Raw genomic sequence first — 54,747 nt, 5'->3', positions numbered from 1 at the left:
GCGCAGCGCGGTGGTGCTGGGCACATCCGCTGCAATGCACAGGCTGGTGACCGAGGTTTCGCGGCGCCAGTAATGCGCTACCGCCAGATCGAGCAGGATATCCCACGCCGGTTCGCCCAGGGACAGATCGGACAGATGGCGGGCGCGCAGCCGGCGAATGCGGAACTGGCCTTCAAGGAAGGCGATGCAATCTCCTTCGGCAACATCCGTGCTGCTGGCTTGCGGCTGGCCCACCAGCTTGTCGGCCAGCGCGGCGAGGCCCTGGGCCATGTCGGCAACCTGACGGGCGATGGCGGCCGCTGGCTCGCCGCTGCCGGCCAGCGCCTGCAGCGCCGCCAGATCCAGATTGGCAAGATCGGCCGCCGGGCGCCCGCCGCCCTGAGGTGCCTGGCCGGCAGGGGCAGGCGATGGTGGGGCAGCAGCCTGGGGGAAGCCGGGCCCCAGCCGATCCGTTTGCCGCCGTTCCGGCAGGCGCGGTTCGGGCAGGTCTCGTTCATCCTGGATTGGCACGGCATGGGCCCCTTTGGCCGCATTGGCCTGCTCCATCCCGGTGTCGAGACCCGTATCAAACCCTGTCTCATACCCCGGCGTGGCAGCACGCGTCGACAGGCTCCCCGCCGCAGAGCGACCCGAGCCAATCACGCCTGACTCGCCGAAATCGCGGGAAAATCCCGTGTCGTATCCGACGTCTATCATCGAACTCACGCCCCCGTTGCTTGCGAGCAGACTATGGCTCGCAAGCAATGGCCTCTAACATTTGCTCCACTCTGGTGATGCACAGGGGCTGGTCCATTATGGACAGTCCTGCCCGGGAAATAAGTTCATTAAGGTTTAATTCTGGCGACCATGCCACGATTGGCCCGCGTTCGCCGGCGCCGGCGGGCAACATGGCCAGGCACAGCTGCACTGGCGGACACACGGACTGACCGGACGGGAAGCTTTCCACCTGCCAGCCCAGGATTTCGGCCAGCATCGTCACCGGTTCGGCCAGCCCGGGCGGCAATCCGAACAGCGCCAGCCGATGCATCGCCGGCGGCACGCCGAACCCGGCCTGCGGTACGTCCAACCCGGCCTGCAACGCCGGGCCCGACCTGGCCGGCATGGTGGCAAGGCTTTCCGGTGCAGCCCACGGCCAACCGCCGCCCTGTGCCCAATCCTGACTGAATTCCCGCTGCGCAACACTCACTGGCCACCACTCCATCCGCCCGACGCTGCCGCGCCACACCGCCGATAACGGCGGCTGGGCGATCGGCTTGCAGCGGCCAATGGGCGGAAAAATGGTTAGCGGCGCCAGCCCCGGCGACGGCGCTGCGGGCAAGGCCGGCCGCACTCATCCGGCCAGCGTGAACAGATCTTCCAGCGCCAGCAGTGCGACGGGCAGCACCAGCCGATCAAGACCCAACCGCGCCAGTTGCGCCGCCAGCTCGGCATCTGCAGCTTCGACACAGATCATGTTGCCAGCCTGCCGCAACAACAGCCGAGGTGCGGCCGCACCTTGGACCGAACCTCGGGCCAAACGCCGTTCGGCCTGCCTTTCGCATCCCGGATCATGCGGTGCCCAATGGTCGTGCAGGCCAGGGCCATCGCCCCAACCGCGACTGCCCAAGCCGTCCTGCATCGTCATAATGCCATCCCAATCGACCACGGGCCAAGGCACCGCCGGATCAACGGCGGCAAAACTCTCTGGCAACCGGCCATCCCGGCGGCGACCTTCGCCATGGCCACCGGGCGGATCGACATCCCACCCCAGAATGTCTGCCAATAACCCGATGATTTCAGCCTCTTCAGATCGCAATCCGGTCAAACGGATACGACGATTGGTGCATACGTCGGCCCTCTCCGACGACGCCGGCAACAATATCTCCACAGCAATTCCCCAACTCAGACCCTCGCACCGCCGTGGTTAACCGATTGGTAACAGCCGGCAAGGTGCAACTTGATCCATTTTGGTTGCGATCGGCGACTTACCGTGGCGAAAGGGCTGCACACTCGACACGGGGTCGGCAATTTGCTTCCATACCGGTCCACACAAACATCAATCTGGGGAGAACGCGCATGTTCAGCCATATCATGCTGGGCGCCAACGACATCGCAGCGTCCAAGGCCTTTTACGATGCCACCTTCGCCGCCATGGGCATCGCGCCGGGCAATACCGACCCCAAGGGCCGGGTGTGGTGGATGACCCCCACCGGCCGGTTTGCTATTTCCCCGCCGATTGACGGACAGCCCGCCACGTGTGGCAACGGCAGCACCATCGGCTTCGCCGTGGCCAGTCCGGAAATGGCCGATGCCTGGCATGCCGCTGGCGTCGCCAATGGTGGCACCACCTGCGAAGATCCACCCGGCTTGCGCCAGGGCGCGATGGGGGCACTTTATCTGGCCTATCTGCGTGATCCGTCGGGCAACAAATTGTGCGTCATGCACCGGATGGCCGCGTGATGCGCGCCCTCACCCTGCTGGGAGCAGTGCTGTTGCTGGCCGCGCCGGCGACAGCGCAACTGGTCAAGGACAAGCCGTCACTCACGCTGGCTGGCGCCCGCATCATCACCGATGCCGCCCAGGCCGAGGCCGACAAGCGCGGCCTGAAGGTGACCATCGTGGTGGTCGATCCCGCCGGCGTGCCGATCGCGCTGCGCCGCATGGACGATGCGTCGCTGGCCGGCCCCGACATCGCCACCGGCAAGGCGCAGACCGCGGCGAAGTTCGGCAACCCCACAGCCGTCTTTGAACAGCGGCTGCAGAAGGAAGGCCAGCTGCGCTATCTCACTTTTCCGGTGGCGATGGTCGCTTCCGAAGGCGGGGTTCCCATCAAGCGCGATGGCAAGACCGTGGGCGCGGTGGGCGTTTCGGGCGCCACCAGCCAGGAAGACGGCCTGATCGCCGCTGCCGGGGTGGCGGCGCTGGAAGCGGCACTGGCGGCAAGGAAGTAGCCCGCCTTGTTGGCTGAATCCGGCCGGCCCACCTGCGCCCTCTTGCCGCTGGTGGGCCGGCCGCGCTATTGAGGCGCACAACACAACACAGGAGAGACTGCCATACCACCGCCCCCACGCCGCATGATGAACACGCCCGCGCCGATGACCGGCCCGCGTTATGATGAATTCATCAATGTTCCCAAGGTCCGTGTCATCGATCAGGACGGGGAAAATCTGGGTGTGCTCTACACCCGCGAAGCCATCGCCATCGCAGCAGAGGCCGGGCTCAATCTGGTGGAAGTCTCCCCTGGCGCCGATCCGCCGGTGTGCAAGATCCTCGATGTCGGCAAGTTCAAGTACGAGGCCCAGAAAAAGGCCGCTGCCGCCCGCAAGAACCAGAAGACGCAGGAGATCAAGGAGATCAAGATGCGTCCCAACATCGACGAGCATGATTATCAGACCAAGATGAAGGCCATCCATCGCTTCCTGGAAGAAGGCGACAAGGTGAAGCTCACCCTGCGCTTCCGTGGTCGCGAACTTTCGCATGGCGAGCTGGGCCTGAAGCTGCTGGAGCGCGTGCGCGACGAGACCGCCGAACTCGCCAAGGTGGAGCAATTGCCCCGCCTGGAAGGCCGCCAGATGCTGATGGTGATCGCACCGAAGTAAAGCAGCGCGGAGACTTCATGCCGATCGAAGCGCTGAACCACGTCCAACTGGCCATGCCACCCGGCCAGGAGGGCGCGGCTCGGCGCTTTTATGCTGGGCTGCTGGGCATACCGGAAGTGCCGAAGCCTCCAGCGCTGGCCGCGCGCGGCGGCTGCTGGTTCGAGCGCGGCGAGCTGAAAGTCCATCTCGGCGTCGAAGCCGATTTCCGGCCGGCCAGGAAGGCTCATCCGGCCTTCACGGTCAGCAATCTCGCGGGCCTTGTGCAGCAACTGGTGGCCGCAGGCATTGCGGTGGACCGGGATGAGCCGCTGGCCGGTTTCGATCGCTGCTATGTGTCAGACCCGTTTGGCAATCGTATTGAACTGATGGAGCCGCTTTGACACGGCGCGCGCTGCCCAATTGCCTTTACCGCTTCACCCCGCTAACTCGCCGCCCATGTCATTCTTTGCCCCCGCCCTCGAAGGCACCAAGCCCGAACAATATGCGCAGTTCGCCGAGCAGCTCCGCCTGCTGATCGGTGATGAGCGCGACTTCACTGCCAACATGGCCAATATGGCGGCGTTGCTGTTCCACCAGCTCCCCGATCTCAACTGGGCCGGTTTTTACCTGATGAAGGAGGGCGAGCTGGTGCTCGGCCCGTTCCAGGGCAAGCCGGCCTGCATCCGCATCCCGCTGGGTCGCGGCGTGTGCGGCACGGCGGCGGCGACCCGCGAAACCCAGCTCGTGCCCGATGTCCACGCCTTTCCCGGCCATATCGCCTGTGATGCCGACAGCCGCTCCGAAATCGTGGTGCCGCTGATCAAGGATGGTGTGATCATCGGCGTGCTCGATCTCGACAGCCCGAAACCCGGCCGCTTCGATGAAGACGACCGGGCCGGGCTGGAATCCGCAGCGGGGCTCTTGCTGGGGGCCAGCCTGATGGTCTGATCCGGCGCCGCCCGGCCTGAGAGGGGCTGGACCGGGCCGCAGCGGGCTCAGATCATTTCTCCATCTTCACGATCACTTCGGTGCGTTGATTGGCCATCGCTGCATCGATGCCCTTCAACGCGGCGGCGCGCTGTTCGGCCGAAAGATCGCGGGACTTCTCGATGGCGGCGCGGGCCGAGGCCATGGCCGCCTGCAGCTTCTTCTGCATTTCCATGCCGCAGGTGGCGAGCTGATCGAAATCAGCGTCGGCGGGCAGCTTCACGCCCTCGCCTTCGCAGCGGGCGCGCATGCGGGCCTTCACTTCGGCGATGCGGGTTTCGGCCATCTTGCCCGCCATCGCGGCGTGCTTGCCGGCCATCTCAGCCATTTCCTGGTGACGGATCATCACCATCTTCTTGCCTTCGGCGGTCTCCATCACTTTCACCATGTCGCCGGGACCACCGCCATGCATCATCATCACGTGCGGCCCGTCGCCCTTGCTGTCGTCGGTGATGACCTTGCCATCCTTCATGATGATGGTGCGCACGATCTTCTGGCCAGGCTTGGCGTCCTTGCCATCGGCATGGTGCTTGAACACCATCACCCTGGGCGCGTCGGGCGCACTGGGCGGCGCTGGTGCCGCCGGCGGCGAAACCGGAGCCGGCGGTGACACCGGCGCGGGCGGCGAGACGGGCGACGGCGGGGCGGGCGGGGCCGGCGGCGCGGGCTGTGCACCCGAAGCAGTGGCGATCAGGCCGCCGGCAGCAAGACCCGTAACGGCCAACAGGCCAAAGGCACGGCCAAAGCGGCCCGGCTTGCGATCCTTCATCATGGCAAAACGTTCCTTCAACTGGCTCTTGTGGTTCATGGCGCAGGCGGCGACCGGGGTGGCGACGCAGGCGGATTTCAACACGGCCCGGCCATAGGTGGCGCGGGTTTCACCATCGCTGCCGGCCAGCACGCTGGCATCGCAGGCAAGTTCCTGATCGGCGCGAAAGGCGCGCCAGGCGGCATGGGCAATCGGGTTCCACCAATGCGCCGCCAGCACCACCAGGCCAGCCAGATTGGCCGCGAGGTCAAGCCGATCATGGTGGGCCCCTTCGTGCAGCAGCGCCATGCGGCGCTCGGCCGGCGAATAGCGGCTGAGGAAATCGGCCGGCAGCAGGATGCGGCGGTGGATGATGCCGGCCGCCATCGGCCCGGGCACATGGCTGGAAACGATCACGTCCACCCCGCCCTGGCGGGTGAGCAATTCACCGTCGCGCACCGCCTGCCCGACAAAACGCATATGCCGCGTCCACTGGATGGCGAGGAACAGGACTGCGCCCAGCGCCCACGCTCCGAGCAGCAGCACCGGCCAATCCGGCACCAGGCTCACCTCTGGCCCGATCTGCACCGTCGCCGCCGGCAACGGCTGCGCCTGGAGCGCGGCGGAAGCCGGGTCCATCAGGGCCAGCGTCATGTCGCCATCGGTCCTGGCCTGCGCCACGGGCACATAAAGCGGCCGCCAGCCCGGAATGGCGGGCAACATCATGCGCAAGGCCGGCAGCGCCCACAGCGCATAGGCCATGTGGGCACCCCACAGCCGGGCGACGGGCTTGCGCACCGCCAGTACCAGCAGCATCAGCAGCGTGGCGCCGATCAGCGCCTCCACCAGCCAGGCAGATGTCAGCATCTCGCTCATTGCTTCAGCTCCCGGATCAGGGCTTCGAGTTCGGCAATATCGGCAGACGAAAGCTCGCCGCGTTCCGCGAGGTGGGCGACCAGCGGCGCCGGGCGGCCACCGAACAGGCGATCGACCAGGCGGCGGGATTCACCCGCGGCAATGGCGGCGCGATCAACGGCGGGGGCATAGAGATAGCGGCGGCCATCCTCGGTGGTGGCCAATGCGCCCTTGGCGGCGAGACGGGAGAGCAGGGTCTTGACCGTGGTCAGGCTCCAGCCCGTCGCCTCCAGCCGCGCGGCAACATCCTGCGCGGTGAGCGGGCTGTCACGCCACAGCACCTCCATCACCTGGAATTCGGCTTCGCTGATCCGTTCGGCCATTGCCTCGTCCCGATTCGATTACATCTGTCGTCAATGTATCGATTACGCCTGTAGTCGTCAAGCAGTGTTGTGCGGGGGTGGGACACTCCTGCGCGCGCGCAGCTTGCTGGCCGATGAATGGCCTGATTGCTTGACTTGCCCGCCACGGCGATGGCAAGCGGACGCCGGCGCCGGCGGGTATGATGTAATGGTAGCCTGTCAGCTTCCCAAGCTGAACGCGCGGGTTCGATTCCCGCTACCCGCTCCATCGCAGCCGGGCGAGCGCGCGTGCCGCGCGCCGACTCCGGCAAGATCGGCCGGCGACCAAAAAAGGCGACCCTCAGGTCGCCTTTTTCGTGAGTCGTCCGACGGCGTGGCTCCGCCACGCTCTTCCTTACTTTCTTCCTTCGTCACCCCAGGCAGACTCGGCGGCTTTGCCGCCGGCTGCCGCCACGCGCATAATCCCCCTCACCCCGGGCCGCCCTGCGGGCGTCTCTCGCCCTCTCCCACAAGGGGAGAGGGGTTACTCCGCCGCTTCCCCCAGCGGCGGCAGATTGTGGCCCAGCAGGCGCAGCAACTCGGCCGCCGCTTCCACGATATTCGTCCCCGGCCCGAAGATCGCCACCGTGCCGGCCTTTTGCAGGAAATCATAATCCTGCGCCGGGATCACCCCGCCAGCGATCACCTTGATATCCGGGCGCCCGGCCTGCTTCAGTTCGTTGATCAGCGCCGGCACCAACGTCTTGTGGCCCGCCGCCAGTGATGAAGAGGCGACCAGATCCACGTCGAGCTTCAGGGCCAACTCGCGCGCTTCCTCCGGCGTCTGGAACAAGGGCCCGACCGTCGCATCAAAGCCCAGATCGGCCAGCGCCGTGCCCACCACCTTGGCGCCGCGATCATGCCCGTCCTGGCCCATCTTCACGATCAGCACGCGCGGCTTGCGCCCCGTCCGGCGCTCGAAGGCTTCCACCCCTTCGGCGACGCGCACATAGGCCGGATCGGCCTTGTAGGCATCGGCATAGACGCCTTTCACCATCTTCACGACCGCGGCGTGGCGGCCGAACACGTCTTCCATGGCGGCCGAAATCTCGCCCAGGGTGCAGCGGGCGCGTGCCGCTTCGATGGCCAGTGCCAGCAAATTCTCGCTGCCGCGCGCGCCCTGGTGCAGTGCTTCCAGTGCCGCCTGCACCCGGGCCGGATCACGCGACGCCTTCATGGCCTCGATGCGGGTGATCTGGCTGGCGCGCACCGCCACATTGTCCACATCGAGCACCGGCACTTCGTCCACATTGGCCGGCTTGTACTTGTTGACGCCCACAATGACGGTTTCGCCCATGTCGATGCCGGCCTGCTTGGCGGCGGCGGCGGCTTCGATCTCCAGCTTGGGCATGCCGGTTTCAACCGCCTTGGTCATGCCGCCCTGGGCTTCGATCTTGTCGATGATGGCCTGCGCGCCATCCACCAGCTGCCTGGTCAGCGCCTCGACATAATAGCTGCCGCCCAGCGGATCGACGACCTTGGTGATGCCGGTTTCTTCCTGCAGCACGATCTGCGTGTTGCGGGCGATGCGGGCGGAAAAATCGGTGGGCAGCGCGATGGCTTCATCCAGCGCGTTGGTGTGCAGCGACTGGGTGCCGCCCAGCGCGGCGGCCAGCGCCTCGATCGTGGTGCGGATGACGTTGTTGTACGGGTCCTGCTCCTGCAGGGACACGCCGGACGTCTGGCAATGGGTGCGCAGCATCAGGCTGCGCGGATCCTTGGCGCCGAAATTGGCCATGATGCGCGCCCACAGCGTGCGGGCGGCACGCAGCTTGGCGACTTCCATGAAGAAGTTCATGCCGATACCGAAGAAGAAGCTCAGCCGACCGGCAAATTCATCGACATCCAGCCCCTGTTTCTGGGCGGCGCGGACATATTCCATGCCATCGGCCAGCGTGAAGGCCAGTTCCTGCAGCGCTGTCGCCCCGGCTTCGTGCATATGGTAGCCGGAGATCGAAATGCTGTTGAATTTCGGCATGTTGCGGGCGGTGTGGGCGATGATGTCGGCCACGATCCGCATCGACGGTTCGGGGGGGTAGATATAGGTGTTGCGGACCATGAACTCCTTCAGGATGTCGTTCTGGATGGTGCCATCCAGTTTCGCCTGAGGGACGCCCGATTCTTCCGCCGCCACGATGTAGAAGGCCAGGCACGGGATCACCGCGCCGTTCATTGTCATCGAGACGGACATCTGGTCGAGCGGAATGCCGTCGAACAGGATCTTCATGTCCTCCACGGAATCGATGGCGACACCGGCCTTGCCGACATCGCCCGACACGCGCGGGTGATCGGAATCATAACCGCGGTGCGTTGCCAGATCGAAGGCGACCGAAAGCCCCTTCTGCCCGGCTGCGAGGTTGCGGCGATAGAAGGCGTTCGATTCCTCCGCCGTGGAGAAACCGGCATATTGGCGCACCGTCCACGGCCGCCCGGCATACATGGAGGCGCGCACCCCGCGCGTGAACGGCGCGAAACCGGGCAGGCCCGGGTCCCAGCCCGCCGTGTCTGCTTCGGTATAGAGCGGCTTGACGGTGAAGCCTTCCGGGGTGTGCCAGTCCAGCGACTGCCCCTTCACTTCCTTGGCGGCCATCGCGGCCCACTGCTCTACCCCAGGACTATTTGGCGCCTTGGTCATGCTCATCCCTCCGTCGCGGCTTCCAAGCCACTTGGGACGGCCCGCGTCAACCAGCGCGACAAATAGGCCGCTATTCGGCCGCCTCCGCCCCGACCTCCACCAAAGTCTCCACCTTGGGGCTGGCCGTCGCGGCAATCGCCAGCAGGCGCTTCTCGATCGCCTTCAGCCGCACCGGGTTGTCGATCTTGGCACCGGTCAGATCGGTCACGTAAAATGTATCGGTGGCCTTCTCGCCATAGGTGGCGATGTGGGCACTGTGGATGGTGAGCTTCTGCTGGAACAGGCCATTGGTGAGCGCATAGAGCAGGGCCGGCCGGTCGGACGCATTCACTTCGATCACCGTGTAGCGGTTGCTGGCCTTGTTATCGATCAGCACGCGCGGTTCGACGCGGAACAGTTCGGCCTTGCGGCGGGCGAGCGGCCGGGCGGCGAGCTTGTCAGCCAGGCGCACGCGGCCTTCCAGCACGTCGGCAATGCTGCGTTTCAGCCGGGCCAATTGCGCCGGTTCGGCAAAGGGCCGGCCCAAGGGATCAAGGACGACGAAATTGTCGACCGCCATGCCATCGCGGGTGGTGTGGATGCGGGCATCGAAGATATTGCCGCCAGCCAGGCTGATGGCGCCGGCGATGCGATAGAACAGGCCGGGGTGATCGGTGGCGTAGATGGTGACCAGCGTGGTGCCGCGATTGGGGTCGGGCGTGCAGCCAACGGCCAGGGGGGCGTCACCCGCGCCATCGACCAGCGCGGCGTTGGCGCTGAGTACATCCGGGGCTTCGGCCACCCAGTAACTGTCGGCAAAGCGCCGGGCGTAGGCGGCAAAGCGCTGCTCGGGCCAACCCAGCGCAGTGCGCAGCCCAGCCTGCTTGGCGGCGATGCGCTCGGCGCGGCCGGTCTGCTTGTGGCCCAGGCGCAGCACTTCCTCGGCCGTTTCATACAGCTCGCGCAGCAACTGCGCCTTCCAGCCATTCCACACGCCGGGGCCAACGGCGCGGATATCGACCACGGTCAGGATCAGCAGCAGGCGCAGCCGTTCCGGGCTGGCGACGGCTTCGGCAAAATCGAGGATGGTCTTGAAATCGGACAGGTCGCGCTTGAAGGCGGTGCGGCTCATCAGCAGGTGATGTTCCACCAGCCAGGCGACGGTTTCGGTCTCTTCCTTGTTCAGCCCCAGCCGCGGGCACAGGCGGCGGGCGATGTCGGCGCCCAGCAGGCTGTGATCGCCGCCGCGCCCCTTGGCGATATCGTGCAACAGCACCGCGACATGCAGCACGCGCCGGTTGATGAGCTGGTGGATGATCGCGCACGACAGGCTGTGTTCGGCTTTCAGATCGCCATTCTCGATGCGGGCGACCAGGCCGATGGCGCGGATCGTATGCTCGTCCACCGTGTAGTGATGGTACATGTCATACTGCATCTGCGCCACGACGCGGCCGAAATCCGGCACGAAGCGGCCGAATATCCCGGCCTCGTTCATCCACCGGAGCACGGTTTCAGGATCGCGCGGGGAGGTGAGCACGTCCAGGAACAGGGCATTGGCGGTCTTGTCGCGGCGCACGCGCTCGTCGATCAACTGGGCATCGCGGGCGGCGACGCGCATGGCGAGCGGGTGGATGGCGAGGCCCTGGCTGTCGGCCAGCGCGAAGATTTCCAGCAGCCGCACCGGATCGGCCTGGAAGAAATCATCGGACGGCACGCCGATCTGGCCGCGGCGCAGGGTAAAGCCCTTCAGCCGGTTCGGCCGGCGGGTGAGCGTGGGCAGCCAGGCCAGGCGCGCCGTCGATTCATCCAGGTGCGCAAGGAACAGCCCGGTGAGATCGCCCACCGATTTCGCCATCAGGAAATAATGGCGCATGAAACGTTCCACCGCGCTCATGCTGTCGCGGTTGGCATAGCGCAGCCGGGCGGCCAGCTCGCGCTGCACATCGAAGGTCAGCCGCTCCTCGGCGCGGCCGGTGACATGGTGCAGCATGATGCGCACCGACCACAGGAAGCTTTCGGCGCGGCGGAACTGGCGCAGCTCGTCCGCCGTCAGCAGGCCCTTGTCGACCAGTTCGGCAACACTGTTCACCTGGTGCAGATATTTGCCGATCCAGAACAGCGCGTGCAGATCGCGGAGGCCGCCCTTGCCTTCCTTCAGATTGGGTTCGACGACGTAACGGCTGTCGCCCATGCGCTGGTGGCGGGCCTCGCGCTCGGCCAGTTTTTCGGCCACGAACGCCCGCGCCGTGCCTGCCACCACTTCCTTGCGGAAGCGCGCATTGGCTTCGTCATAAAGTTTCTGATCGCCCCACACGAAGCGCGATTCAAGGAAGGCGGTGCGCACCGTCATGTCGGAACGGCCGATCCGCACCACGTCATCAAGGCTGCGCGTGGCATTGCCCACCTTCAGGCCCAGATCCCACAGCAGATAGAGCAGGGTTTCGATGACCTGCTCGCCCCACGGCGTCTGTTTCCATGGCGTCACGAAAACGATGTCCACATCGCTGTGCGGCGCCATCTGGCCGCGGCCGTAACCGCCCACCGCCACCAGCGCCAGCCGTTCGGACTGGGTGGGATTGGCCAGCGGATACAGGTGGCTCACCACCGTGTCGCAGGCCAGGCGGAGCAGCTGATCCGTCAGGAAACTCTGCGCGGTGGCAAGTTCGAGGCCGCGGCCGGGGTGGGCCTCCAGCCGCAGGGCGATTTCGGTGCGGCCGGCAATCAGCGCGCCGCACAGCGTATCGGCGAGCAGGCGACGACGTTCGGCAAAACTCTCGCAGCGCGCCAGCCCGCTGGCCAAGCCATCGGCCAGAGCCCGGCGATCGATGATCGCGCGGCGATTGTGGATGGCATCAAGCCTCAACATTGCAGTGCAGCATAGAACGTGCCGCGGCGATTGGCCATGGCCTCATCCCCACAGCGCGGCTTCCGGCGGATAGACGTCGCTGCCCTCGAAGCGCAGGCCGTGCGGCCGATCCTCGATCAGCAACGGGCCATCCAGATCGGCAAAACTGCCCTGCATGGCGACCAGGAACGCCGGCGCGATGGCCAGGCTGGTGCACAACATGCAGCCGGTCATCACGCCCAGCCCGCGCGTGGCGGCAGCATGGCGCAGGGCCAGCGCCTCGGTCAGGCCGCCGGCCTTGTCCAGCTTGATGTTGATGAAGCGATAGCGGCCCACAATGGCCTCAAGGCTGGCGCGGTCGTGACAGCTCTCATCGGCGGCCAGCGGCACGGCGCATCTGAGCCCATCCAGTTCGGCATCGCGGCCGGCAGGCACCGGTTGTTCGACCAGTTCGACGCCCAGTGGTGCCAGCCGGGCCAGCGTGCGCTCGATATCGGTGCCGGCCCAGCCTTCATTGGCATCGACGATCAGGCGGGCATCAGGCGCGGCGCGATGCACGGCCACCATGCGCTCGACATCGGCATCAGGTCCGCCGTCGCCGCCCAGTTTCACCTTCAGCAGTTCGCGGCCGCGCACCAGCGCCGCCGCAGCGGCCATGGCGGCGGGGTCGCCCAGGCTGATGGTATAGGCCGTCAGCATCGGCTGCGGCAGCGGCAGGCCCAGCCTCTGCCAGACGCGGGTGCCCGATTGCCTGGCCTCCAGATCCCACAGCGCGCAATCGAGCGCATTGCGGGCGGCACCCGCCGGCAGCAGGCCGAGCAGATCCGCGCGGGTGGCGCCAGCCGCCACGGCATCGGCCACATTGTGTAAAGCTGCCAGCGCCTGTTCGGCGCTGTCCCCCTTGTAATAGATGGCGGTGCCTTCGCCGCGCCCGCCGTGCGTGCCATCGCCAACTTCGGCCACCACCACATCCACATGGGTCTTGGCACCGCGCGAAATGGTGAAGGCCCCGCGCACGGGAAAGCGTTCGATGCGGGCAGCCAGGGTGCGAGCCATGGCGCTGCCCTGCCCCAAGCCGCGCCAGGCTGCAACTGTTGGCCGCAACAGGCTTTGCGCTCCCGGCTTTTCAAGGCACACTGACGCGATGCGTGATGAGGAATCAGTCGAGCTGGACCCGGTCGCCACCGTCTCGCGCATCACCGCGCTCGAAATGCTGGTGCGCCAGATCATGATCGTGCAGCTGCGCATCCTCGACAAGATGGGCGAGATCAAGCTCGATCCCGAGTATGTGCAGACCATCCACAAGGCCTATGCCGAAAAGGTGGATGAAAGCCCGATCATCGAAAGCGCCAGCCCGGACGTGAATTACGAATTCAAGATGATGGTGCTGCACAATCTGGAACGCTTCTTCGACGACCTCGAACGCCACGTGAAGGACAATCCGACCGCCTGAATCCGGCTGCGGCATGTGACAGGGCGCAGGCCAAAGCCATTGACCGCTGCGGCCGTGATGGCATCTTGCCGGTACAAGGCCAAAAATGGTCAACAGGGGAGGAATTGATGCGGCGCACGTTGATGGTGGCAGCCCTGTTGCTGGGCAGTGCCGGCCTGCTCGCCGGCTGCGACGCGCTGAAGCCGAAACAGACCGCCAAGAGCACGGCAGCGGTGAAGGAAAGCGAGTTCCCGGAACGGCCGCTGTGGGGTGACACCCATCTCCATACCGCCAACTCGGTCGATGCCTTCGGCTTTGGCGTGCGGCTGGGGCCGGAAGAGGCGCTGCGCTTTGCCCGCGGCGAGGAAGTGACCGCCACCACCGGGATGAAGGCGAAACTGTCGCGCCCGCTGAATTTCCTGGTGGTGACCGATCACGCTGAAGGCCTGGGCGCCACCAAGGCGCTCGCCGATGCACCGCGCCTGCTGATCACCGATGCCACCATGCGACGCTGGCACGACATGATGAACGACGGCCCGGCCGGATCGCAGCGAGCCATGGCCGAAATCCTCGACGCGCGCGGCCGCAATGCCTTGCCCGAAGCCATGCTGAACCAGGACGGCACGGCCGATCGCACCAAGAAAGTGTGGAACGCCAACGTCGACGCGGTTGAACGCTACAATGAGCCCGGCAAATTCACCGCCTTCCACGGCTTTGAATATACGTTGATGCAGGGCGGCAACAATCTGCACCGCAACATCATCTTCCGCGATGATGAAGACAAGGTGCGCACCGTGGTACCGATCGATCCCACCTACAAGGCGACGCCGGACGAGATCTGGAATTACATGGACGCCTATGAGAAGGCGACCGGGGGCCGGGTGCTGTCGATCCCGCACAACAGCAATCTTTCCAACGGCCTGATGTTCGAGCTGACCCAGCCCGGCGGCGGCCCGATGACGGCGGACTATGCCCGGCGGCGCGCCCGGCTGGAGCCGGTGGTGGAGATCACCCAGATCAAGGGCGACAGCGAAGCCCACCCCTTCCTGTCACCCAACGATGAATTTTCCGGCTATGGCGTCGCCGGCTGGGAGATGAACAATCTCCTCTCCAACCAGCCCAAGGTGCCGGCGATGTATGCCGGCGAATATGTGCGCGAGGCGTTGAAGCGCGGCCTGGCGCTGGAAGCGCAGACGGGGGTGAACCCCTACAAGTTCGGCCTGATCGGTTCGACCGACAGCCACACCGCGCTGGCCACCGCCGATGAAGACCAGTTCTTCGGCAAGCACAGCGGCACCGAACCGAGCCCGACCCGGGCCACGGCGCCGCAGAACCTCGGCACTCGCAAGGGCCGTTTCGGCTGGCATTATCTGGCCAGTGGCTATGCCGCCGTGTGGGCCAAGGCCAACACCCGCGCTGCCATCTTCGATGCGATGACCCGGCGCGAAGTCTATGCCAGCACCGGTCCGCGCATGACGGTCAGGGTGTTCGCCGGCTGGGATTTCACGCCCGATGATCTGAAGGGCGACTGGGTGCGCGCCGGCTATGCGCGCGGTGTTCCGATGGGGGGCGAACTGAAGGCCGGCAAAGGCGCGCCGCGCCTGCTGATTTCAGCCCTGAAAGATCCGGAAGGCGCCAATCTCGATCGCGTGCAGGTTGTGAAGGGCTGGATCGACAAGACCGGCAAGACGCACGAGCAGGTGTTCGACGTGGCGTGGAGCGGTGACCGCAAGCCCGTCGCCGGCAAGCTGCCAGCGGTGGGCGACACGGTTGATGTCGCCACGGCCACCTACAAGAACAATATCGGGGCGGCGTCACTAGCGACGGTCTGGACCGATCCCGCCTTCGATCCCGCCATCAGCAGCTTCTACTATCTGCGCGTGCTGGAAATCCCGACTCCCAGCTGGCCGGCCCATGATGCCGTGCGCTACAAGCTGAAACTGCCGCCGGAAGTGAGGGTGAAGAGCCAGGAACGGGCTTATACTTCGCCTATCTGGTACACGCCGGCAAAAGGCTGACGCATGAGGCAACTGGCAGCCGCCGCGCTGCGCGAGCCGCTGGTGCATTTCCTGGTGGCGGGCGCCGCGCTGTTCATCGCCCTGTCCGGCCGCGCGCCCGACGTTGGTGAACGGCGCATCGTGGTTGATGAGCCGGTGGTGGCCGCCCTCGTCAATCACCATGTCCGCGCCTTTCGTCGGCCGCCCACGGCGCAGGAGCTCGACGATCTGATCCGCGATCATGTGCGCAGCGAAGTCTATTATCGCGAGGCGCTGCGGCTTGGCCTCGATGCCGATGACGAGGTGATCAAGAAGCGGCTGCGCAACAAGATGCTGGCCATCGCCGGTGCCGAGGCCGAAGCCGCGCGGCCCAGCGATGCCGAACTGCAGGCGCTGCTCGACAAGGATCCGGCCCGCTATGCTGCGCCGCCGCGATACAGCCTGGAACAACTCTATCTGGGCGATGACACACCGGCCGTGCGGGCAGCAGCAGCGGCCAGCCTGCAAGGGCTGAAGCCCGGCGCACGGCCCGGCATCGCGGTGGCCGCACTGCCGCTGGCGGCACGGTTTGACCAGGCCAGTCAGACCGACCTTGCGGCGCAGTTGGGCGATGATTTCGCCGCAGCGCTGGCCGCGCTGCCCGTCGGCAGCTGGAGCGGCCCCGTCGTCTCCGGCTTCGGTCTCCACCTCGTGCGGATCGAACAGCGCCTGCCGTCACCGCCGCCGCGCCTCGCCGATGTGCGCCAGCGGCTGGAGAATGACTGGCGCAGCGCCGCTGTGCGCAAGGCGCAGGACGCGCATCTCCAAGCGCTGCTCGACGGCTATGACGTGACGATCAAGCGGCCATCATGATCGCCCTGCTGCGCCTGCTGCTGCTGATGCTGCTGGCCGTTTCGGCCAAGGCCGACGAACTGCGCCCCGGCTATCTCGAACTGACGCAGCAAAGCGCGCAGCAGTGGGCCATCATCTGGAAAGCCCCGGTGCTCGGCGGGCTGGCCGCCAGCGCCACGCCGCTGCTGCCGCCCTATTGCCAGGTGACGATGGAGCGGCCCAATCTGTCGCTGGGCGCGCTGGTGGCGGCCGGGCGCGCGCGGTGCACCAGATCGCTCGACGGCGCGACTGTCGGCCTTTCGGGGTTGGAACCCGGCGACACCGATACGCTGCTGCGCATCGCGCCGTTGAGCCGGCCGGTGCAGACGGCGCGGCTGCTGCCCGGCCAGGCCACGACCATGGTCGCCGCCGAACCCGATGGCTGGCAGGTGGCGCGCACCTATTTCGGCATTGGCGTCGAACATATCATCGGCGGCTTCGATCACCTGCTGTTCGTCGTCGCGCTGGTGCTGCTGCTGCAACGCGGCTGGCCGGTGGTGGCGGCGGCGACGGCCTTCACCATCGCCCATTCGCTTACGCTCGCCGGCACCACACTGGGCTTGATCGGTCTGCCGCAGGCGCCGGTCGAGGCGGTAATCGCACTCTCCATCCTCTTCCTCGCGGTCGAGATCGTGAAGGCACAGCCGGGGCACGACAGATCCTTGGCCCGCCTTTCAGAACGGCTGCCCTGGCTGGTCGCCTTCCTGTTCGGCCTGCTGCACGGCTTCGGCTTTGCCGGTGCGCTGCGCGAGATCGGCCTGCCTGCAACCGATGTGCCGGTGGCGCTGCTCACCTTCAATCTGGGCGTGGAAGCCGGCCAGCTGGCCATCATCGCGGTTGTCGCGGCCGTGCTGGCGGGCCTGCGCCGCCTGTCACCGGTCGCACTGCGCCCGGCAGTGCTGGCCAGCGCCTATGGCATCGGCAGCATCGCCAGCTTCTGGTTCATCGAACGTGTCTGGACCTGACGTATGAGCATCACCGCCCGCATCAGCCCCTTCGGCACCAACGCCCGCGGCGAAACCGTCGATTGCATCACGCTGGCCAATGGCCACATGCAGGTGGACATCCTCACCCGTGGCAGTGCGCTTGCCGCCATCCGCGTACCCGACCGCACCGGCACGCTGGCCAATGTCGTGCTCACCCGCGGCGATTTTGCCGGCTGGGATCGCGGCGGTTCGTTCAACGCGCTGGTGGGCCGCTATGCCGGGCGCATTTCAGGTGGCGGTTTCAGCATCGACGGCCAGTTTCATCCGCTCACCGCCGATCCCGAAACCGGCATCACCATTCACGGCGGTCGCGGCGGCGGCTGGGGCACCAAGCTGTGGAGGGCCGAACCCTTTGAAACGACCGACCATGCCGGCGTGACCCTCGCCCTCAACAGCCCGGATGGCGACAATGGCTTCCCCGGCGCCATCGACATGGCCGCCACCTGGACGCTGGACAGCGCCAATTGCCTGCGCCTCGATTGGCAGGCGCGCAGCAGCCGGGCGACGCACATCAATGTCTGCAGCCACCCCTATTTCAACCTGGCCGGCGCCGGCGCAGGCACCATCGACGCGCATCTGCTGCAGCTGTTCGCCAGCCGCTATACCCCGCTTGATGATCGCATGATCCCCACCGGCGCCATCGCCGATGTGGCCGGCACACCGCTGGATTTCCGCCTGGCCCGCCCCATTGGCCCGGCGCTGCGCAGCGATCATCCGCAGATTCGGCTGGCGCGCGGGCTGGATCACAATCTGGTGATCGATGGCACGGCCGGCGAACTTCGGCCCGCCGCCATCTTGCGCGATCCGGCGTCGGGCCGACGCCTGACGATCAGCACCACCGAACCCGGCATCCAGGTGTACAGCAGCAATTTCCTCGATGGCGGCGTTGCCGGCGGCGACGGCAGCTTGCTGCGGCAAGGCGACGGCCTGGCGCTGGAAACCCAGCATTTTCCCGACAGCCCGAACCAGCCGGGCTTCCCGTCCACGCTGCTGCGTCCGGGCGAGACGCGGCGATCGAGCAGCGTTTACGCGTTCGATGGGGTGGATTGAGCCCGCAGCAACGGCTGTTCTGGAAAATCACTGGAGGCCCGACCGGGAATCGAACCGCGCCTGATCGGCTTGGCGATCTGGCCACCAAAATGACCCGGGTTCGGATAGCACGTATGAAATCACTGGAGGCCCGACCGGGAATCGAACCGCGCCTGATCGGCTTGGCGATCTGGCCACCAAAATGACCCGGGTTCGATTGGCACGTATGAAATCACTGGAGGCCCGACCGGGAATCGAACCCGGGTTCACGGATTTGCAGTCCGGTACGTCACCACTCCGCCATCGGGCCTCGACGGTGGAGCGCTGCCCTAGCAAGGCAAGCGCGCGCCGGCAATGACTAACTTGGGCCCGGCCATGCCCGCCCGTTTCCCATGATGCGCTGCAATAAGCTGATTGCGCCCGCGCCCGACGCAGGGCAAAAGCCCATCCCATGATGACGACCACTTCCGAAACCCAGCGCCAGACCATGGTCGACAGCCAGCTGAAGACCGTTGGCGTCACCGATGCCGCCGTGCTGGCCGCCTTTGCCGCCACCCCGCGCGAGCCGTTTCTGCCGGCCAGCCTGGCCGGGCTGGCCCACGCCGATGCTGCCCACCAGATCGCGCCTGGACGCTATCTGCTCGCCCCGCTCACCCTGGCGCTGCTGCTGCAGCACGCCGCCGTGCAGCCGGGCCAGCACGTGCTGGTCGTGGGCAGTGCCTCGGGCTATTCGGCGGCGATCCTCTCCCGCATGGGCGCCGTGGTCACCGCTCTGGACAGCGATGACACGCTGATCGCCATGGCCCGGGCCGCCGGCATCACCAGCGTCGCCGGCCCGCTCGCTGCGGGCTGGCCGGCGGGTGCGCCCTATGATCTTATCCTGTTCGAAGGCGCCATTGCCACCATACCGCCGGCCATGGCGAGGCAGCTGGCGCCAACCGGACAGATCGCGGCCGTGCTGCGCCAGGCCGGCGTGGGCCGCGCCTATGTTGGCCCACTCACCACGCCACAATCTGGAGACGCCCGCCCGGCCGGTCTGCCCTTCATGGAATTGGCCGCGCCCGATCTGCCGGGCTTTGCGCCGGTACATGCCTTCGCCTTCTGATGCGCGATTTCGGCGGCAAATCCCCACAGGGGGAGTGGCGCTTTTCTTCATCATGTCGTAACTGTTTGGCATGAGCGAAGCGCCGCCTGCCCTAGACGTCATTCTGGCCTCCATCCGCGCCCGCGTGATGGAGCCAGCGGCTGAAGGTGAAGACGAATCACCGCCGCCGCCCCCGGCCATGACGGCCGCGCCGTCGCCCGTTTCCCTCGCCCATGTCACCTTGCCGCCGTCGAGCACGGGCATGACTCTCGATGAGCTGATGCGATCGATGCTGGCGCCGCAAATCCAGGCCTGGCTGAATGCCAACATGCCGGAAATCGTCGAGAAACTGGCGCGCGAGGAAATCAAGCGGCTGACCGGCAAGCTGTAGGGCTTTCCCCGTTGCCGGCCAGCGGCTATGCGCCGTGGCATGATCGACAAGATTTTCGACCCGGCCAGTTTCGAGCAGACGATTTACGCGCGTTGGGAGCGTGAAGGCGCCTTCCGCCCGGCGCGCCCCGATGCGCAGCCCTTCACCATCGTCATTCCGCCGCCGAACGTGACGGGCAGCCTGCACATCGGCCACGCGCTCGATAACACGCTGCAGGATCTGCTGATCCGCTGGCACCGGCTGAATGGCCGCGACGCGCGCTGGGTGGTGGGCACCGATCATGCCGGCATCGCCACGCAGATGGTGGTGGAACGCCAGCTGGCCGAGACGCAGCAGCCCGGCCGCACCGCCATGGGCCGCGAAGCGTTCGAGGCCAAGGTGTGGGAATGGAAGGCCGAAAGCGGCGGCACCATCACCCGCCAGCTGCGCCGCCTGGGCGCCAGCTGCGACTGGTCGAACGAACGCTTCACCATGGACGACGGCTTCAACAAGGCCGTTCTGAAGGTGTTCGTGGAGCTTTACCGCCAGGGCCTGCTGTACCGCGACAAGCGGCTGGTGAACTGGGACCCGAAGCTGAAGACCGCGATTTCCGATCTGGAAGTGGAAACCCGCGAGGTCGCCGGCAGCTTCACCCATATCCGCTATCCGCTGGCCGATGGCGCGCGGCTGGACAGTGGCGCCGATCACATCATCGTTGCCACCACCCGCCCCGAAACCATGCTGGGCGATACCGCTGTGGCGGTGGGTGCCGATGATCCGCGCTATGCGTCCGTTATCGGCAAGCATGTGCTGCTGCCGATCACCGGCCGCCGCATTCCGATCATTGCCGATGAACATGCCGATCCGGAACTGGGTTCGGGCGCGGTGAAGATCACGCCGGCGCATGATTTCAACGACTGGCAGGTGTATGAGCGCAACAAGGACATCGGCTGGATCAACATCCTCGACGCCGAAGCCCGCATCTGCGCCGCCGACGGCGTGCCCGCCGAGTATGTGGGCCTTGCCCGCGAAGAGGCGCGCAAGAAGGTCGTCGCCGATCTCGAAGCCCTCGACCTGATCGAGCGCATCGAGCAGAAGACCATCCAGATGCCCTATGGCGATCGCTCCGGCGTGGTGATCGAACCGTGGCTGACCGACCAATGGTATGTGAACGCCGCCGAACTGGCGAAGGATGCGCTTTGCGCCGTGCACGACGGCCGCACCCAGTTCGTGCCGAAGACGTGGGAAAAGACCTATTTCAACTGGATGGAGAATATCCAGCCCTGGTGCGTGAGCCGCCAATTGTGGTGGGGGCACCGGATTCCGGCCTGGTATGGCCCGAATGGCGAATGTTTCGTGGCGGAGACCGAAGCCGAGGCACAGGCCCAGGCCGGCGACCTGCCCCTGACCCGCGATTCCGATGTGCTCGACACCTGGTTCTCCTCCGCCCTTTGGCCGTTCGGCACGCTGGGCTGGCCGGAGCAGACGCCGGACCTTGCCCGCCACTATCCCGGCGACGTGCTGGTCACCGGTTTCGACATCATCTTCTTCTGGGTGGCCCGCATGATGATGCAGGGGCTGCACTTCATGGACGATGTGCCGTTCCGCACCGTCTATTGCCATGGCCTGGTGCGCGACGCCAAGGGGCAGAAGATGAGCAAATCCAAGGGGAACACCGTCGATCCCCTCGGCCTCATCGACAAATATGGCGCCGACGCGCTGCGTTTCACGCTGACCGCGATGGAAACGCAGGGGCGCGACATCAAGCTCAGCGAAAGCCGCATCGAAGGCTATCGCAACTTCGCCACCAAGCTGTGGAACGCGGCGCGCTTTGCCCAATCCAATGGCATCGGCGGCAGTGCCTCGCCGCTGCCGCCCGCCGCCAGCCAGCCGGTCAACCGCTGGATCATCGGCGAAGTGCGGGCGACCGCGAAGGCGCTGGAACAGGCCATCGCCGATTATCGTTTCGATGCCTATGCCGATGCCATCTACAAGCTGGTGTGGAGCCGCTTCTGCGACTGGTATCTGGAACTGATCAAGCCGCTGCTGGCCGAAGGGGCGGACGCCGAAGTGGCCGCCGAAACCCGCAGCGTGGCCGGCTGGGCGCTCGATCAGATCTTGGTGATGCTCCACCCGGTGATGCCGTTCCTCACCGAGGAATTGTGGCACCAGCTCAGCCTTCGCGATGACCTGATCCTCGCCCAATGGGTGAAGACGGATGCCCTGCCCGAAGACGCCGCCGCCAGCGCCGATATCGACTGGCTGATCGGCCTGATCTCCGAAGTCCGCTCGGCCCGCACCGAAGTGAACGTGCCGCCGTCGGCCAAGCTGGCCTATGCCGTGGAGGGCGCCACGCCCGCCACGCAGGCGCGCCTTGCCGCCAACGCCGCCGCCATCGAGCGCCTGGCCCGCATCATCCCCGGCGACGCCGCCGAGGGTGGCCGACTGGCCGTGGTGCATGGCGAGGCGACCTTCCTGATCCCGCTGGGCGACGTGATCGACCTGGCCGCTGAAAAGGCCCGGCTCGACAAGGCGCTGGCCGCCGCCGCCAAGGAACGCGATGTGCTGGCCGGGCGGCTGGGCAATCCCGGCTTCACGGAGAAGGCCAAGCCGGAAGCGGTGGAAAAGGCGCGCGAAGACCACGCTGCCCGCGCGGCGGAGGCGGAGCGGTTGCAGGCGGCGCTGGCGCGGTTGGGGTAAGACCAACCGCGCTCGCACCCTCCCCCGGCCCCTCCCTTGCAGGGAGGGGAGCAGAACAGTCTCCCCTCCCTGCCAGGGAGGGGCCGGGGGAGGGTCGTCGCCGCCAGCGCCACCCTTGGCAACAATCCCCAACCTGCTAGCCTTCCCCCCAACACAAAGGGGGAATCCATCATGCTTGCCCGCACCATCGCACTCGCCCTGGCTCTCGCCACACCGGCACTGGCCCAGCCCGCACCGCCCACCGCCGCCATCGCCGAGAACCCCGATGTGCAGGCGGCGGAGCGCCTGTTCAGCGCCTGGCTGGAAGGCCAGATCGCCTATCGCGGCTTGCCCGGCGTGGCGGTGGGCGTCGTGCAGGATCAGCAGCTCGTGTGGTCCAAGGGCTTCGGCTTTGCCGACATTGCGGCCAGGAAGCCGATGACGGCGGACACGCGTTTCCGCATCGCGTCGAACTCCAAGATCTTCGCCGCCATCACCATTTTGCAGCTGCGCGAACAGGGCAAGCTCCGCCTCGATGATCCGGTGCAGAAGCACCTGCCCTGGTTCACCATGAAGCCCGCCGGCCCCGACGACGGCCCGATCACCATCGAGCAATTGCTCTCCCACTCCTCCGGCCTGCAGCGCGAGGCGGCCGATCACTGGTCCAGCTTCAATTTCCCCACCGAAGCCGAATTGCAGAAACTCATGGCCGGGCGCCAGGCCGCCTTCCCGCCGCAGACGCGCTGGAAATATTCCAACCTCGCCTTTGCCATCGCCGGGCTGGTGGTGGAAAAGATCAGCGGCCAGCGCTGGGCCGATTATGTGACCGCCAACATCACGACGCCGATGGGCATGACCGCGACCAGCATCGACAAGCCCGATCCCGGCCTTGCCACCCCTTATGCCGCCCGCACGCCCGACGGCACGCGCCGGGTGCTGCCGTTCGTCGATGCGCACGGCATGGCGGCGGCCACCGGCATGACCAGCAATGTCAATGATCTGTCGAAGTTCATCTCGGCCTGGTTCCGCCGCGCGCCCAGGGCCGGCGGCAGCAATGTGCTTTCTGCCGGTTCATGGCGCGAGGCACTGAGGGTGCGCAGCGTCGACGAGGATTGGGAAAGCGGCTCCGGCCTCGGTTTCGACATCGAACGCTTCAAGGGCAAGACCTATGCCGGCCACGGCGGCGGCTATCCCGGCAACACCACAATGACGATGGCGCAGATCGACGACAAGGTGGGCGTGATCGTGCTGACCAACACCAATGATTCGAACCCCGGCGACATCGCCAACCAGCTGATGGCCACCGTGGGCGAAGCGGTGGTGAAGGCCGCCAATGCCAAGGCGACCACCGCCTGGGATCCGGCCTGGGCGCGCTTTGCCGGCCGCTACATCGGCGCCAGCGACAATGTCACCCAGGTGGTGCTGCTCAACAATCAACTGGCGCTGTTGCCGGTCGCCGGCCGCACCGCCGAAACCCGCGTGCTGCTGGAACCCATCGGCAATGGCCGTTTCCGCCTCACCGCCCCCACCGGCGGCGGCGCGATCGGCGAAACCGTGTGGTTCGAGGAAAAGGATGGCAAGGTGACCCGGATGTATGTGGGCGATGGCTGGAGCACCCGCATTGAAGGGTGGTGACACCGCGCCCCCTTCCCTCGCTGCCGCCATCTGACTAGAAGGCACCGGTGCACCGTTACGCAAATCCGACGCGATTCCTGAAGATCGCCCGTGTCGTCACGCCGATCGTGGCGCTGCTTGGCCTGGCGCTGACAGCGGCCGGCCTGTGGATCGGCCTGTTCGCCAGCCCGCCGGATTACCAGCAGGGCGAAAGCGTGCGCATCATGTATGTGCATGTGCCCGCCGCCTGGCTGGGTGCGGGCGGTTACATGAGCCTGGCCATCGCATCGGCCACTGCGCTGATCTGGCGCCACCCGCTGGCCACCATCGCCGCGCGCGCCATCGCGCCAGCCGGCGCCGCCTTCACTGCCATCTGCCTGATTTCGGGCTCGCTGTGGGGCAAGCCGACCTGGGGCACCTATTGGGTATGGGATGCGCGGCTCACTTCCATGCTGGTGCTGCTGTTCCTCTATCTCGGCTATCTCGCGCTCAGTGCCAGCGAGGCGGAAAAGGGCGGCGAGGCCCGCGCTTCCTCCATTCTCGCGCTTGTCGGCGTCATCAACCTGCCGATCATCAAATATTCGGTGGAATGGTGGAACACGCTGCACCAGGGCAGCAGCATTTCGGTGGTCAACGCCTCGTCGAAGATCGCGCCCGAACTGCTGACACCGCTGCTGCTGTCGGTGGCGGGCTTCTCCTTCCTGTTCGCCGCCATCGTCTTGATGCGGATGCGGGCGATGCTGGCGCAGAGCCGAGTGGACGCGCGCAGCCGGCGCATGGCGGAGGCTTTGGCATGAGGATTGGGGCATGAACGGCGTTGTGACCCGCCCCGATCTGTGGGCCAATTTCATCTGGCCGGCCTATGCCATCACGCTGGTCGGGCTTGTTGGCCTGCTGGCGTGGGCCTACATCTCGATGCGCAGCGCCGAGAAAAGGGCTGATGAGGTGAAGCGCAAATGAAGGCCAAACATCAACGCCTGTGGCTGGTGGTCGGCGCGCTCACCGCGCTCGGCGGCGCCGGCGTGCTGGCGTTTTCGACGCTGGGCGAGAAGGCGACCTATTTCTATGCCCCGTCCGATCTTGCCACAGGACCGGCCCCCACCGACGCCATCCGCTTGGGCGGCATGGTCGAAAAGGGCTCGATCCAGCGCGACGGCGAGACCATTCGTTTCGTGGTGACCGACATGGCGAAAACCGTGCCCGTCACCTACACCGGCATCCTCCCCGATCTGTTCCGCGAAGGCCAGGGCGTGATCGCCGAAGGCAGGATCGATCCCGCCACCGGCACCTTCACCGCCGAGACCATCCTGGCCAAGCATGACGAGAAATACATGCCGCCCGAAGTGGCCGGTGCCATGAAGAAGACCGGCGCGGTGACCGCCGGCAACTGATGGCACGTGCTGTTTCGCCGCTCTGGGGCGGCCTGCTTACCACCCTTGCCCTGTGCCTTGCCGCGCCGCTGTCGCTTGATCTGGGGCCTGTTCCCATCACCCTGCAATCGCTGATCGTCTGCCTGGCCGGCGCGCTGGCAGGTGGCGCGGGTGTGATCGGCGTGCTCGGCTGGTTGCTGCTGGCGGCGCTGGGCCTGCCGGTGCTTTCGGGCATGAAGGGCGGCTTGCTGGCGATGGGCGGTTTCAGCGCCGGCTTCATCGTGGCGCTGCCGCTCGCCGCACGGCTGGCGATGCGTTGGCAGACTGGCTGGAACTGGCGCCAGACGCTGGTGCTTATGCTGGCCGCCCACGCGCTGCTGCTGGCCTTGGGCGGGGCGTTCATCACCCTGCGCGGCGGCGATGTCGCGGCGCTGGCAGTGTTGTTGCCGGGCGCAGGCGTGAAGGCGGTGGTGGCGACGTTTGTGCTTGGCGTGGTTGGGCGGCGGGGAAAACGCGCAAACTGACTGCAAGCCAAAACCCGCTCATGCCGAGCTTGTCGCAAAGGCAGCATCAATCGTGGCTCGGCACCCGCGTCGTCGCCCACGCCTCGCCCATGTCCTCCAGCACCAGCTCGATCACCTCCACCCGCGCGCGGATGGCAATGCCAGCGGCACAGGTGATCACCAGCCAGTCGCCGTCCTGTGCCAGCGAGAGGATCACGGTCACCGCTTCAGGATCATTCGGCCAGCCGGCGCGCTGCACCGCGTCCACCGTCTCCACCCGCAGCGCACAGCGGATACGCGACGGTGCCGCCACTTCGCGGCGATAGCGGTTGATCAACAGCGCCAGCCGCCGCGCCTTGCGGTCATAGCCAATATCGGCCAGCCGCAGCGTCGCATCCTGCAGCAGCGCCGAGAAAGTCTCGATATCACCCGGTTCCTGGCCCAGCAGGGCGAGCTTAGCCATCCCCGACCCGCTCGATATCCGCGCCCACGGCCTGAAGCTTCTCTTCCAGCCGCTCATAGCCGCGATCGAGATGATAGACGCGGCTGACCGTGGTTTCGCCTTCCGCCGCCAGCCCGGCCAGCACCAGGCTCATCGAAGCGCGCAGATCGGTCGCCATCACTTCGGCGCCGTTCAGTTTCGGCACGCCGCGCACGATGGCGCTGCGGCCGCGCACGGTGATATCCGCCCCCATGCGCGCCAGTTCCGGCACGTGCATGAAACGGTTTTCAAAGATCGTCTCGGTCAGCAGCGACGCGCCATCGGCCACGGTGAGCATCGCCATGAACTGCGCCTGCATGTCGGTGGCAAAGCCCGGATAGGGCGCGGTCGAAACATTGATGCCTTTCATTTCGCCATGGCGGCGCACGATGATGCCGTCCGGCGTCTCTTGGGTTTCCACGCCTGCTTCGTGCAGCATGTCCAGCGTCACGCCCAGATCCTCGGCCGACGCGCCGACCAGTTCGACCTCGCCGCCGGCAATGGCGGCCGCGCAGGCATAGGAGCCGGCCTCGATGCGATCAGGCATCACGGCATAGGTGGCGCCGTGCAGTTCCTTCACGCCGGTGATGGTCAGCTTCTCGGTGCCTATCCCGGCGATCCTGGCGCCCATGGCAACCAGGCAGTTGCACAGATCGACAATCTCCGGCTCGCGCGCGACATTTTCCAGCACGGAGGTGCCCTTGCACAGCACCGCCGTCATCACGGCGTTTTCGGTCGCGCCCACCGAAACGATCGGGAACACGTAGCGCCCGCCCGGCAGCCCGCCCATGGGGGCCGTCGCCTTCACATAGCCAGATGCCAGTTCGATATTGGCGCCCAGATGCTCCAGCGCCTTCAGGTGAAGATCGATCGGGCGGTTGCCGATGGCGCAGCCACCGGGCAGCGACACGGTGGCTTCGCCAGCACGGGCCAGCAGCGGACCGAGGACGAGGATGGAGGCGCGCATCTTGCGCACGATGTCGTAGGGGGCGAGCGTCGAGGTGATGCGGTTGGCCCGCACCGTCATCACGCGGCCGAATTCATCGGGGCTGGTGCCTTCGATGGTGGTCGAAAGGCCGTGATTGTTGAGCAGGTGGCCGAACGTATCGATATCAGCGAGCCGCGGCAGGTTCCTGAGCGTCAACGGCTCATCGGTGAGCAGCGCGCACGGCATAAGCGTAAGCGCAGCGTTCTTGGCACCGGAAATCTGGATGCGGCCCTTGAGGCGGCGGCCACCGCGGATGACGATCTTGTCCATACGCCGGGTTTAGCGTGGTTGCGCGGGTTGCGCCACTGGCCGCCGCAGGGAAAACGTATAAACGGCAAGGCCCGCCCAGATGCAGCAGAACGCCGCCAGCCGCGCCGGATCCAGCACCTCGCCGAACAACAGCACCGCCTCCAGCAGCACCATGGTGGGCGCCACATATTGCATCAGGCCAAGGGTGGAGAGCGGCAGCCGCCGCGCCGCAAAACCGAACAGCAGCAGCGGCACCGCGGTGGCCAGCCCGCCCAGCGCCAGCGTGGCGGTCGTCATCAGTGGCCAGCCGGCAAAGCCGTTTGGGGTCTGGACAATCCACAGCGTGGCCAGCGGCGCCAGCAGCAACGTTTCCACAAACAGGCCGGTCGCCGTATCCACCGCAGCCTGCTTGCGGATCAGGCCATAGACACCGAACGACAGCGCCAGCGCGAGGCTGACCAGCGGCAGTGAACCCCGCTCGATGGTGAGCACCGCCACCCCCAGTGCGGCGAGGCCGACCGCGACCCACTGCAGCCGCCCCAGCCGTTCCCCCAGCAGCAGCACGCCAAACAGCACCGACACCAGCGGATTGATGAAATAGCCCAGCGAGGTATCGATGGCGTGGCCGGCCAGGATCGCCCAGGTATAGACGCCCCAGTTGATGGTGATGCACACCGCCGATGCCAGCAGCATCAGCAGCAGGCGCGGCTGGCGCAGCGCGGCGCGCACATGGCCCCAGCCCTTCAGCCCGGAAATCAGCAACACCACCACCAGCACCGTCCACAGGATGCGGTGCGCCAGCACATCGGCCGCCGGCACGCCCTGCAGCAGCCGCAGATAAAACGGCAGCACGCCCCAGATCAGATAGGCGCCCATGCCGGCAAAGAAGCCAAGGCGGGCTTCGGAAGAAGGTGTTGCGCTCACCGGGCGGCGTTAGCCGGCATTGACGGAGCGCGCCACCCCTTACAGCCTGGGCAGGGTCACGCCGCGCTGGCCCATATATTTGCCGGCGCGGTCGGCATAGCTGACCTCGCAGGGCTCATTGCCCTTCAGGAACAGGAACTGGCAGGCGCCTTCATTGGCATAGATGCGCGCCGGCAGTGGCGTGGTGTTGGAAAATTCCAGGGTGACATGCCCTTCCCAGCCGGGCTCCAGCGGGGTGACATTCACGATGATGCCGCAGCGGGCATAGGTGCTCTTGCCCAGGCAGATCACCAGCACATCGCGCGGAATGCGGAAATATTCGACCGTGCGGGCCAGCGCGAAGCTGTTGGGCGGGATCACGCACACGTCCGTCTTGCGATCGACGAAGCTGTTGGCCTGGAAATCCTTGGGATCGACGATGGCGGAATCGACATTGGTGAAGATCTTGAACTCGTCGGCCACACGCGCGTCATAGCCATAGCTCGACAGGCCATAGCTGATGCACCCCCCGCGCGTCTGCCGCTCCACGAACGGTTCGATCATGCCTTCATTGAGGGCAGTTTCGCGGATCCAGCGGTCGGACAGGACGGACATCAGTGGCCTTTGATATGGAGGACGCAGATCAGGGTGAACAGCCGGCGCGCGGTGTCGAAATCGACAATGGCGCGCGGTTCCAGCCGTTCCTTCAGCAGTTCGGCGGCATCGTTGTGGATGCCGCGCCGCGCCATGTCGATGGTTTCGATCTGGCCGGGGCTGGCGTTGCGGATGGCCTGGAAATAGCTGTCGCAGATGGCGAAATATTCGCGGATGGTGCGGCGGAACGGGCTCAATGCCACCTGGAAGGCATCGACCTGCCGGTCCTCCGTGTCGCTCACTGTCACGTCCAGCCGGCCATCTTCCACGCCCAGCAGCAATTTATAGGGCCCGTGCTGGCCGGCATCGGCCGCGGCGATGGGCTTGAACTCATTGCCTTCCAGCAGATCGAAGATGGCGACGCGGCGTTCCTGTTCGATATCGGCGTTGCGCCACAGGATGGTGCGTTCATCCAGCTTGATGTCGATCAGGCGGTAATCAGCGCTCATTTCGACACCGCCGGGAATCCGTTCACCAGCCTGGCCAGCCCATCGCGCACCGGCTGCAGTCCATCATCCTGCGTCTTGCCCAGCCGCACCACCACCAGCCGCCTGGACGGCACCATGATCACATATTGGCCAAGATGGCCGATCGCAGCATAGGCATCAGCCGGGCCAGCCCGCCAGAACAAGTCTTGATCCGTGCCATCAAACGGCTTCACATTCAGCCAGAATTGCCCGCCATAACCGGCGTTTGTCGGCGAGGGCGTCCGCACGAAGCGCACCCAATCCGGCCGCACCACCTGTACCCCGGCCACCACGCCGCCATCGAGATAAAGCTGCCCAAACGCCGCCCAGTCGCGCGCCGTCGCGTGGCACAGCGAACCGCCATACAGATTGCCGGCCGGATCAAATTCACACAGCAACGACGCCATCCCCGCCGGCTTGGCCAGCCGATCATTGATGAAGGCCCGCACAGCGCGCTTGCGCGCCTCCGGCTTGGCGCCCGGCGCAATCGCGTCGGCAACGATCCGCGCCAGGATGTGGGTGGTGAGCGTATTATATTCAAAGCGCGTACCCGGCGGCACTGCGGCCGGCTCGGCCACCGCCGCCTTGTAGATATCGGCCGAGGTGTCGGCGAACAGCGCCCGGTTGGTGTCGGATTTCTCGGGCGCCGGCCCGACTTCGACGTGCTTCACGCCCGACGCCATGTGCAGCAACTGGCGCAACGTGATCTTCGCCCGCGCATCCTTCCGCCATTCCGGCACCGGTGCCGGCGTATCCAGTTCCAGCCTGCCATCGGCAACGAGGAAACCGATCAGCGTCGACGTGATGGATTTCGCCATCGACCAGCTGATCAACCGCGTGCCGGGGCCATAGCCGGGGGCATAACGTTCATAGATCGGCTTGCCATCCTTCAGCACGATCAGGGCGCGGGTTTCCCCCAGGGCCGGGGTGGTGAAGAAGGCATCGGCAGCCGGCAGCGCCGACGCCGGCACCGCAGCCGGAATCGCCGCCGTCGCACGCGCCGGTTGCGCCGCAGCGCCGCCTGCAGCGAGCAACAGGCTTGCGGCTGCCGCGATGTTTCTCCACCTTGTCATCAATTTCACGCTAAAGGCCCTGCCCCCATGCTGGCAAGTGACACATCAGCCCCCGTCCCGCCCGCTGCGGCACCCCGTCGCCGCAAATGGCTGATCTGGGGCCCGGTGCTGCTGCTCTGCCTGTTGGCCGGGGCCTGGCTGGGCCTGCGCTATTCCACCACCGGCCGGCAGGCGGGGCTTGCCGTCGGCTATGTCGCCCATGTCACCTGCTCGTGCCGCTATGTCGGCGGCCGCGACATGGCCAGTTGCGACACCGATCGCGAGCCGGGCACCGAAATCGTGACGGTGGAAGACAATCCCGAAGCGCGCACCATTACCGCCCGCGTGTCCTTGCTCGCCAAGCGCACGGCGCGTTTCGATCCGGAATATGGCTGCACGCTCGATCCGCCCTGAAGCTTACAGCCAGCCCCGCCAGCGGAAGATCGCATAGGGCAGCACGGCCACCGCCAGCATGATGCCCAGCGCCATCGGATAGCCCAGCATCCAGCCCAGTTCGGGCATATGATCAAAGTTCATGCCATAAACGCCAGCCACCAGCGTGGGCGGCAGAAACACGATGCTGGCCACCGAGAAAATCTTCTGCACCGCCGTCTGCTCGATGGAGATCAGGCCCAGCGTTGCATCGAGCAGGAAAGTGAGATTGCTGCCGATGAAACTGGCCTGATCAGCAAGACTGGCGAGATCGCGCACCTGCGTCTTGATCTGGGCAGCCAGGCCCGCATCCTTCGGCGCGGCGAACTGCAGGAACGACAGCGCCCGGGTCAGCGACACCACCGATTCGCGCGCCTTGCTCAGCCCGTCCTGCGCCGCACCCAGCCGGGTGAGCAGCGCCTGCAACGCCAGGTTCGATCGCCGCTGCTGGCGGCCACGGGCACCAGCCTCGGCCCGCCGAAAGGCCGCGCGGCTGATCTGGTCCACTTCACGGCCAACATGTTCCAGCCCGTCGGCCAGCCGATCGACAATCGCATCGATCAGCCCCATCAGCGCCATGCCGGGGCTGGCACACTGGCCCGGCATGCGCTGCAACTGCGCCGCATAGCGATCAAAGCTCCTGATCTCGGCATAGCGCACCGTCACCAGGTGATGCCGGCCCAGCACAAAGCTGACCGGCACCGTTTCCGGCGTTTCGGTGATCAGGCCCGTGGCCAGCGTTGCCGTCATCACGATGGCGCCATTGTCGATATACAGCCGACTGGAGGTCTCGATCTCGGCCATGTCGTCGGCGGTCGGAACGCCAAAGCCCAGCGTCTGCTCGACCAGCTGTTCCTCCGCCGGTGTCGGGTTGCGCAGGTCGATCCACACCGCCTCGGCCGGCAACTGGTCGCCGGCATTGATCATCTGGTGGCCGGTGGCGGAATAGATGGTCAGCATCGCCCTCATCATGGCGACATTTAAAATCTTTGCCACCCCCGGCGCGCGTGTAACCTGCCGGCATTCCCGCCCGAATCACCTTGGGAAACTATGTCCGAAGCATCCCCTTCTGCCGATCCATCGGCACCCGCACCGCCTGCCGCCGCGCCGCGCCCGATGGCCCGCCGCGTGCTGCGCCATCGCCTCATGGTGCGCCTTACCCACTGGACCAACGCGCTGGCCATCATCATCCTGCTGATGACCGGGCTCAACATCTTCGGCGCCCACCCGCGGCTCTATTGGGGCAATGCCGGCTCGGTGGACCAGCGCGAGCGGGTCTGGCTGGAAACCGGTGCCTCGCCGCCATGGCGCAACCCCAACGGCTGGATCGAGATCGCCGGCACGCGTTTCGATACCACCGGCGTCATCGGCGTCTCAAGAACGCCGACGGGCGGCATCAACTTCGTCGCCTTCCCGCACTGGGCCACGCTGCCCGCCATGCGCGACCTCGCCACGGCGCGCACCTGGCATTTCTTCGCCGCGTGGGTGCTGATCCTCAATGGCCTGGCCTGGTTGCTGCACGGCTTCATCTCCGGCCGGCTGTGGCGCGAGATCCTGCCCAGCCGCCGCCAGCTGGCGCCTGCCCACCTGTGGCACGACATCGTCGAACACGCGAAATTGAACTTCCCCAAGGGCGAAGCCGCCCTCTCCTACGAAGTACTGCAACGCCTCGCCTATGCCGGCGTCGCGCTGGTGCTGATCCCCATCGTCATCCTTACCGGCCTCGCCATGTCACCCGGCATGGACGCCGCCTGGCCGTTCCTCGATCAATTGTGGGGCGGCCGCCAATCCGCCCGCTCGGCGCACTTTCTCGCCATGAGCGGCATCGCCGGCTTCCTCGTCCTTCACCTCGTGCTCGTCGTCCTCTCCGGCCCCATCCGCCAGATTGGCGCCATGATCACCGGCCGCATGACCATCGCAGGCGACAAATGATGCTTCACCGCCGCCACCTGCTCACCGCCGCCCCCGCCAGCCTGGTTCTCACCGGCTGCGACGCCCTCACCCGCAATCCCACCGCCAAGGCCATTGTCGAATCCGGCGAACAGGCGACCTATCGCTGGCAACGCCTTGTTGGCCGCGACGGCCTCGCCCGCGAATTCGCCGCGTCCGACATTTCGCCGGTGTTCAAGGTCAATGGCACCCACGAACCCACCAACCCCGAATGGCAAGCGCTTTCCACCGGCGGCTTCGCCGATTGGCGCCTGAAGGTGACCGGGCTGGTCGGGCGCGAACTCGCGCTCACTCTCCCGCAGCTGCGCGCCCTGCCCCAACGCACCCAGATCACCCGCCACGATTGCGTCGAAGGCTGGAGCGCCATCGGCCAATGGACCGGGCCGCAGCTGGCCCATGTCCTGAAGGCCGCCGGCCTGCGGGACGGAGCCCGCTACATCGTCTTCCTGTGCGCCGATGATTATGGCGGCGAGGCCTCCAAGGGCGGCCTGCAGTCATCAAGCCGCTATTACGAGAGCATCGACCTTGTCGACGCCTTCCACCCACAGACGATCCTGGCCCACAGCCTCAACAACCAGCCGCTCTCCACCGGCAACGGCGCTCCCCTGCGCCTGCGCGTCGAACGCCAGCTGGGCTACAAGCAGGCCAAATATCTGATGCAGATCGTGGTCGCCGACAGCCTGGCCCCGTTCGGCGGCGGCAAGGGCGGTTACTGGCCGGACCGCGGATATGAGTGGTACGCAGGGACATGAGGATCCAGAAAAAACGGGCCTCCGGCGGGCAGGGTCGCAGACCTGCGCACCCGTTTGTTTCCAGAAGGCGCTTTCCTGCAGCCTTTGGGTGGCTAGCGGTCGTCCCACTGAACCGCACGCATCAGTTCCCTGACGGTGCTGTCTCCTGTCCATAGGGCAGCGGCCCAACCACACTCTCTCGCCGCCTCAACATTCGCGATCTTGTCGTCGATGAAGAAAATGGCTTCGGGTTTGATGCGCGCAGCGGCTTCAACAGCACGGTAGAAAGCATGATCGGGCTTGGAACAGCCAAGGGAGGCAGCGTAATGCATGCCATCGAAGCTGTCTCTCAGCGCCAGACGATCCCAAAGATATGCGGCACGTTCATGTTCCTGGACTGTGGCCAGATGGAGCTCGAAGCCCGCCTTTCGCAGCAGCTGAAGTTCCGCGAGCAAAGATTCGTCGATGTGCGCGTCGTTGCTGAACCAATATTCAATGAGGGCTGCCGGAGAGACCGAGGGTGCAAATTCGGCGAGAGCAATTGCCAGGCGATCACGAAGAGCGGCGCGCCCGTGCACGACATCAGCCCAATGGCGACGGAAAAATCCGTCTTGCAGTGAGGCAAGCGGAATGCCGAGGTCGTTCTCGAGATTGACAGACCAGCCACCTGCATCCGGGTGGGTGACGAGCACGCCGTCGACATCAACCATGATCGCCTTGCGTCTCATTCCTCCACCCTTACCCTTTCCTCGGGATGGCCCGCGAGTCCGCCAAGGGTCGCTAGCAGACGCATGCACAGCAAACGCACCGCAAAACGAACGGGTGCGCAGGTCTGCGACCCTGCCCGCCGAAGGCCTCCTTCTCTACCCTGAAACCACATGCCCGCCGGCCTGTCCTACACAGCCAAAGCCTGTCATCATGGCGCTGCCCGGCGTTTGGCTGCCGAGCCGGCAATGGCGGTTCAGCAAGACTGAAACCTACAAGATGCGTCAAAACTGTCAAAAGTGAAGGAGGTCGTGATTCGAAAAACGGCCTTGTGATGGACCCTGGTTCGCTCCGCTCACGCTGGCGGGATTTCGCCCAGCGCCGCCGGATCGGGCGCGGTGCTCAGGTCGAGCGCGCCGCGGATGATAATGTCAGCGCCGGTCATCATGTCGCCGCTGATCACTTGCAGATCGAGCCGTTCGAGGTCGCGGCGGCGGTATTCGGCTTCGATGGCGTCGATCATGGTTTCGGGGGTGCCAAGCGCGGCGAGCACGTTGCGGCCCATGGCGACGGCGCTTTCCAGCGTTTCGCGGGTCACCTGGTCCAGCCCGGCCTGGCGCAGGGCGATGCTGTGGGTGCGATCATAGGCGCGGGCGATGATCGGCAGATCGGGCCATTCGGCCATGATCGGGGCGAGCACGGGTTTCGGGTCCCACTGGCCATCGATGGCGAAGACGAGGGCGCTGGCGCTGGCGATACCGGCGTTGCGCAATATGTCCAGCCTTGTGCCGTCACCCCAGAACACGGTGTTGCCAAAGCGGGCGGTGATGTCGATCAATTCGGCGTCCATATCGATGGCGGTGATGCCGACGCCGCGGGCACGCAGCATCTGGGCGATGACCTGGCCGACCCGGCCGCTGCCGACCAGCACGACATGGCCGCCATGATCGGCGGTGCCGGCACTTTCGGGGCCGTCGCGTCGGCCGGCGTCGCTGGCGGGTTCCAGCCAGCGGGTGGCAAGGCGGAACAGCAGCGGGGTAAGCGCCATGGAGCAGGTGACGACCGCCCCGAACATTTGCGCCGCCGAATGGCTGATCAGCAGGCCGCGTTCGGCTTCGGCGAACAGCACGAAGCCGAATTCGCCACCCTGGGCCAGCAGCAGCCCCATCTGCACGGCACGGCGCCAATCGGTGCCGAAGCTGCGGGCAAGGGCGGCGATGCTGGCGGTTTTCACGGCCATCACGCCAACAACGAGGGCGAGCACCAGACCCCAGTTGGCGACGACGACCGAAAGATCGAGGCTCATGCCGATGGCGATGAAGAACAGGCCGAGCATGAGGCCGCGGAAAGGTTCGATGTCGGTCTCCAGCGCGTGGCGATAGGGCGATTCGGCCAGCATGACGCCGGCGACGAACGCGCCCAGCGCCATGGAAAGGCCCAGCGACGCCATCAGCAGCGCGCTGCCCAGAACGGAGAGCAGGGCGGCGGCAACGAAGGCTTCCCGGGCGCCCAGCGTGCCGATGATGCGGAACAGGCGCGGCAGCACAAATCGGCCAACGGCGACGAGGAATGCCAGCGCGCCGACCGTCTTGGCGACCATCACCCAGCCCGGTTCCGGATTGGCGACGGGGGCACGGGACAGGGCGCCGACCACGGTCAAGAGCGGGACGATGGCCAGATCCTGGAACAGCAGCATCGAAAAGCTGCGTTCGCCAAAGGCGGTGGCAGCCATGTGGCGTTCGTTGAGCAATTGCATCACCAGCGCCGTGGACGACAGGCCGAGCGGCAGGCCGACGACCAGCGCGGCTTCCCAGGTGAAACTGGTGAGCAGCAGCAGCAGCCCGGTGAGGCCAAGCCCGCACAGCAGCACTTGGGCCAGCCCGAGCCCGAAGATATCGCGCCGCAGCGCCCACAGCCGCGAGGGTTGCAGTTCGAGGCCTATGACAAACAGCAGCAGCACGATGCCGAATTCGGCGAATTGCAGCGTCTGTTCGGCATTGCCGACCAGCCCCGAAACCGATGGCCCGATCAGGATGCCGGCAGCGAGATAGCCGAGCACGGCCCCCAGCTTGAAGCGCACGAACAACGGCACCAGCACGACGACGGCCGCCAGATAGACCACGGCATCGCGCAGCAGGGTCGAGCCATGCTCCATCAGGCGGCCACCTGCCCGGCCTCGGCCAACGCGGCCAGCACCGCATCCAGTGGCAGCAGGATGGATGGGTGACGGGCGCGGTGGGCGCGAGCTGGGGCAAACATCGCCCAACCGTCGGGCGCGGTTTCGCTGTGGCCGGCAAGGAAATCGGCCAGCTGGCCGCGGATGGCACAGACCGTTTCGGCACGATGGCCGTCTGCGCGTTCCCGCACAACGGCGGCACTGGCCTGGCCCAGGGTGCAGGCCTTGGTCGCATCCAGCCCCAGCGCGGCAATGCGGCCATCGGCGGTGAGGTCCACATCGGCGATGATCTTGCTGCCGCACACCGGCGACACCCGCGTCGCGCTGGCCATGGGAGCCGCCAGTCGATGGGCGGTTTCGCCCACCAGCTTCAGGCGCAGGATCGCCGCGTTGTAGAGCGTGTCGGACATGTCTGCTTCTTACCCGTCCGAGCCCGGTTGTGGATAGGCAGGATTATGCCGCCGGCGCCGGGTCAGGCGCGCCGCCAGCTGGTTCCGCCCGGCCCATCTTCCAGCACGATGCCTTCAGCGGTCAACGCGTCCCGCAGGCGGTCGGATTCCGCCCAGTTCTTGGCTTTGCGCGCCGCCAATCGATCCGCCACCAACGCGTTGATGCGGGCAGCGTCCGGGTCTTCGCCGCCACCGCGCATGTCGGCGGCATTGCGGCTGCGTTCGGCCCCCAGCGATGGCAGGCCCAGGAACGCCAGCGCACCCAGCAGCACCTCGCGATCCTGCTCTATGCCGGCGATGGCGGCCAGGGCGGCGGGCGTGTTCAGATCATCGGCCAGCGCCTCCACCACGGCGGGCGGCGGCGGCGGGCGTACGCCCTTGGGCACATCGCCCAGTTTGCGCAGCCACTTGTCCAGCCGCCCGCGCATCTGGCCGAGCAGCGCTTCGTCCCACGTCAGCGGTTGGCGATAGTGCGCCGAAAGCAGGCCAAGGCGAAGCTCATCGCCCGTCCAGCCCGCCTCGATCAGTTCGCCCACGCTCAGCACATTGCCGAGCGACTTGGACATCTTCTCGCCGCCGCCGAAATTCAGGAAGCCGTTATGCATCCAGATATTGGCGAGCGGTGCGCCATCATGGGCGCAGGCGCTCTGAGCGCATTCATTCTCATGGTGCGGGAAGGTGAGATCGATGCCGCCGCCATGAATGTCGATGGTTTGCCCCAGGCTTTCGGCAATCATTGCCGAGCATTCGATATGCCAGCCCGGCCGGCCGCGGCCCCAGGGCGATGGCCAGCCGGCCTGGTCCTTGGCCGAAGGTTTCCACAGCACGAAATCGGCGGGGTTCTTCTTGTAAGGCGCCACTTCCACACGGGCGCCGGCGATCATCTCGTCCAGCGGCCGGCGCGACAGGCTGCCGTAATCGCCATGGCTCGACACATCGAACAGTACATGGCCTTGCGCAGCATAGGCATGGCCCTTGGCGATCAGCAGCGCGATCATGTCGACCATCGCCGGGATGCTGGTGGTGGCGTGCGGGTGCAGATCGGGCCGTTCCACACCCAGGGTGGTTGCGTCTTCCAGGTAGAGCGTCTCGTAGCGTTCGGTGATCACGTCGATGCTCACGCCCTCGGCACGGGCCTTGTCCATGATCTTGTCGTCGATATCGGTGATGTTGCGGGCGTAAATCACCTTGTCTGGGCCATAGTGGTGACGGAGCAGGCGTTGCAGCACGTCGAACACCACGGCCGGGCGGAAATTGCCGATATGGGCGCGGCCGTAGACGGTGGGGCCGCAGACATACATCGTCACCCGATCAGGGTTGATCGGCGCAAGCAGCTGCTTGGCGCGGGTGGCAGTGTTGTAGAGGCGGATCATTAGATGGTCGTTCCGGGGCTGGTCTTTTCCTGTTCGTCGAGCAGCTGATCGAGGGAGCCGCGGTCCTGCTTGCCGTAGCCACCCTCCTTCTCGTCGTCGCTGCCAAAGCCCGGCAGGCCGGCATGAGGGTCGCGCTCAGGGTTGATCAGCTTCTGCTGCTGGTTCCAGGCATCGCCGACATAAGACACCATGGCACTGGCCACCAGGGCCAGCGTTGGCGTCGTCCTGGCCTTTGCCAGCCAGTCGGGGCGCTTGTCATCGCCCGGCACGATCTTCAGGCCAAGCGTGATGAGCAGGAAAATCAGGCTGGCAGCAAGAAAGCCCTTCACCAGGCCAAAACCCAGCCCGAGCAGGCGATCGACCGGGCCGATGACGCTGCCCTTGGCGCTCGACGAAAGGAAGCTGCCGACCAGCTTGACCAGCAGCACCGCCAGCAGAAACGGGCCAAGCACGGCCGCCACGGTCGCGATCAGGTCGCTGCCGCTGGCGGTTTCGAAAATCGCCCGTGCCGGCGTGTAGAACAGACGCACGGCGACAAAGCCCGCCACCCAGGCGGCAAGGCTGGCCACCTCGGCGATGAAACCGCGCATCAGGCCAAAGGCTGCCGTGCCGCCCACGATGAGCACCACCATCCAGTCAAAGCCGGCAAGCTGCGTTAGATAATCCATACAGCAGCGCCTAACCGATTTGAGAGCGCGGAAAAAGCCTAATCCGGCCGGCCAAGATGATCGACCAGGCCATTCATGGTGCGAAAGCCGCTGACCAGCATCGGCCCGCCGCCGCCCCCTCTTTCTCCACCCGTGCCATCGGGCACGAAGGCCCGGCCAAAGCCCAGCTTTGCCGCCTCTTTCAGGCGCAGGCTGGCAAGACCCGCCGCCCGCAATTCGCCCGACAGCGCCACTTCGCCAAAAGCCACCGCGTCGGCCGGCAAGGGGCGATCAGTAAGCGCGGACACCAGCGCGCAGGCCACCGCCAGATCGGCGGCCGGATCGGCAATCCTCAGGCCGCCCGCGACGTTCAGATAGACTTCATGACCACCAAACGCCAAGCCGCAGCGCGCTTCCAGCACGGCCAGCAGCATCGCCAGCCGGCCCGAATCCCAGCCCACCACCGCCCGGCGCGGCGTCGCACCCGATGGCACCCGTACCACCAGCGCCTGGATTTCGCACAGCACCGGCCGCGTGCCCTCCAGTGCCGGGAACACCACTGCGCCGGTCACGCTCGCTCCTTCGGCGCGGCTGGTCAGGAACAGGCTCGACGGGTTGGCGACTTCTTCCAGGCCATCGGCACCCATGGCAAACACGCCAATCTCGTCGGTGCCGCCAAAGCGGTTCTTCACCGCGCGCAGGATGCGATACTGGTGGCTGCGCTCGCCTTCGAAATAGAGCACGGTATCGACCATATGTTCGAGCACGCGCGGCCCGGCGAGCTGCCCGTCCTTGGTGACATGGCCGACCAGGATCAGCGCCGCGCCCGACAATTTGGCATAGCGGATCAGTTCCTGCGCCGATGCCCGCACCTGGGAAACCGTACCCGGCGCCCCTTCCAGCGTGTCGCTGTGCATGGTCTGGATGGAATCGATCACCAGCAGGCCGGGCGGCGCCTTCAGCCCAGTCAGCGTTGTCAGTATATCCCGCACATTGGTCTCGGCGGCCAGTGCCACATCGGCCTTGGCCAGCCCCAGCCGGCGGGCGCGAAGGCGCACCTGATCGGCCGCTTCCTCACCCGACACATAAGCGACACTCGCCCCGGTACGCGCCATCTTGCCTGCTGCCTGCAACAGCAAGGTGGACTTGCCGATCCCCGGATCACCGCCGATCAACGTCACACTGCCCGGCACCAGCCCGCCACCAAGCGCGCGGTCCAGCTCGTTGATCCCGGTCGACAGCCGCTCCGGCAGCGCCACATCATCTGCGAGGCTCTCCATCGCGATGCGTCGGCCGCCAGCCTGCAACGACTGCTTGGCGGCAAAGGGCGTGAACACCGGGGCGGCTTCTTCCACCAGCGTGTTCCACTCCTTGCAGTCCGCGCACTGCCCGGCCCAGCGGGGCGCGACCGCCCCGCAGGCCTGGCACACATAGCGCGTCTTGCCCTTCGCCATCATCATTCCTTTAGAACAGAAGGGAAACATTAGACGGGCGGAGCGGCTCTTGCAAGCGGCGGGCCGCGACGTGCCAGTTGCCGCAATGCGCACCATGATCCTCACCTGCCTTCCCACTCTCCTCGTTGCCACCGCCGCTCGGGCGATCGCTCAGACCGCCCAACCCATCCTGAAAGCCGGCGGCCATGACGCCCAGCCGATGCCCTCCTCCACCTACAGCAACGTCCCGATCAGCATGGGGCTGCCGGCCATCCTTCCTGCGCCTGCATCGTAACCCGCCTTCTCCTCCAGCCGAATTCTCTCACTCTTGCCGGGGCTTGCTGCGTCGGCCAGACTGCTCTCGGAAAGGAGGCCCCATGCAGACGAAGGAGCTGCGCCTCGCATTGGTCTGTTACGGCGGGGTGAGCCTGGCGGTCTACATGCATGGCCTCACCAAGGAGGTGTGGAAGCTGTCGCGCGCCTCGATGCGGCGGCACAGCCCACCGGATCTGCCGCCGGCCCGGGACAGCGAGATCGTCTATCACGCCCTTCTCGACAGCCTGCCCGGCCTTGATCTCAGGGTGATGTGCGACATCGTTGCGGGAGCCTCGGCGGGCGGCATCAATGGCGTGCTGCTTTCCCGGGCGCTGGTGGAGGGCCATGACCTGGATGCCATCCGCAGCTTGTGGCTGGACGGGGCAGACAGCGACGTGCTGCTCGACAAGGCGGCGGCGTCGCGGCCGCTGTCGAAACTGTGGGCGATCCCGCTGGTCTGGTGGGTGCGCCGGCGCGGCCTGGAGGATGAGGACAAGGCGGAAGTTGCCGCCCATGGCGAGGTGAAGCGCAAGCTGTCCCGCTTCATGCGCAGCCGCTGGTTCAAGCCGCCGTTTTCCGGCGCGGCCTTCTCGGGCCTGCTGGCCGATGCCTTTGCCGCCATGGAAAAGGGCGAGCGCACACCACCGCTGGTGCCGCGGTTGCACCCGTTCGATCTGTTCGTGACGGTGACCGATTATCACGGTGCTCCCCAGCGGCTGCGGTTGAACACGCCCGAAGAAGTGACCGAACCCGAACACCGGTTGGTGATTGGCTTCACCTGCCCAGGCGACGGGGCGGAACGGCACATGGGACCAACGCCGGATCTGGTGTTTGCGGCGCGCGCCACGGCGAGTTTTCCCGGCGCCTTCCCGCCTGCCCGGATTTCCGAGATCGACGACCTGCTCAAGGGCCGCGGCGAGGACTGGCCTGGCCGGCAGGCCTTCATCGATCGGGTGCTGCCCGGCCGCCTGCAACCGGAGAGCGTTGACCTCATCGACGGCGCCGTGCTCGACAACCGCCCCTTCGGCCCGGCGCTGGCCGCCCTGGGCAAGCGGCCGGCGCATCGTGAAGTGGACCGGCGCTTTGTCTATCTCGATCCCAAGCCGGGGATGCACGACGATGGCGCGGTGACCGGCCAGCCACCGGGCTTCTTCGGCACCATATTGCGCTCCCTCGCCGATATTCCGCGCCAGCAGCCGATCCGCGACAGCTTGGGGCAAATCGAGGCGATTTCGACCCGCTCGCGCCGGCTGCGCCATATCGTGATCGGCATGATGCCGCAGGTGGATATCGCCATCGATGCCGCCATCGGCATGCGCCTGCTGCTGTTTTCGCCCTCGCTTGATCGGCTGGCCACCTGGCGCAGCCGCATGAACAGCGAGGCGGCCAAGGCGACCGGCTTTGCCTATGGCGCCTACGGCCGGCTGAAATTCGCCATGGTCACCGAACGGCTGGCCGAGCGCTTGGCCGCGCTGGGCGGGCAGGAGGTCGGCGCAGTGCGCGCCAGCCTGTGGCGGCATCTGAATGCGGCAGGCACCAACAAGCCGGAAGGCGCACTGGGCAAGGCGGGGGCGGGGTCACCCTATGTCTTGTTCCTGCGCAATTTCGATGTCGATTTCCGCATCCGCCGCCTGCGCTTCCTGATCCGCCGGGTGAACATGGAACTGGCCGGAGCCGACGAAGCGACCGCAGCGATCCTCGGCAAGATCAAGGCCGGGCTCTACGCCATTCTTGCGCCGCACCTGATGTGCTGGCCCGGCCACCTGCCAGCCGCCGGCAATGCCATCGCCGATCCCGCCAGCGCCCTCGCCGCCATGGCCACCGCCCTCGACCTGAAGGGCCTTGATGGCCGCAGCGATGCCGAACTGGTGGCACTGCTGGCCAGCGGGCTGCCGCGCCGGCTGCGGCGGGATCTGGTGGCGGCCTATCTGGGCTTCCCCTTCTTCGACATCGCCATCCTGCCGCTGATCGCCGATGGCAACATCGACGAGCTGGACGAGATCAAGGTCGATCGCATCAGCCCGGAAGACTGCTCAGCCCTCACCGCGGTGGGCGGCCATCGGTTGAAAGGCGCGCTGTTCAACGCCTTCGGTGCCTTCTTCAGCCGCGCCTATCGCGAGCATGATTATCTGTGGGGCCGCCTGCACGGGGCCGAGCGGCTCATCGATCTGGTCGTCTCCTCCCTTCCCGCCAAGGCCCGGCCCGATGCGGCCACCCTCGGCGAAATCCGCCGCGCCGCTTTCCGCGCCATCGTGACGGCAGAGCGGGCATATCTTGTCGACATTCCAGACACGATCGCCGCGCTCGACGCCGCGCTGGCCGAATAGTCACTCCGCCGGCTGGGTTTTCGTGGCCGGCCGGTACTGTCGCAGATAATGAATGATGATCGCCATGCCGAACATCGTCGGAATCGCCCAGATCGCCGGGTTGAAGGCATGGGTGGGAAACATCTCGATCAACCCGACCGACAGGAACGCCGTGTAGGCCGCAATCCCGGTCGCCACCATCGCCTTGAAATGTTCGGGAATATAGGCGCGCGGGGACGCCGGCGTGCTGAAGATGTAGCGGAAATAGGTGGTGCTGGTGCCAAAGCCGAGCAGCGCCACCATCACCATCAATATCGGTTCCATCACCGGGCCGTTGCGGTTCAGCAGATAAGCCCCGTGCACCAGGCAGATCCCCGCCGCCAGCATGGTGCCGCCCTGCACCGCCAGCATCGACCAATGGCGATTGTGCGCATGGTCCCGACGGTTGCTGACCATCACCAGCCCATAACGCGTCATCGAAATCGCCAGCAGCCCGAGATAGACCATCATCGTGCCGAACATGCCGCGATAGAGCACGGCGTCGGTCAACTGCGGATGCATCGCCAGCGGCCACACCAGCGACAGCGCCCCCATCCCCAGCGCCTGCGCCGCCGCCGTATAAATGGCGGCCGAAAACACGAACCCCCAGCGCCGATGCGCCGGCCCGCCCTTGCGGGTGAGCACCGCCCCCCAGAAACTGGTGAGCGCCACCACGCCGGCGCCGACGTGAATGGCCAGGAAGATGGTGAACAGCCAGGGCATGGGTTGGTTCAGTCAGTGCCTTGCGGATGCTGCCTTCCCTTGGCCACATCGGCGGCCCAAGGGCAAGGGCATCCTCGCCACTTCAACCTTCATTGCCCACGCCATACTGCTTGTGCAGCGCCATCAGCTCCTTGCGCAGCGCATCCCGGCCATTTGACAGTTTTTCCGCATCTGGCGGGTTGTAAGCGTTCTGAGCGGCCGCTGTCCGGCGATCCAGTCCGCGCAACACCACCGCCCGCTCCAACGCCGCGTGGCTGCTGCGGCGATCCTCCAACCGCTTCAGAAAAAACAACAACAGCCGCGCATCACACGGCCGCCGCCGCACCGCAACGGTCTCGCCATCCCGCTCGATCACCTCCTCCTCCCCATCCACCAGCCGGTCCATCGCCAGCGCCTCGATGAACGCACCAGAATCGGCCAACGCGGCATCCCAGCGTCGCCTGAATTCGACGGCGTGATCCTGCCGGCGCAACCAATACGCCGATTGCCGCGTCATCCCCACGGCGCGCGCCGCCGCCGCCACACTGCCGACATCGGCAAGGTGATCAAGAAAGTGCTGCTGTCGCTCAGGCGTCCAGCCGTTGTGCTGCGGACGGAGGGCAGGCGGTTTGGGGGGCTTGGGGCTGTTCATAAAGGTTAATATAACCGATGAACGTGGTTGTAGGACAGATTGAGGCAGAGAAAGTGAGGCCTCCGGCGGGCAGGGTCGCGGACCCTGCACCCGATTGTTTTCGGGCGGCGCTCTTCCCCAAACGAGCACCGTCGCCCCGGACTTGATCCGAGGCGACGGTGCTGGTGGTGCTTGTGCCATATGAACCCCTCGCTTGTCATGCTGGCGCAGGCCAGCATCCATTTTGCCGGCGAGGATTTCGGGCAGTGGATTGCCCTCGATCAACGGTGGATGCTGGCCTGCGCCAGCATGACGGGTGCTTGGGAGGCTGGCGCGCTCCAAGACAAACGGGTGCAGGAGTCACCCCTGCCCGCCGGAGGCGCTTCTGGCTTTTCCTTGCTCTGGCCTGTGGCATGATCCCGCCATGACCGCCCTCGCCCTTGGCCTGCGCTACTTCACTGGTGTGTTTGCTGTCGGGTTTCTGCTCGGCACCATCCGCACGCTCTGGCTGGCGCCGGCGATGGGTGATCTGGCGGCGGTAGCGGTAGAATTGCCGGTGATGATCGCTGCTTCCTGGTGGTGGTGCAGGCGGTTGCTGGCGGGGCAGACGCTGGCGATGGCGGAGCGGGCCGTGATGGGCGGTTCGGCCTTCTTGTTGCTGATGCTGGCGGAGTTCGGGCTGGCGATGGCGTTCGGGCGGACGCCGGGGGTTTACTGGGCGTCGTTCTTCACCCCGGCGGGGCTGCTGGGGTTGGCCGGGCAGCTGGGGTTTGCGGCCTTGCCCCTCTTCATAAAGCCCGCCCGCCGCTAATGCTGCCTTGCAACATCGGCAGCCCCATGCTAGCCGCGCCCCGCACACGGTGGACCATGTTCATCGCGCCTTTTGTCATATCCGATTCAAAACGGGGCTGAAGCCTTGGACGCACAAATTTCATCCAGCGTGGCCACCGGCCTTTCCGGGCGCTATGCCCGCGCCTTGTTCGCATTGGCGGTTGAGGGGAAGGCGCTTGCTGCCGTTGAGGCCAGCCTGGCGACGCTGACCGAGGCGCTGGCCGAATCGGCTGATCTGACCGCGCTGACGTCGTCGCCGCTGGTTGGTCGCGGGGCGGCGGGTGCTGCTGTTGCGGGTGTGGCCGATGGGCTGGGCCTTGATGGCCTGACCAAGAATTTCCTCGGCGTGCTGGCCGCCAATCGCCGGCTAGCCTTGTTGCCGGCAGTGATCCGCGATTTTGCCGCGCTGAACGCTGCCCGCAAGGGTGAAGTGACCGCCACCGTAACGGCCGCCCACAAGTTGACCGCGGCGCAGCAGAAGGCGCTGGGCGCCAAGTTGAAGGCCGGCATCGGCCGCGATGTGGCGCTGACCGTGAACGTTGATCCGTCCATCCTGGGCGGCCTGATGGTGCGCGTTGGCAGCCGCCTGATTGATTCGTCATTGAAGACCCGGCTCGACATGCTCGGCCAGGCACTCAAAGCTTAAAAGAGGACCACCCAGATGGACATCAATGCCGCTGAAATCTCGCGGATCATCAAGGATCAGATCGCCAATTTCGGCACCGAAGCGCAGGTTTCGGAAGTCGGGCAGGTGCTCAGTGTGGGCGACGGTATCGCCCGCGTGCATGGTCTCGATAATGTGCAGGCCGGTGAAATGGTCGAGTTCCCGGGCGGTATCAAGGGCATGGCCCTGAACCTGGAAGCCGATAACGTTGGTATCGTGATCTTCGGTTCCGATAGCGCCATCAAGGAAGGCGACACCGTCAAGCGCACCGGCACCATCGTCGACGTGCCGGTGGGCAAGGGCCTGCTGGGCCGCGTTGTGGATGGCCTGGGCAACCCGATCGACGGCAAGGGCCCGCTGGTGGACGTGACCCGCATGCGCGTGGAAGTGAAGGCGCCGGGCATCATCCCGCGCAAGTCCGTCCACGAACCGATGCAGACCGGCCTGAAGGCGCTCGACGCGCTGGTGCCGGTTGGCCGCGGCCAGCGCGAACTGATCATCGGTGACCGTCAGACCGGCAAGACCGCTGTCGCCATCGACACCTTCATCAACCAGAAGGGCGTGAACGCCGGCACGGACGAGAGCAAGAAGCTCTATTGCATCTATGTCGCCGTCGGCCAGAAGCGTTCGACCGTGGCGCAGATCGTGCGCGCGCTGGAAGAGAACGGCGCGATGGAATATTCGATCGTGGTCGCCGCCACCGCTTCGGAACCGGCCCCGCTGCAGTTCCTGGCGCCCTATACCGGCTGCACCATGGGCGAATATTTCCGCGACAACGGCATGCACGCCGTGATCGTGTATGACGATCTTTCCAAGCAGGCCGTGGCCTATCGCCAGATGTCGCTGCTGCTGCGTCGTCCGCCGGGCCGCGAAGCCTATCCGGGTGACGTGTTCTATCTGCACAGCCGCCTGCTGGAACGCGCCGCCAAGATGAACGACGCCAACGGCAATGGCTCGCTGACCGCGCTGCCGATCATCGAGACGCAGGCGGGTGACGTGTCGGCCTACATCCCGACCAACGTGATCTCGATCACCGACGGCCAGATCTTCCTGGAAACCGAATTGTTCTACCAGGGCATCCGCCCGGCCATCAACGTCGGCCTGTCGGTGTCGCGCGTCGGTTCCGCCGCGCAGACCAAGGCGATGAAGAAGGTTGCCGGCTCGATCAAGCTGGAGCTGGCCCAGTATCGCGAAATGGCGGCGTTCGCGCAGTTCGGTTCGGATCTCGATGCCTCCACGCAAAAGCTGCTGAACCGCGGCAAGCGCCTGACCGAGCTGCTGAAGCAGGGCCAGTATCAGCCGATGCCGTTCGAAGACCAGGTCGTCTCGATCTTTGCCGGCGTGAATGGCTTCCTGGATGGCATTGATGCGACCGCCGTCACCCGCTTCGAAGCCGCGCTGCTCAGCCACGTGAAATCGGCCCATGCCGATGTGCTGGCCGACATCCGCGACAAGAAGGATCTTTCGGCTGACACCACCGCCAAGCTGAAGGACGTCATCGGCGCCTTCGTGAAGACCTTCGCTTAAAGTGCAATCTGTCGCCGGGGTCCCAAGCCCCGGAGACGATGAGAGAAGCAGATGCCCAGTCTCAAGTCTCTGAAAATGCGCATCACTTCGGTGAAGTCGACGCAGAAGATCACCAAGGCCATGAAGATGGTTGCGGCGGCGAAGCTGCGCCGGGCGCAGGAAGCCGCCGAAGCCGCCCGCCCCTATTCGGTGCGGATGGCGGCGGTGATGGCGTCGCTGGCCAGCCGCGTGACGGTGGGCCCGGAAAGCCCGCGCCTGCTCGCCGGCACCGGCAAGGATCAGGTTCACCTGCTGGTGGTCTGCTCGTCGGAGCGTGGTCTGGCCGGTGGTTTCAACAGCAACATCGCCAAGCTGGCGCGCCGCACGCTGGATGAACTGCTGGGGCAGGGCAAGACGGTCAAGCTGATGTTCGTCGGCAAGAAGGCGCGCGCGCCGTTCGCCCGCACGCACAAGGATCTGATCGTCGGCACCGTCGACATGGCTCACATCAAGAACGTGGGCTTTGCCGATGCCAAGGCCGTGGCCGATGACGTGGTCGCCCGCTTCGAAGCCGGCGAATTCGACGTCGCCCACCTGTTCTTCTCCACCTTCAAGTCGGCGCTGACCCAGGAGCCGACCCGACTGCAGATCATCCCGGCCGCCCTGCCCGCTGGCGGCACTGCCGGTGCCGATGCCTCGGTGGAATATGAGCCGGACGAGGAATCGATCCTCGCTGATCTGCTGCCGAAGAACCTCGCCGTGCAGGTGTTCCGCGCCCTGCTGGAAAATGCCGCGTCCGAACAGGGCAGCCGCATGACCGCCATGGACAGCGCCACCCGCAACGCCGGCGACATGATCAACAAGCTTTCCATCACCTACAACCGCACGAGACAGGCCGCGATCACCAAGGAATTGATCGAGATCATCTCGGGCGCCGAAGCCCTTTAAGGAGCACGCCACATGGCCAATACCACCAACAATGTCGGCCGCATCAGCCAGGTCATCGGCGCCGTTGTCGACGTGACCTTCGACGGCGAACTGCCGGCGATTCTGTCCGCCCTCGAAACCACCGTGAACGGCAACCGCCTCGTGCTGGAAGTTGCGCAGCACCTGGGTGAAAGCGCCGTGCGCTGCATCGCCATGGACGCCACCGACGGCATGGTGCGCGGCCAGGAAGTGACCGACACCGGCAGCCAGATCCGCGTGCCGGTTGGCCCGGCCACGCTGGGCCGCATCATGAACGTCATCGGTGAGCCGATCGACGAGCGTGGCCCGATCGATCAGACCAACACCGCCCCCATCCACGCCAAGGCCCCGGAATTCGTCGATCAGTCGACCGAATCGAGCATCCTGGTCACCGGCATCAAGGTCATCGATCTGCTCGCCCCCTACGCCAAGGGCGGCAAGATCGGCCTGTTCGGCGGCGCCGGCGTCGGCAAGACCGTGCTGATTCAGGAACTGATCAACAACATCGCCAAGGGCCACGGCGGCACCTCGGTGTTCGCCGGCGTGGGTGAGCGCACCCGCGAAGGCAATGATCTCTATCACGAATTCCTCGAAGCCGGCGTCATCGCGTCGGACGCCGATGGCAATGCCATCTCCGAAGGTTCGAAGGTCGCGCTGGTCTATGGCCAGATGAACGAGCCGCCCGGCGCCCGCGCCCGCGTCGCCCTGTCGGGCCTGACGATTGCGGAATATTTCCGCGACGTCGAAGGCCAGGACGTGCTGTTCTTCGTCGATAACATCTTCCGCTTCACCCAGGCCGGTTCCGAAGTGTCCGCTCTGCTGGGCCGCATCCCGTCGGCGGTGGGCTACCAGCCGACGCTGGCCACCGACATGGGCGCGCTGCAGGAACGCATCACCTCGACCAACAAGGGCTCGATCACCTCTGTGCAGGCCATCTACGTGCCCGCCGACGATTTGACCGATCCGGCCCCGGCCGCGTCGTTCGCCCACCTGGATGCCACCACCGTGCTGAGCCGCGCGATCTCGGAAATGGGCATCTACCCGGCCGTCGATCCGCTGGATTCGACCAGCCGCGTGCTCGCCCCGCGCGTGGTGGGCGAAGAGCATTATGCCGTCGCCCGTTCGGTTCAGGAAGTGCTGCAGAAGTACAAGAGCCTGCAGGACATCATCGCCATTCTGGGCATGGATGAACTGAGCGAAGAGGACAAGCTGGTCGTGTCGCGCGCCCGCAAGATCCAGCGCTTCCTCAGCCAGCCGTTCCACGTCGCCGAAATCTTCACCGGTTCGCCGGGCGTGTTCGTGCAGGTGGAAGACACGATCAAGGGCTTCAAGGCGATCGTGGCCGGTGAATATGATCATCTGCCGGAAAACGCCTTCTACATGGTCGGCACCATCGAAGACGCCGTCGCCAAGGCCGCCAAGCTGGCGGCTGACGCGGCCTGATCCAACACCCCTCTCCCAGTGGGAGGGGAAAGGAACCGAACATGGCTGAACTGCTCGATTTCGAACTCGTCTCGCCGGAACGCCGCCTGGCCAAGGCCAGGGTCGCCATGGTTGTGGTGCCCGGCGTGGAAGGCGATTTTGGTGTGCTGCCCGGCCACGCGCCGATGATGTCCACCATCCGCCCCGGCGCGATTGCCATCCATGAAGCCGATGGTGGCCCGGCCACGCAGCGTTTCTTCATCGACGGCGGCTTTGCCGAAGTGACGGAAATCGGCCTGACGATATTGGCCGAAAGGGCCACCCCGGTGGCCGATATCGACGTGGCGGCCGTCGCCACCCAGCTTGCTGCCGCGCGCACCGCTGGCGACGATGCCGCCATTGCCCGCCTGGAAGCCATGCAGGCTGCTGCCACCAACTGAACCGGCGATCACCGCAGCAATACGCGCCCCGCGCCGGCTTGCCCGACGCGGGGCGTTGTCATTAAGGGGGCAGCAAGCCGCGGCACCGCACAGCAGCCATGCGATTGTCGGTTCCCTGTCCCGGCGAAAGCGCCTAATCTGATGGGGAAATCTGCGGAGCCGATCGACGATGCGCCTGTTCACCCTTGTTGCCTCCCTTGGCGCGCTGACCCTGACCGCCGTGCTGCCGGCTTCCGCCCAGCCCGCACCGGCAAATCCGACGACGGCCCCGCCGCGGCCAACCATGCTGAAACCGGCCGATCTGCCCACTGGCGACGGCAGCCAGCCGCGCCAACGCTTCGTCACGGTGTTTGACAACGAGGCCTGCCCCAAGCCCAGTTCGGTTGACGAAGTGGTGGTGTGCGCCCGGCTGCCCGGATCGGAAGTGTTTCGCATCCCGGAACCGCTGCGCAAGGCGCAGAACCGGCAGAGCGTGCTGACCCAGAATCGCGCCTTGCTGCTGGGTGATGGCGGTGGCGGCGCGGGCAACAGCATCGGCAGCTGCAGCGCCATTGGACCGGCCGGCTTTACCGGTTGTGATCGCAAGCAGATCGATGCCTGGGCCCAGGATCGCACCAACCGCATGGGCTATAACGAGCCGACTCCGCGCGACTGATTTCAGGCTTTGACAGGAAGACGGCAGAACTGCCTCCGGCGGCCTGGGCCTGAGGCCCTGGACCCACCCTCATTGGCGCGCGCCATGTGACGAAATTCGGCATGGTAGACGTGAAATCAAATGGGTGCAGGCCTCAGGCCTGCCTACGTCACCCCGGACCCGATCCGGGGCGGAGGCCGATTTTCCTGCTTCTTCAGGGTGTGCCAGGCTTGTGCGGGGTCGCGCAAGGTCAGCCGGCCCAGCTCGGGGAAGGTCTCAGCGGCGGCGCTGTGCCCGTTCGGGCGTCATGCCCGGCTTGTGCGACGCACGCCACTTGTCGAGCAACACCGGCATCAGCCCAATGGCCACCGCCAACAGCGCAATATAGACCGTCATAGAAGCCCCCCTCTTGGCCAGTCAGAAGGGAAGGTTAACCCAGATTTACCGAAATGCAAGAGGGGCGCCCCGGCCCGCCGGAGCGCCCCCCCTGTGATCGGTCAGGGGCGATCAGCGCACCGGCTTGACCGTTGGCGCCACATCGGGCTTGGCCGGATCGAAGCGCACCCGCACCGTTTCGCCACTGCTGCCGGGGAAATTGGTGAACATGGCCGTGACCAGGTTTGGCACCAGCCGGGTGAGATTATTGCTGTTGCTCACGGTTTCGGCGCGGCCTTCGAACACGCTCTGCTTGTCGGCATTGCGGTTGATGCGCATGGCCACGACCGTGTTGTAGTTGGTGACGCTGTAGACATCATTGTTCCAGCCGCCGCCCCAGCCGCCCCAGCCACCGCCAAAGCCGCCGCCCCAGCCGCCCCAGCCCCAGCCGCGGCCCCAATAGGGCCCCCAGCCAAGGCCCGGACCCCAGCCACCCCAGCCAAGGCCAGGCCGGCTCTGCACCTTCTCGCGCGGGGCGGAGACATTGTAATCCAGCTGCACGGTCAGCGACGCGGCATCGGCGCTGGCGGCTTCCTGATAGCCGGCGGCAATCAGTTTCTGGCGCACCAGATTGGCATAGGTGGCAAATTCCAGGCCGCCGGCATTTTCCTTGTCGCGCGGTTCGATCACGAAGCTGGTGCCCGAAGGCGGCGGCAGCTGCTGGAACCGCGCGACCCGCGCTTCAAATGGCGCTGCACAGGCCGACAGCGCCAAAGCCGTTGCCAGTGGCAACAACAGCTGCGTCTTCGGGCTCAACTTGGTCATTTGCTGCTGCTCCACATGACATTCCTGCAATGTTGCTCGATGTAGCGAAAGTCGTCTGACTGCCACATGAATGGCACGGTTCGTCGCCAATGCAAACCGGCGCTCTTGATGATTTTGCCATCCGTGCCGCGCGGCGCTTGCCAGGCGAACCCCATGTGCTTATTGCTCTTAATTCGCAATAGCTGTTTGGGCGCTGCCTGCCATTATTCAACCGCTGCTCCTGGTCTGAGCCCGTGCCGCTGCGCGCTGCCTTGCTTGTGCTGCACCGGTGGGCCGGCCTGTCGATGGCGCTGTTCCTGATCATCGCCGGGTTGACCGGTGCCGCGCTGGCCTGGCGCGAACCGCTGGAGGCGCTGCTGGCGCCGGGATTTCACACTGCGCCGGGCGTGGGCGCGCCGCTCGATCCCCTGCTGCTGCGGGAAAGGGCTGAGGCACGCACCGGCCTGCCGGTGGATTTCCTGCCGCTGGTGGTCGAGCCCGGCAAGGCCATCGTGCTGGGCGTGGACGGCGCGGATTTCGACGAGATCGCGCTCGATCCCGTCACCGGCACCGAACTGGGCCGCCGGCAATGGGGCGATATCAGCGAAGGCCGCATCAACCTGATGCCCTTCCTCTATCGCCTGCATTACAGCGTGGCTGCGGGCGATGCCGGCGCCACCCTGATGGGCATCGTGGCGCTGGTGTGGACGCTGGATTGTTTCGTCGGCCTGGCCCTCACCCTGCCGCGTGGCCGGCAGCGCTGGTGGCCCCGCTGGCGCAAGGCCTGGCAGATTTCGGCCGCCAGCCAGCCACGCCTTGTCTATGACAGTCATCGCGCGTCGGGCCTGTGGCTGTGGCCGATCCTGCTGGGCTTTGCCTGGTCATCAGTGGGCTTCAACCTGCCCCAGGCCTTTTCTCCGCTGATGACTGCTGCCGTGGGACCGGCAATCGCGCCGCCAACCCGTCCGCCCATCACCGGCCCGGTGGACTGGGCGGCGGCCCGCGCGCAGGGGCAGGCGGCGCTGGCGCGGATGGCGGCGCGCGAAGGCATCAGCGCGGCAAGGGCGGAATGGCTGCGGCTGAACCGCGACGACGGCCAGTGGATCATCGGCTTTCGTTCCAGCCGCGATCTGGCCACCGCCTATCCCGGCGGCCGCCTGTATCTGGACAGCGCCGGCCGCGAACTCGCCGTGCGCCTGCCCACCGGCCAGAGCCGGCGCCAGACGCTGGAAAGTTGGCTGTATGGCCTGCACATGGGCGGCGTGCTGGGGCCGCTGTGGCGGGCGGCGCTGGTGCCGATCGGGCTGGGCATCGCCGCGCTGTCGTTCGCCGGGGTGCTGATCTGGTGGCGCAAGCGGCGGGCCATCCGTGCCCGGCCGGCCCGGCCGCAATCGCTGCCGCCGCGCAACCGGGTGGGCGTCAGCGCGTAAAGCCCACCGCGCGGTGGACTTCGGCCAGCACCGGCTCGGCGATGGCGCGGGCCCGTTCGGCGCCGCGGGCGCAGATGGCTTCGATGGCGACGTCATCATCTTTCAGGGCGTTGAAGCGCGCGGTGATGGGCGCGAGTTTCGCCACCATCACGTCGGCCAGCGCCGGCTTGAAGGCGCCGAAGCCCTTGCCGCCGAAATCGGCGAGCACCTGGGCGACCGTGGTATCGGTGAGCGCGGCCATCAGGTTGACGAGGTTGGCCGCTTCCGGGCGCCCGGCCAGGCCAGCGGCTTCGGAGGGCAGCAGATCGGCATCCGACTTGGCGCGCTTCACCTTGGCGGCGATGGTATCGGCATCGTCGGTGAGGTTGATGCGGCTCTGATCGGAAGGATCGCTCTTCGACATCTTGGCGCTGCCATCGCGCAGGCTCATCACCCGGGTGGCCGGGCCTTCGATCACCGGTTCGGGCGGCGGGAACAGATCGACGCCCATGTCGGTGTTGAACTTGATGGCGATATCCCGCGCCAGTTCGAGATGCTGTTTCTGATCCTCGCCCACCGGCACGTGGGTGGCCTTGTAGGCCAGGATGTCGGCCGCCTGCAGCACCGGGTAGGTGTAGAGGCCAACCGACGCGCCCTCGCGGTCCTTGCCGCTCTTTTCCTTGAACTGGGTCATGCGATTGAGCCAGCCCATCCGCGCCGTGCACATCAGCACCCAGGCCAGCTCGGCATGGACGCGCACGCGGCTTTGCGGGAACAGGATGCAGCGTTCGGGATCGAGGCCGGCGGCGATCAGCGCCGCCACCATCTCGTGGATGCCACGCCGCAGGGTGGCCGGATCCTGCGCCACGGTGATGGCGTGCAGATCGACGACGCTGAAGATGCACTCGGCCTCGTCCTGCATGCGCACCCAGTTGCGGATGGCGCCGAGATAATTGCCGAGATGCAGATTGCCGGTGGGCTGGATGCCCGAAAAAACCCGTTTCATGTCGATTTCCGTCTTACCTGTGCGAGCAGGCCCTTGAGGGTGAACAGGCCCAGCAGTCGCGCCGCT

At 66.0% G+C, this 54,747-nt stretch carries 58 protein-coding genes and 2 tRNA genes (2 of these 60 only partly in view); 33 read left to right on the top strand and 27 right to left on the bottom strand.

Annotation, left to right across the window (positions count from 1 at the left end):
- The 3 genes in view from D619_RS17075 to D619_RS0102805 are tightly spaced (at most 31 nt apart) and all read right to left on the bottom strand, a layout consistent with a single transcriptional unit that may run on beyond the window.
- Positions 1-696 carry the 5' portion of a winged helix DNA-binding protein gene (locus D619_RS17075; protein ID WP_152417250.1) on the bottom strand. 180 nt of this gene lie to the left of the window's left edge, so the window shows 696 of its 876 coding nt (coding positions 1-696); the start codon lies at positions 694-696; the stop codon falls past the left edge of the window.
- 31 nt (positions 697-727) lie between these two features.
- Positions 728-1,330 carry a hypothetical protein gene (locus D619_RS17745; protein ID WP_152417249.1) on the bottom strand — a complete coding sequence of 201 codons (603 nt, stop codon included), beginning with the start codon at positions 1,328-1,330 and terminating at the stop codon, positions 728-730.
- The gene (locus tag D619_RS0102805; RefSeq protein WP_152417248.1) at positions 1,331-1,867 is read right to left on the bottom strand and encodes a hypothetical protein; all 537 of its coding nucleotides are present in this window, start codon (positions 1,865-1,867) and stop codon (positions 1,331-1,333) included.
- 188 nt (positions 1,868-2,055) lie between these two features.
- Between D619_RS0102805 and D619_RS0102800 the strand changes: the two genes are divergently transcribed.
- The 5 genes from D619_RS0102800 to D619_RS0102780 all read left to right on the top strand — a co-directional run bounded on the left by D619_RS0102800 (position 2,056) and on the right by D619_RS0102780 (position 4,505).
- The gene (locus D619_RS0102800; protein ID WP_017667042.1) at positions 2,056-2,439 is read left to right on the top strand and encodes a VOC family protein; all 384 of its coding nucleotides are present in this window, start codon (positions 2,056-2,058) and stop codon (positions 2,437-2,439) included.
- Complete coding sequence (locus D619_RS0102795) at positions 2,439-2,930, top strand: heme-binding protein (RefSeq protein ID WP_017667041.1); 492 nt, start codon at positions 2,439-2,441, stop codon at positions 2,928-2,930. The genes D619_RS0102800 and D619_RS0102795 overlap by 1 nt, the downstream gene beginning before the upstream one ends.
- 123 nt (positions 2,931-3,053) lie before the next feature.
- Positions 3,054-3,578, top strand: a complete 525-nt coding sequence (gene infC, locus D619_RS0102790; RefSeq protein ID WP_017667040.1) for a translation initiation factor IF-3 — start codon at positions 3,054-3,056, stop codon at positions 3,576-3,578.
- Between the two features lie 17 nt (positions 3,579-3,595).
- Entirely contained in the window at positions 3,596-3,958 is a 363-nt protein-coding gene (locus D619_RS0102785) for a VOC family protein (RefSeq protein WP_017667039.1), read from the top strand.
- Positions 3,959-4,013: 55 nt separating this feature from the next.
- Positions 4,014-4,505, top strand: coding sequence for a GAF domain-containing protein (locus D619_RS0102780; RefSeq protein ID WP_017667038.1), 492 nt, complete (start codon positions 4,014-4,016; stop codon positions 4,503-4,505).
- Between the two features lie 52 nt (positions 4,506-4,557).
- Here D619_RS0102780 and D619_RS0102775 read toward each other — a convergent pair whose 3' ends face one another.
- Complete coding sequence (locus D619_RS0102775; protein WP_017667037.1) at positions 4,558-6,168, bottom strand: M56 family metallopeptidase; 1,611 nt, start codon at positions 6,166-6,168, stop codon at positions 4,558-4,560.
- Entirely contained in the window at positions 6,165-6,530 is a 366-nt protein-coding gene (locus tag D619_RS0102770) for a BlaI/MecI/CopY family transcriptional regulator (RefSeq protein ID WP_017667036.1), read from the bottom strand. Before D619_RS0102770 ends, D619_RS0102775 begins: the two co-directional genes overlap by 4 nt.
- A gap of 173 nt (positions 6,531-6,703) precedes the next feature.
- Here D619_RS0102770 and D619_RS0102765 point away from each other — a divergent pair.
- A tRNA-Gly gene (locus tag D619_RS0102765) sits at positions 6,704-6,777 on the top strand.
- A gap of 255 nt (positions 6,778-7,032) precedes the next feature.
- Here the strand turns inward: D619_RS0102765 and scpA are convergent.
- The 3 genes from scpA to dgcA all read right to left on the bottom strand — a co-directional run bounded on the left by scpA (position 7,033) and on the right by dgcA (position 13,063).
- Entirely contained in the window at positions 7,033-9,183 is a 2,151-nt protein-coding gene (scpA, locus tag D619_RS0102760; protein ID WP_026090636.1) for a methylmalonyl-CoA mutase, read from the bottom strand.
- A 70-nt stretch (positions 9,184-9,253) separates the two neighbouring features.
- Positions 9,254-12,028, bottom strand: coding sequence for a [protein-PII] uridylyltransferase (locus tag D619_RS15365; RefSeq protein WP_017667034.1), 2,775 nt, complete (start codon positions 12,026-12,028; stop codon positions 9,254-9,256).
- 42 nt (positions 12,029-12,070) lie between these two features.
- A complete protein-coding gene (dgcA, locus tag D619_RS0102750) occupies positions 12,071-13,063 on the bottom strand; it encodes an N-acetyl-D-Glu racemase DgcA (protein WP_017667033.1) in 993 nt (330 codons plus the stop codon).
- Positions 13,064-13,151: 88 nt separating this feature from the next.
- Here dgcA and D619_RS0102745 point away from each other — a divergent pair, with 88 nt between their 5' ends.
- The 5 genes from D619_RS0102745 to D619_RS0102725 all read left to right on the top strand — a co-directional run bounded on the left by D619_RS0102745 (position 13,152) and on the right by D619_RS0102725 (position 18,342).
- Positions 13,152-13,460, top strand: a complete 309-nt coding sequence (locus D619_RS0102745; protein WP_017667032.1) for a hypothetical protein — start codon at positions 13,152-13,154, stop codon at positions 13,458-13,460.
- Positions 13,461-13,567: 107 nt separating this feature from the next.
- Complete coding sequence (locus D619_RS0102740; RefSeq protein WP_017667031.1) at positions 13,568-15,457, top strand: DUF3604 domain-containing protein; 1,890 nt, start codon at positions 13,568-13,570, stop codon at positions 15,455-15,457.
- Between the two features lie 3 nt (positions 15,458-15,460).
- A complete protein-coding gene (locus D619_RS15360) occupies positions 15,461-16,288 on the top strand; it encodes a peptidylprolyl isomerase (protein WP_017667030.1) in 828 nt (275 codons plus the stop codon).
- Complete coding sequence (locus tag D619_RS0102730; RefSeq protein ID WP_017667029.1) at positions 16,285-17,271, top strand: HupE/UreJ family protein; 987 nt, start codon at positions 16,285-16,287, stop codon at positions 17,269-17,271. The genes D619_RS15360 and D619_RS0102730 overlap by 4 nt, the downstream gene beginning before the upstream one ends.
- Before the next feature lie 3 nt (positions 17,272-17,274).
- Positions 17,275-18,342 carry an aldose epimerase family protein gene (locus D619_RS0102725; protein ID WP_017667028.1) on the top strand — a complete coding sequence of 356 codons (1,068 nt, stop codon included), beginning with the start codon at positions 17,275-17,277 and terminating at the stop codon, positions 18,340-18,342.
- Positions 18,343-18,557: 215 nt separating this feature from the next.
- Here D619_RS0102725 and D619_RS0102720 read toward each other — a convergent pair.
- A tRNA-Cys gene (locus D619_RS0102720) sits at positions 18,558-18,631 on the bottom strand.
- Positions 18,632-18,772: 141 nt separating this feature from the next.
- Between D619_RS0102720 and D619_RS0102715 the strand changes: the two genes are divergently transcribed.
- The 8 genes from D619_RS0102715 to D619_RS15350 all read left to right on the top strand — a co-directional run bounded on the left by D619_RS0102715 (position 18,773) and on the right by D619_RS15350 (position 25,962).
- Complete coding sequence (locus D619_RS0102715) at positions 18,773-19,426, top strand: hypothetical protein (RefSeq protein WP_017667027.1); 654 nt, start codon at positions 18,773-18,775, stop codon at positions 19,424-19,426.
- Positions 19,427-19,496: 70 nt separating this feature from the next.
- Positions 19,497-19,796 carry a DUF2497 domain-containing protein gene (locus D619_RS17070; protein ID WP_017667026.1) on the top strand — a complete coding sequence of 100 codons (300 nt, stop codon included), beginning with the start codon at positions 19,497-19,499 and terminating at the stop codon, positions 19,794-19,796.
- Positions 19,797-19,835: 39 nt separating this feature from the next.
- Positions 19,836-22,475 carry a valine--tRNA ligase gene (locus D619_RS0102705; protein ID WP_033372839.1) on the top strand — a complete coding sequence of 880 codons (2,640 nt, stop codon included), beginning with the start codon at positions 19,836-19,838 and terminating at the stop codon, positions 22,473-22,475.
- 171 nt (positions 22,476-22,646) lie between these two features.
- Positions 22,647-24,089, top strand: a complete 1,443-nt coding sequence (locus D619_RS0102700) for a serine hydrolase domain-containing protein (RefSeq protein WP_017667024.1) — start codon at positions 22,647-22,649, stop codon at positions 24,087-24,089.
- Between the two features lie 47 nt (positions 24,090-24,136).
- Positions 24,137-24,865: a heme ABC transporter permease gene (locus D619_RS0102695; RefSeq protein WP_017667023.1), complete on the top strand. Its 729-nt coding sequence runs from the start codon at positions 24,137-24,139 to the stop codon at positions 24,863-24,865.
- A gap of 10 nt (positions 24,866-24,875) precedes the next feature.
- Entirely contained in the window at positions 24,876-25,028 is a 153-nt protein-coding gene (gene ccmD / locus D619_RS17530; RefSeq protein ID WP_017667022.1) for a heme exporter protein CcmD, read from the top strand.
- Positions 25,025-25,459, top strand: coding sequence for a cytochrome c maturation protein CcmE (ccmE, locus tag D619_RS0102685; RefSeq protein WP_017667021.1), 435 nt, complete (start codon positions 25,025-25,027; stop codon positions 25,457-25,459). The genes ccmD and ccmE overlap by 4 nt, the downstream gene beginning before the upstream one ends.
- Complete coding sequence (locus tag D619_RS15350; RefSeq protein ID WP_017667020.1) at positions 25,459-25,962, top strand: biotin transporter BioY; 504 nt, start codon at positions 25,459-25,461, stop codon at positions 25,960-25,962. The genes ccmE and D619_RS15350 overlap by 1 nt, the downstream gene beginning before the upstream one ends.
- A gap of 46 nt (positions 25,963-26,008) precedes the next feature.
- Here the strand turns inward: D619_RS15350 and D619_RS0102675 are convergent, their stop codons facing one another.
- The 6 genes from D619_RS0102675 to D619_RS15345 are packed head-to-tail and all read right to left on the bottom strand — an operon-like array spanning position 26,009 to position 30,756.
- Complete coding sequence (locus tag D619_RS0102675) at positions 26,009-26,404, bottom strand: DUF2948 family protein (protein ID WP_017667019.1); 396 nt, start codon at positions 26,402-26,404, stop codon at positions 26,009-26,011.
- Positions 26,397-27,680, bottom strand: coding sequence for a UDP-N-acetylglucosamine 1-carboxyvinyltransferase (murA, locus tag D619_RS0102670; protein WP_017667018.1), 1,284 nt, complete (start codon positions 27,678-27,680; stop codon positions 26,397-26,399). The genes D619_RS0102675 and murA overlap by 8 nt, the downstream gene beginning before the upstream one ends.
- A gap of 9 nt (positions 27,681-27,689) precedes the next feature.
- Positions 27,690-28,583 (bottom strand): EamA family transporter RarD, encoded by an 894-nt coding sequence (gene rarD, locus D619_RS0102665; RefSeq protein ID WP_026090633.1) that lies wholly within the window; start codon positions 28,581-28,583, stop codon positions 27,690-27,692.
- 39 nt (positions 28,584-28,622) lie between these two features.
- Positions 28,623-29,177 (bottom strand): dCTP deaminase, encoded by a 555-nt coding sequence (dcd, locus tag D619_RS0102660; RefSeq protein ID WP_017667016.1) that lies wholly within the window; start codon positions 29,175-29,177, stop codon positions 28,623-28,625.
- Positions 29,177-29,665, bottom strand: a complete 489-nt coding sequence (locus D619_RS0102655; RefSeq protein WP_017667015.1) for a UPF0262 family protein — start codon at positions 29,663-29,665, stop codon at positions 29,177-29,179. The genes dcd and D619_RS0102655 overlap by 1 nt, the downstream gene beginning before the upstream one ends.
- Entirely contained in the window at positions 29,662-30,756 is a 1,095-nt protein-coding gene (locus D619_RS15345; protein ID WP_081587001.1) for a serine hydrolase, read from the bottom strand. The genes D619_RS0102655 and D619_RS15345 overlap by 4 nt, the downstream gene beginning before the upstream one ends.
- Before the next feature lie 27 nt (positions 30,757-30,783).
- Between D619_RS15345 and D619_RS0102645 the strand changes: the two genes are divergently transcribed.
- Positions 30,784-31,149, top strand: coding sequence for a hypothetical protein (locus tag D619_RS0102645; protein ID WP_017667013.1), 366 nt, complete (start codon positions 30,784-30,786; stop codon positions 31,147-31,149).
- Between the two features lie 3 nt (positions 31,150-31,152).
- Here D619_RS0102645 and D619_RS0102640 read toward each other — a convergent pair whose 3' ends face one another.
- Entirely contained in the window at positions 31,153-32,127 is a 975-nt protein-coding gene (locus tag D619_RS0102640; protein WP_017667012.1) for a magnesium transporter CorA family protein, read from the bottom strand.
- 90 nt (positions 32,128-32,217) lie between these two features.
- On the opposite strand from D619_RS0102640, the gene D619_RS0102635 reads away from it, so the two are divergent.
- Positions 32,218-33,099, top strand: coding sequence for a cytochrome b/b6 domain-containing protein (locus D619_RS0102635; protein ID WP_017667011.1), 882 nt, complete (start codon positions 32,218-32,220; stop codon positions 33,097-33,099).
- Positions 33,096-33,869 carry a molybdopterin-dependent oxidoreductase gene (locus tag D619_RS0102630; protein ID WP_017667010.1) on the top strand — a complete coding sequence of 258 codons (774 nt, stop codon included), beginning with the start codon at positions 33,096-33,098 and terminating at the stop codon, positions 33,867-33,869. Before D619_RS0102635 ends, D619_RS0102630 begins: the two co-directional genes overlap by 4 nt.
- A 92-nt stretch (positions 33,870-33,961) precedes the next feature.
- Here D619_RS0102630 and D619_RS0102625 read toward each other — a convergent pair whose 3' ends face one another.
- The 6 genes from D619_RS0102625 to radA all read right to left on the bottom strand — a co-directional run bounded on the left by D619_RS0102625 (position 33,962) and on the right by radA (position 40,652).
- The gene (locus D619_RS0102625) at positions 33,962-34,576 is read right to left on the bottom strand and encodes an HAD-IA family hydrolase (RefSeq protein WP_017667009.1); all 615 of its coding nucleotides are present in this window, start codon (positions 34,574-34,576) and stop codon (positions 33,962-33,964) included.
- Positions 34,577-34,908: 332 nt separating this feature from the next.
- Positions 34,909-36,708: a monovalent cation:proton antiporter-2 (CPA2) family protein gene (locus tag D619_RS15340; RefSeq protein ID WP_017667008.1), complete on the bottom strand. Its 1,800-nt coding sequence runs from the start codon at positions 36,706-36,708 to the stop codon at positions 34,909-34,911.
- Positions 36,708-37,139 carry an iron-sulfur cluster assembly scaffold protein gene (locus D619_RS0102615; RefSeq protein WP_017667007.1) on the bottom strand — a complete coding sequence of 144 codons (432 nt, stop codon included), beginning with the start codon at positions 37,137-37,139 and terminating at the stop codon, positions 36,708-36,710. Before D619_RS0102615 ends, D619_RS15340 begins: the two co-directional genes overlap by 1 nt.
- 62 nt (positions 37,140-37,201) lie before the next feature.
- Positions 37,202-38,551, bottom strand: a complete 1,350-nt coding sequence (cysS, locus tag D619_RS0102610) for a cysteine--tRNA ligase (protein WP_017667006.1) — start codon at positions 38,549-38,551, stop codon at positions 37,202-37,204.
- On the bottom strand, positions 38,551-39,219 hold the full coding sequence (locus D619_RS15335; protein WP_017667005.1) for a CvpA family protein: 669 nt from the start codon (positions 39,217-39,219) through the stop codon (positions 38,551-38,553). Before D619_RS15335 ends, cysS begins: the two co-directional genes overlap by 1 nt.
- A gap of 38 nt (positions 39,220-39,257) precedes the next feature.
- A complete protein-coding gene (gene radA, locus D619_RS0102600; RefSeq protein ID WP_026090631.1) occupies positions 39,258-40,652 on the bottom strand; it encodes a DNA repair protein RadA in 1,395 nt (464 codons plus the stop codon).
- Positions 40,653-40,737: 85 nt separating this feature from the next.
- Here radA and D619_RS0102595 point away from each other — a divergent pair, with 85 nt between their 5' ends.
- Positions 40,738-40,926, top strand: coding sequence for a hypothetical protein (locus D619_RS0102595; protein ID WP_017667003.1), 189 nt, complete (start codon positions 40,738-40,740; stop codon positions 40,924-40,926).
- Between the two features lie 82 nt (positions 40,927-41,008).
- The gene (locus D619_RS0102590; RefSeq protein WP_017667002.1) at positions 41,009-43,273 is read left to right on the top strand and encodes a patatin-like protein; all 2,265 of its coding nucleotides are present in this window, start codon (positions 41,009-41,011) and stop codon (positions 43,271-43,273) included.
- Here the strand turns inward: D619_RS0102590 and D619_RS0102585 are convergent, their stop codons facing one another.
- Both D619_RS0102585 and D619_RS17065 read right to left on the bottom strand, forming a co-directional pair.
- Positions 43,274-44,014: a hypothetical protein gene (locus tag D619_RS0102585; RefSeq protein ID WP_017667001.1), complete on the bottom strand. Its 741-nt coding sequence runs from the start codon at positions 44,012-44,014 to the stop codon at positions 43,274-43,276.
- 82 nt (positions 44,015-44,096) lie between these two features.
- Positions 44,097-44,645: a hypothetical protein gene (locus D619_RS17065; protein WP_152417244.1), complete on the bottom strand. Its 549-nt coding sequence runs from the start codon at positions 44,643-44,645 to the stop codon at positions 44,097-44,099.
- A gap of 198 nt (positions 44,646-44,843) precedes the next feature.
- Between D619_RS17065 and D619_RS0102575 the strand changes: the two genes are divergently transcribed.
- The 8 genes from D619_RS0102575 to D619_RS17060 all read left to right on the top strand — a co-directional run bounded on the left by D619_RS0102575 (position 44,844) and on the right by D619_RS17060 (position 51,108).
- The gene (locus D619_RS0102575; RefSeq protein WP_152417243.1) at positions 44,844-45,041 is read left to right on the top strand and encodes a hypothetical protein; all 198 of its coding nucleotides are present in this window, start codon (positions 44,844-44,846) and stop codon (positions 45,039-45,041) included.
- A gap of 7 nt (positions 45,042-45,048) precedes the next feature.
- Positions 45,049-45,435, top strand: coding sequence for a hypothetical protein (locus D619_RS0102570; RefSeq protein WP_017666998.1), 387 nt, complete (start codon positions 45,049-45,051; stop codon positions 45,433-45,435).
- 105 nt (positions 45,436-45,540) lie between these two features.
- Positions 45,541-46,101: a F0F1 ATP synthase subunit delta gene (locus D619_RS0102565; RefSeq protein ID WP_243442593.1), complete on the top strand. Its 561-nt coding sequence runs from the start codon at positions 45,541-45,543 to the stop codon at positions 46,099-46,101.
- Positions 46,102-46,116: 15 nt separating this feature from the next.
- Entirely contained in the window at positions 46,117-47,646 is a 1,530-nt protein-coding gene (gene atpA, locus D619_RS0102560; protein ID WP_017666996.1) for a F0F1 ATP synthase subunit alpha, read from the top strand.
- A 51-nt stretch (positions 47,647-47,697) separates the two neighbouring features.
- Complete coding sequence (locus tag D619_RS0102555) at positions 47,698-48,573, top strand: F0F1 ATP synthase subunit gamma (protein ID WP_026090628.1); 876 nt, start codon at positions 47,698-47,700, stop codon at positions 48,571-48,573.
- 12 nt (positions 48,574-48,585) lie between these two features.
- Positions 48,586-50,034 carry a F0F1 ATP synthase subunit beta gene (gene atpD / locus D619_RS0102550; protein WP_017666994.1) on the top strand — a complete coding sequence of 483 codons (1,449 nt, stop codon included), beginning with the start codon at positions 48,586-48,588 and terminating at the stop codon, positions 50,032-50,034.
- A 41-nt stretch (positions 50,035-50,075) separates the two neighbouring features.
- Entirely contained in the window at positions 50,076-50,453 is a 378-nt protein-coding gene (locus tag D619_RS0102545; RefSeq protein ID WP_017666993.1) for an ATP synthase F1 subunit epsilon, read from the top strand.
- Positions 50,454-50,622: 169 nt separating this feature from the next.
- On the top strand, positions 50,623-51,108 hold the full coding sequence (locus tag D619_RS17060) for a hypothetical protein (protein WP_017666992.1): 486 nt from the start codon (positions 50,623-50,625) through the stop codon (positions 51,106-51,108).
- Positions 51,109-51,594: 486 nt separating this feature from the next.
- Here the strand turns inward: D619_RS17060 and D619_RS15320 are convergent, their stop codons facing one another.
- Positions 51,595-52,287 (bottom strand): DUF4136 domain-containing protein, encoded by a 693-nt coding sequence (locus D619_RS15320; protein ID WP_017666990.1) that lies wholly within the window; start codon positions 52,285-52,287, stop codon positions 51,595-51,597.
- A gap of 233 nt (positions 52,288-52,520) precedes the next feature.
- On the opposite strand from D619_RS15320, the gene D619_RS15315 reads away from it, so the two are divergent.
- Positions 52,521-53,696 (top strand): PepSY-associated TM helix domain-containing protein, encoded by a 1,176-nt coding sequence (locus tag D619_RS15315; RefSeq protein WP_017666988.1) that lies wholly within the window; start codon positions 52,521-52,523, stop codon positions 53,694-53,696.
- Here D619_RS15315 and trpS read toward each other — a convergent pair.
- Positions 53,686-54,681 (bottom strand): tryptophan--tRNA ligase, encoded by a 996-nt coding sequence (trpS, locus tag D619_RS0102520; RefSeq protein WP_017666987.1) that lies wholly within the window; start codon positions 54,679-54,681, stop codon positions 53,686-53,688. The genes D619_RS15315 and trpS overlap by 11 nt on opposite strands.
- Positions 54,678-54,747 carry the final stretch of a murein biosynthesis integral membrane protein MurJ gene (murJ, locus tag D619_RS0102515; protein ID WP_017666986.1) on the bottom strand. Its footprint extends 1,496 nt past the window's final position, so only the last 70 of its 1,566 coding nucleotides appear in the window; the start codon falls outside the window, past its right edge; its stop codon occupies positions 54,678-54,680. The genes trpS and murJ overlap by 4 nt, the downstream gene beginning before the upstream one ends.

Source organism: Sandarakinorhabdus sp. AAP62 (genome assembly GCF_000331225.1).
Classification (GTDB): domain Bacteria; phylum Pseudomonadota; class Alphaproteobacteria; order Sphingomonadales; family Sphingomonadaceae; genus Sandarakinorhabdus.
The sequence above is the reverse complement of the archived record's forward strand: the minus strand, read 5'-3'. Positions and strand labels throughout refer to the sequence as shown.

Excerpts from the sequence above, each read along its gene's own strand:
- D619_RS17060 (WP_017666992.1), top strand. The coding sequence starts at position 50,623 with ATGCGCCTGTTCACCCTTGTTGCCTCCCTTGGCGCGCTGACCCTGACC.
- cysS (WP_017667006.1), bottom strand. The coding sequence starts at position 38,551 with ATGATCCGCCTCTACAACACTGCCACCCGCGCCAAGCAGCTGCTTGCG.
- D619_RS0102740 (WP_017667031.1), top strand. The coding sequence starts at position 13,568 with ATGCGGCGCACGTTGATGGTGGCAGCCCTGTTGCTGGGCAGTGCCGGC.
- D619_RS15360 (WP_017667030.1), top strand. The coding sequence starts at position 15,461 with ATGAGGCAACTGGCAGCCGCCGCGCTGCGCGAGCCGCTGGTGCATTTC.
- D619_RS0102725 (WP_017667028.1), top strand. The coding sequence starts at position 17,275 with ATGAGCATCACCGCCCGCATCAGCCCCTTCGGCACCAACGCCCGCGGC.
- D619_RS0102785 (WP_017667039.1), top strand. The coding sequence starts at position 3,596 with ATGCCGATCGAAGCGCTGAACCACGTCCAACTGGCCATGCCACCCGGC.
- D619_RS0102675 (WP_017667019.1), bottom strand. The coding sequence starts at position 26,404 with ATGGCTAAGCTCGCCCTGCTGGGCCAGGAACCGGGTGATATCGAGACT.
- D619_RS0102715 (WP_017667027.1), top strand. The coding sequence starts at position 18,773 with ATGATGACGACCACTTCCGAAACCCAGCGCCAGACCATGGTCGACAGC.
- D619_RS0102770 (WP_017667036.1), bottom strand. The coding sequence starts at position 6,530 with ATGGCCGAACGGATCAGCGAAGCCGAATTCCAGGTGATGGAGGTGCTG.
- D619_RS0102545 (WP_017666993.1), top strand. The coding sequence starts at position 50,076 with ATGGCTGAACTGCTCGATTTCGAACTCGTCTCGCCGGAACGCCGCCTG.
- D619_RS0102700 (WP_017667024.1), top strand. The coding sequence starts at position 22,647 with ATGCTTGCCCGCACCATCGCACTCGCCCTGGCTCTCGCCACACCGGCA.
- ccmE (WP_017667021.1), top strand. The coding sequence starts at position 25,025 with ATGAAGGCCAAACATCAACGCCTGTGGCTGGTGGTCGGCGCGCTCACC.
- D619_RS0102570 (WP_017666998.1), top strand. The coding sequence starts at position 45,049 with ATGACCGCCCTCGCCCTTGGCCTGCGCTACTTCACTGGTGTGTTTGCT.
- D619_RS0102800 (WP_017667042.1), top strand. The coding sequence starts at position 2,056 with ATGTTCAGCCATATCATGCTGGGCGCCAACGACATCGCAGCGTCCAAG.
- D619_RS0102795 (WP_017667041.1), top strand. The coding sequence starts at position 2,439 with ATGCGCGCCCTCACCCTGCTGGGAGCAGTGCTGTTGCTGGCCGCGCCG.
- trpS (WP_017666987.1), bottom strand. The coding sequence starts at position 54,681 with ATGAAACGGGTTTTTTCGGGCATCCAGCCCACCGGCAATCTGCATCTC.
- ccmD (WP_017667022.1), top strand. The coding sequence starts at position 24,876 with ATGAACGGCGTTGTGACCCGCCCCGATCTGTGGGCCAATTTCATCTGG.
- dgcA (WP_017667033.1), bottom strand. The coding sequence starts at position 13,063 with ATGGCTCGCACCCTGGCTGCCCGCATCGAACGCTTTCCCGTGCGCGGG.
- D619_RS15350 (WP_017667020.1), top strand. The coding sequence starts at position 25,459 with ATGGCACGTGCTGTTTCGCCGCTCTGGGGCGGCCTGCTTACCACCCTT.
- D619_RS0102630 (WP_017667010.1), top strand. The coding sequence starts at position 33,096 with ATGATGCTTCACCGCCGCCACCTGCTCACCGCCGCCCCCGCCAGCCTG.
- radA (WP_026090631.1), bottom strand. The coding sequence starts at position 40,652 with ATGGCGAAGGGCAAGACGCGCTATGTGTGCCAGGCCTGCGGGGCGGTC.
- D619_RS15345 (WP_081587001.1), bottom strand. The coding sequence starts at position 30,756 with ATGACAAGGTGGAGAAACATCGCGGCAGCCGCAAGCCTGTTGCTCGCT.
- D619_RS0102625 (WP_017667009.1), bottom strand. The coding sequence starts at position 34,576 with ATGAGACGCAAGGCGATCATGGTTGATGTCGACGGCGTGCTCGTCACC.
- D619_RS0102730 (WP_017667029.1), top strand. The coding sequence starts at position 16,285 with ATGATCGCCCTGCTGCGCCTGCTGCTGCTGATGCTGCTGGCCGTTTCG.
- murA (WP_017667018.1), bottom strand. The coding sequence starts at position 27,680 with ATGGACAAGATCGTCATCCGCGGTGGCCGCCGCCTCAAGGGCCGCATC.
- D619_RS0102780 (WP_017667038.1), top strand. The coding sequence starts at position 4,014 with ATGTCATTCTTTGCCCCCGCCCTCGAAGGCACCAAGCCCGAACAATAT.
- scpA (WP_026090636.1), bottom strand. The coding sequence starts at position 9,183 with ATGACCAAGGCGCCAAATAGTCCTGGGGTAGAGCAGTGGGCCGCGATG.
- D619_RS0102585 (WP_017667001.1), bottom strand. The coding sequence starts at position 44,014 with ATGCCCTGGCTGTTCACCATCTTCCTGGCCATTCACGTCGGCGCCGGC.
- D619_RS17070 (WP_017667026.1), top strand. The coding sequence starts at position 19,497 with ATGAGCGAAGCGCCGCCTGCCCTAGACGTCATTCTGGCCTCCATCCGC.
- D619_RS0102655 (WP_017667015.1), bottom strand. The coding sequence starts at position 29,665 with ATGAGCGCTGATTACCGCCTGATCGACATCAAGCTGGATGAACGCACC.
- dcd (WP_017667016.1), bottom strand. The coding sequence starts at position 29,177 with ATGTCCGTCCTGTCCGACCGCTGGATCCGCGAAACTGCCCTCAATGAA.
- D619_RS0102645 (WP_017667013.1), top strand. The coding sequence starts at position 30,784 with ATGCTGGCAAGTGACACATCAGCCCCCGTCCCGCCCGCTGCGGCACCC.
- D619_RS0102555 (WP_026090628.1), top strand. The coding sequence starts at position 47,698 with ATGCCCAGTCTCAAGTCTCTGAAAATGCGCATCACTTCGGTGAAGTCG.
- atpD (WP_017666994.1), top strand. The coding sequence starts at position 48,586 with ATGGCCAATACCACCAACAATGTCGGCCGCATCAGCCAGGTCATCGGC.
- D619_RS15365 (WP_017667034.1), bottom strand. The coding sequence starts at position 12,028 with ATGTTGAGGCTTGATGCCATCCACAATCGCCGCGCGATCATCGATCGC.
- D619_RS0102705 (WP_033372839.1), top strand. The coding sequence starts at position 19,836 with ATGATCGACAAGATTTTCGACCCGGCCAGTTTCGAGCAGACGATTTAC.
- D619_RS0102775 (WP_017667037.1), bottom strand. The coding sequence starts at position 6,168 with ATGAGCGAGATGCTGACATCTGCCTGGCTGGTGGAGGCGCTGATCGGC.
- D619_RS0102635 (WP_017667011.1), top strand. The coding sequence starts at position 32,218 with ATGTCCGAAGCATCCCCTTCTGCCGATCCATCGGCACCCGCACCGCCT.
- D619_RS0102590 (WP_017667002.1), top strand. The coding sequence starts at position 41,009 with ATGCAGACGAAGGAGCTGCGCCTCGCATTGGTCTGTTACGGCGGGGTG.
- D619_RS0102575 (WP_152417243.1), top strand. The coding sequence starts at position 44,844 with ATGCTGGCGCAGGCCAGCATCCATTTTGCCGGCGAGGATTTCGGGCAG.
- D619_RS15320 (WP_017666990.1), bottom strand. The coding sequence starts at position 52,287 with ATGACCAAGTTGAGCCCGAAGACGCAGCTGTTGTTGCCACTGGCAACG.
- D619_RS15340 (WP_017667008.1), bottom strand. The coding sequence starts at position 36,708 with ATGGAGCATGGCTCGACCCTGCTGCGCGATGCCGTGGTCTATCTGGCG.
- infC (WP_017667040.1), top strand. The coding sequence starts at position 3,054 with ATGATGAACACGCCCGCGCCGATGACCGGCCCGCGTTATGATGAATTC.
- D619_RS17065 (WP_152417244.1), bottom strand. The coding sequence starts at position 44,645 with ATGAACAGCCCCAAGCCCCCCAAACCGCCTGCCCTCCGTCCGCAGCAC.
- D619_RS15335 (WP_017667005.1), bottom strand. The coding sequence starts at position 39,219 with ATGGATTATCTAACGCAGCTTGCCGGCTTTGACTGGATGGTGGTGCTC.
- D619_RS0102640 (WP_017667012.1), bottom strand. The coding sequence starts at position 32,127 with ATGCTGACCATCTATTCCGCCACCGGCCACCAGATGATCAATGCCGGC.
- D619_RS0102745 (WP_017667032.1), top strand. The coding sequence starts at position 13,152 with ATGCGTGATGAGGAATCAGTCGAGCTGGACCCGGTCGCCACCGTCTCG.
- atpA (WP_017666996.1), top strand. The coding sequence starts at position 46,117 with ATGGACATCAATGCCGCTGAAATCTCGCGGATCATCAAGGATCAGATC.
- D619_RS0102595 (WP_017667003.1), top strand. The coding sequence starts at position 40,738 with ATGCGCACCATGATCCTCACCTGCCTTCCCACTCTCCTCGTTGCCACC.
- D619_RS0102615 (WP_017667007.1), bottom strand. The coding sequence starts at position 37,139 with ATGTCCGACACGCTCTACAACGCGGCGATCCTGCGCCTGAAGCTGGTG.